General features: G+C 61.7%; 46 protein-coding genes, 4 tRNA genes and 1 pseudogene (2 of these 51 only partly in view). 25 read left to right on the top strand and 26 right to left on the bottom strand.

Annotated elements, in window-relative coordinates; genetic code table 11:
• Nucleotides 1-442 carry the end of a LysM peptidoglycan-binding domain-containing protein gene (locus tag E8E95_RS17045; RefSeq protein WP_280352089.1) on the top strand. Its footprint begins 1,142 nt before the window's first position, so 442 of the gene's 1,584 nt are visible here — the last part of the coding sequence; its start codon lies off the left edge, out of view; the stop codon is at nucleotides 440-442.
• On the opposite strand, the gene E8E95_RS17040 is transcribed toward E8E95_RS17045, so the two are convergent.
• Nucleotides 430-1,884: an HDOD domain-containing protein gene (locus tag E8E95_RS17040; RefSeq protein WP_280352087.1), complete on the bottom strand. Its 1,455-nt coding sequence runs from the start codon at nucleotides 1,882-1,884 to the stop codon at nucleotides 430-432. The two genes, E8E95_RS17045 and E8E95_RS17040, sit on opposite strands and share 13 nt — an antisense overlap.
• 236 nt (nucleotides 1,885-2,120) lie before the next feature.
• Between E8E95_RS17040 and E8E95_RS17035 the strand changes: the two genes are divergently transcribed.
• Genes E8E95_RS17035 through fabI form a run of 6 tightly spaced genes read left to right on the top strand, consistent with a single transcriptional unit; the run spans nucleotide 2,121 to nucleotide 10,323 of the window.
• Nucleotides 2,121-3,947: an extracellular solute-binding protein gene (locus tag E8E95_RS17035; RefSeq protein ID WP_280352085.1), complete on the top strand. Its 1,827-nt coding sequence runs from the start codon at nucleotides 2,121-2,123 to the stop codon at nucleotides 3,945-3,947.
• Entirely contained in the window at nucleotides 3,944-5,791 is a 1,848-nt protein-coding gene (locus E8E95_RS17030; protein WP_280352081.1) for an extracellular solute-binding protein, read from the top strand. Before E8E95_RS17035 ends, E8E95_RS17030 begins: the two co-directional genes overlap by 4 nt.
• Nucleotides 5,792-6,877, top strand: a complete 1,086-nt coding sequence (locus E8E95_RS17025) for a microcin C ABC transporter permease YejB (protein WP_280352079.1) — start codon at nucleotides 5,792-5,794, stop codon at nucleotides 6,875-6,877.
• 2 nt (nucleotides 6,878-6,879) lie between these two features.
• Nucleotides 6,880-7,899: an ABC transporter permease gene (locus E8E95_RS17020; protein ID WP_179062129.1), complete on the top strand. Its 1,020-nt coding sequence runs from the start codon at nucleotides 6,880-6,882 to the stop codon at nucleotides 7,897-7,899.
• Between the two features lies 1 nt (nucleotide 7,900).
• A complete protein-coding gene (locus E8E95_RS17015; protein WP_280352077.1) occupies nucleotides 7,901-9,508 on the top strand; it encodes an ABC transporter ATP-binding protein in 1,608 nt (535 codons plus the stop codon).
• A gap of 20 nt (nucleotides 9,509-9,528) precedes the next feature.
• Nucleotides 9,529-10,323 (top strand): enoyl-ACP reductase FabI, encoded by a 795-nt coding sequence (gene fabI / locus E8E95_RS17010; RefSeq protein WP_280352075.1) that lies wholly within the window; start codon nucleotides 9,529-9,531, stop codon nucleotides 10,321-10,323.
• Nucleotides 10,324-10,478: 155 nt separating this feature from the next.
• Here the strand turns inward: fabI and E8E95_RS17005 are convergent, their stop codons facing one another.
• The 10 genes from E8E95_RS17005 to E8E95_RS16960 form a co-directional block, all read right to left on the bottom strand.
• On the bottom strand, nucleotides 10,479-12,353 hold the full coding sequence (locus E8E95_RS17005) for a SurA N-terminal domain-containing protein (protein ID WP_280352073.1): 1,875 nt from the start codon (nucleotides 12,351-12,353) through the stop codon (nucleotides 10,479-10,481).
• Between the two features lie 212 nt (nucleotides 12,354-12,565).
• Nucleotides 12,566-12,838: a nucleoid-associated protein HU-beta gene (hupB, locus tag E8E95_RS17000; protein ID WP_003087931.1), complete on the bottom strand. Its 273-nt coding sequence runs from the start codon at nucleotides 12,836-12,838 to the stop codon at nucleotides 12,566-12,568.
• A gap of 135 nt (nucleotides 12,839-12,973) precedes the next feature.
• Nucleotides 12,974-15,370, bottom strand: coding sequence for an endopeptidase La (gene lon, locus E8E95_RS16995; RefSeq protein ID WP_077523793.1), 2,397 nt, complete (start codon nucleotides 15,368-15,370; stop codon nucleotides 12,974-12,976).
• 133 nt (nucleotides 15,371-15,503) lie between these two features.
• Nucleotides 15,504-16,784, bottom strand: a complete 1,281-nt coding sequence (gene clpX / locus E8E95_RS16990) for an ATP-dependent Clp protease ATP-binding subunit ClpX (RefSeq protein WP_077523794.1) — start codon at nucleotides 16,782-16,784, stop codon at nucleotides 15,504-15,506.
• A gap of 109 nt (nucleotides 16,785-16,893) precedes the next feature.
• Nucleotides 16,894-17,535: an ATP-dependent Clp endopeptidase proteolytic subunit ClpP gene (gene clpP, locus E8E95_RS16985; RefSeq protein WP_179062124.1), complete on the bottom strand. Its 642-nt coding sequence runs from the start codon at nucleotides 17,533-17,535 to the stop codon at nucleotides 16,894-16,896.
• 96 nt (nucleotides 17,536-17,631) lie between these two features.
• Complete coding sequence (gene tig, locus E8E95_RS16980; protein WP_280352069.1) at nucleotides 17,632-18,942, bottom strand: trigger factor; 1,311 nt, start codon at nucleotides 18,940-18,942, stop codon at nucleotides 17,632-17,634.
• A 250-nt stretch (nucleotides 18,943-19,192) separates the two neighbouring features.
• Nucleotides 19,193-19,268, bottom strand: a tRNA-His gene (locus E8E95_RS16975).
• Between the two features lie 112 nt (nucleotides 19,269-19,380).
• Nucleotides 19,381-19,465 (bottom strand) — tRNA-Leu (locus E8E95_RS16970).
• A 57-nt stretch (nucleotides 19,466-19,522) separates the two neighbouring features.
• Nucleotides 19,523-19,598, bottom strand: a tRNA-His gene (locus E8E95_RS16965).
• 32 nt (nucleotides 19,599-19,630) lie between these two features.
• Nucleotides 19,631-19,707 (bottom strand) — tRNA-Arg (locus E8E95_RS16960).
• Nucleotides 19,708-19,970: 263 nt separating this feature from the next.
• On the opposite strand from E8E95_RS16960, the gene folD reads away from it, so the two are divergent.
• Complete coding sequence (gene folD, locus E8E95_RS16955) at nucleotides 19,971-20,825, top strand: bifunctional methylenetetrahydrofolate dehydrogenase/methenyltetrahydrofolate cyclohydrolase FolD (protein WP_280352067.1); 855 nt, start codon at nucleotides 19,971-19,973, stop codon at nucleotides 20,823-20,825.
• A gap of 58 nt (nucleotides 20,826-20,883) precedes the next feature.
• On the opposite strand, the gene cysS is transcribed toward folD, so the two are convergent.
• Both cysS and E8E95_RS16945 read right to left on the bottom strand, forming a co-directional pair.
• Nucleotides 20,884-22,269: a cysteine--tRNA ligase gene (cysS, locus tag E8E95_RS16950; protein WP_280352064.1), complete on the bottom strand. Its 1,386-nt coding sequence runs from the start codon at nucleotides 22,267-22,269 to the stop codon at nucleotides 20,884-20,886.
• On the bottom strand, nucleotides 22,269-23,936 hold the full coding sequence (locus E8E95_RS16945; RefSeq protein WP_280352062.1) for a glutamine--tRNA ligase/YqeY domain fusion protein: 1,668 nt from the start codon (nucleotides 23,934-23,936) through the stop codon (nucleotides 22,269-22,271). The genes cysS and E8E95_RS16945 overlap by 1 nt, the downstream gene beginning before the upstream one ends.
• Nucleotides 23,937-24,058: 122 nt before the next feature.
• Here E8E95_RS16945 and E8E95_RS16940 point away from each other — a divergent pair, with 122 nt between their 5' ends.
• Together E8E95_RS16940 and lpxH are read left to right on the top strand one after the other, a co-directional pair.
• Nucleotides 24,059-24,553: a peptidylprolyl isomerase gene (locus E8E95_RS16940; RefSeq protein ID WP_179062119.1), complete on the top strand. Its 495-nt coding sequence runs from the start codon at nucleotides 24,059-24,061 to the stop codon at nucleotides 24,551-24,553.
• The gene (gene lpxH, locus E8E95_RS16935) at nucleotides 24,550-25,272 is read left to right on the top strand and encodes a UDP-2,3-diacylglucosamine diphosphatase (RefSeq protein WP_280352059.1); all 723 of its coding nucleotides are present in this window, start codon (nucleotides 24,550-24,552) and stop codon (nucleotides 25,270-25,272) included. The genes E8E95_RS16940 and lpxH overlap by 4 nt, the downstream gene beginning before the upstream one ends.
• A 50-nt stretch (nucleotides 25,273-25,322) precedes the next feature.
• Here the strand turns inward: lpxH and miaE are convergent, their stop codons facing one another.
• A complete protein-coding gene (gene miaE, locus E8E95_RS16930; RefSeq protein WP_280352057.1) occupies nucleotides 25,323-25,925 on the bottom strand; it encodes a tRNA isopentenyl-2-thiomethyl-A-37 hydroxylase MiaE in 603 nt (200 codons plus the stop codon).
• Nucleotides 25,926-26,099: 174 nt separating this feature from the next.
• Between miaE and E8E95_RS16925 the strand changes: the two genes are divergently transcribed.
• Nucleotides 26,100-26,963 carry a universal stress protein gene (locus E8E95_RS16925; RefSeq protein ID WP_179062116.1) on the top strand — a complete coding sequence of 288 codons (864 nt, stop codon included), beginning with the start codon at nucleotides 26,100-26,102 and terminating at the stop codon, nucleotides 26,961-26,963.
• Nucleotides 26,964-27,008: 45 nt separating this feature from the next.
• On the opposite strand, the gene E8E95_RS16920 is transcribed toward E8E95_RS16925, so the two are convergent.
• Nucleotides 27,009-27,485, bottom strand: a complete 477-nt coding sequence (locus E8E95_RS16920) for a DUF1289 domain-containing protein (protein WP_280352054.1) — start codon at nucleotides 27,483-27,485, stop codon at nucleotides 27,009-27,011.
• A 400-nt stretch (nucleotides 27,486-27,885) separates the two neighbouring features.
• Here E8E95_RS16920 and acnB point away from each other — a divergent pair, with 400 nt between their 5' ends.
• The 13 genes and pseudogenes from acnB (at nucleotide 27,886) to cobA (ending at nucleotide 43,758) form a co-directional block, all read left to right on the top strand.
• Nucleotides 27,886-30,495 (top strand): bifunctional aconitate hydratase 2/2-methylisocitrate dehydratase, encoded by a 2,610-nt coding sequence (gene acnB, locus E8E95_RS16915; protein WP_280352166.1) that lies wholly within the window; start codon nucleotides 27,886-27,888, stop codon nucleotides 30,493-30,495.
• Between the two features lie 143 nt (nucleotides 30,496-30,638).
• The gene (locus E8E95_RS16910) at nucleotides 30,639-30,848 is read left to right on the top strand and encodes a YgdI/YgdR family lipoprotein (protein ID WP_280352051.1); all 210 of its coding nucleotides are present in this window, start codon (nucleotides 30,639-30,641) and stop codon (nucleotides 30,846-30,848) included.
• A 190-nt stretch (nucleotides 30,849-31,038) separates the two neighbouring features.
• On the top strand, nucleotides 31,039-32,253 hold the full coding sequence (locus E8E95_RS16905) for an ABC transporter substrate-binding protein (protein WP_280352049.1): 1,215 nt from the start codon (nucleotides 31,039-31,041) through the stop codon (nucleotides 32,251-32,253).
• A gap of 21 nt (nucleotides 32,254-32,274) precedes the next feature.
• Complete coding sequence (locus E8E95_RS16900; protein ID WP_179062112.1) at nucleotides 32,275-32,853, top strand: ANTAR domain-containing response regulator; 579 nt, start codon at nucleotides 32,275-32,277, stop codon at nucleotides 32,851-32,853.
• A 176-nt stretch (nucleotides 32,854-33,029) separates the two neighbouring features.
• Nucleotides 33,030-34,130 (top strand): polysaccharide lyase family 7 protein, encoded by a 1,101-nt coding sequence (locus E8E95_RS16895; protein ID WP_280352045.1) that lies wholly within the window; start codon nucleotides 33,030-33,032, stop codon nucleotides 34,128-34,130.
• A 296-nt stretch (nucleotides 34,131-34,426) separates the two neighbouring features.
• Nucleotides 34,427-35,671: an alanine transaminase gene (gene alaC / locus E8E95_RS16890; RefSeq protein ID WP_280352041.1), complete on the top strand. Its 1,245-nt coding sequence runs from the start codon at nucleotides 34,427-34,429 to the stop codon at nucleotides 35,669-35,671.
• 461 nt (nucleotides 35,672-36,132) lie between these two features.
• Nucleotides 36,133-36,786 (top strand): hypothetical protein, encoded by a 654-nt coding sequence (locus tag E8E95_RS16885; RefSeq protein WP_280352039.1) that lies wholly within the window; start codon nucleotides 36,133-36,135, stop codon nucleotides 36,784-36,786.
• Nucleotides 36,787-37,027: 241 nt separating this feature from the next.
• Complete coding sequence (locus E8E95_RS16880; RefSeq protein ID WP_280352037.1) at nucleotides 37,028-37,714, top strand: polysaccharide lyase family 7 protein; 687 nt, start codon at nucleotides 37,028-37,030, stop codon at nucleotides 37,712-37,714.
• 80 nt (nucleotides 37,715-37,794) lie between these two features.
• Nucleotides 37,795-38,238 carry a thioesterase family protein gene (locus tag E8E95_RS16875; RefSeq protein ID WP_280352035.1) on the top strand — a complete coding sequence of 148 codons (444 nt, stop codon included), beginning with the start codon at nucleotides 37,795-37,797 and terminating at the stop codon, nucleotides 38,236-38,238.
• A gap of 418 nt (nucleotides 38,239-38,656) precedes the next feature.
• Nucleotides 38,657-39,868 (top strand): nitrate/nitrite transporter, encoded by a 1,212-nt coding sequence (locus tag E8E95_RS16870; RefSeq protein WP_280352033.1) that lies wholly within the window; start codon nucleotides 38,657-38,659, stop codon nucleotides 39,866-39,868.
• 90 nt (nucleotides 39,869-39,958) lie between these two features.
• Nucleotides 39,959-41,629, top strand: coding sequence for a bifunctional protein-serine/threonine kinase/phosphatase (locus tag E8E95_RS16865; protein WP_280352031.1), 1,671 nt, complete (start codon nucleotides 39,959-39,961; stop codon nucleotides 41,627-41,629).
• Nucleotides 41,630-41,882: 253 nt separating this feature from the next.
• Nucleotides 41,883-42,884 (top strand): annotated as a pseudogene (locus tag E8E95_RS16860) (FAD-dependent oxidoreductase); the annotation flags it as partial.
• Nucleotides 42,885-43,020: 136 nt separating this feature from the next.
• Nucleotides 43,021-43,758 (top strand): uroporphyrinogen-III C-methyltransferase, encoded by a 738-nt coding sequence (gene cobA / locus E8E95_RS16855; RefSeq protein WP_280352030.1) that lies wholly within the window; start codon nucleotides 43,021-43,023, stop codon nucleotides 43,756-43,758.
• Between the two features lie 282 nt (nucleotides 43,759-44,040).
• On the opposite strand, the gene E8E95_RS16850 is transcribed toward cobA, so the two are convergent.
• The 8 genes from E8E95_RS16850 to ppsA all read right to left on the bottom strand — a co-directional run bounded on the left by E8E95_RS16850 (nucleotide 44,041) and on the right by ppsA (nucleotide 52,293).
• Nucleotides 44,041-45,093, bottom strand: a complete 1,053-nt coding sequence (locus E8E95_RS16850) for an OmpA family protein (RefSeq protein WP_280352027.1) — start codon at nucleotides 45,091-45,093, stop codon at nucleotides 44,041-44,043.
• A gap of 108 nt (nucleotides 45,094-45,201) precedes the next feature.
• The gene (gene sigX, locus E8E95_RS16845; protein ID WP_280352025.1) at nucleotides 45,202-45,792 is read right to left on the bottom strand and encodes an RNA polymerase sigma factor SigX; all 591 of its coding nucleotides are present in this window, start codon (nucleotides 45,790-45,792) and stop codon (nucleotides 45,202-45,204) included.
• Between the two features lie 96 nt (nucleotides 45,793-45,888).
• The gene (locus E8E95_RS16840) at nucleotides 45,889-46,713 is read right to left on the bottom strand and encodes a mechanosensitive ion channel domain-containing protein (RefSeq protein WP_077526063.1); all 825 of its coding nucleotides are present in this window, start codon (nucleotides 46,711-46,713) and stop codon (nucleotides 45,889-45,891) included.
• 2 nt (nucleotides 46,714-46,715) lie between these two features.
• A complete protein-coding gene (locus E8E95_RS16835; RefSeq protein WP_179062102.1) occupies nucleotides 46,716-46,970 on the bottom strand; it encodes a CrfX protein in 255 nt (84 codons plus the stop codon).
• A 48-nt stretch (nucleotides 46,971-47,018) separates the two neighbouring features.
• Complete coding sequence (locus E8E95_RS16830) at nucleotides 47,019-48,014, bottom strand: zinc transporter ZntB (protein WP_280352022.1); 996 nt, start codon at nucleotides 48,012-48,014, stop codon at nucleotides 47,019-47,021.
• 46 nt (nucleotides 48,015-48,060) lie between these two features.
• Nucleotides 48,061-48,549, bottom strand: coding sequence for a ribonuclease E activity regulator RraA (gene rraA / locus E8E95_RS16825; protein WP_077526066.1), 489 nt, complete (start codon nucleotides 48,547-48,549; stop codon nucleotides 48,061-48,063).
• 322 nt (nucleotides 48,550-48,871) lie between these two features.
• Nucleotides 48,872-49,858 (bottom strand): alpha/beta fold hydrolase, encoded by a 987-nt coding sequence (locus tag E8E95_RS16820; protein ID WP_280352020.1) that lies wholly within the window; start codon nucleotides 49,856-49,858, stop codon nucleotides 48,872-48,874.
• Between the two features lie 65 nt (nucleotides 49,859-49,923).
• A complete protein-coding gene (gene ppsA / locus E8E95_RS16815) occupies nucleotides 49,924-52,293 on the bottom strand; it encodes a phosphoenolpyruvate synthase (RefSeq protein ID WP_280352018.1) in 2,370 nt (789 codons plus the stop codon).
• A gap of 164 nt (nucleotides 52,294-52,457) precedes the next feature.
• Between ppsA and E8E95_RS16810 the strand changes: the two genes are divergently transcribed.
• Nucleotides 52,458-53,276, top strand: a complete 819-nt coding sequence (locus E8E95_RS16810; RefSeq protein ID WP_280352016.1) for a pyruvate, water dikinase regulatory protein — start codon at nucleotides 52,458-52,460, stop codon at nucleotides 53,274-53,276.
• Between the two features lie 54 nt (nucleotides 53,277-53,330).
• Here E8E95_RS16810 and prpF read toward each other — a convergent pair whose 3' ends face one another.
• The 3 genes from prpF to prpC form a co-directional block, all read right to left on the bottom strand.
• On the bottom strand, nucleotides 53,331-54,518 hold the full coding sequence (gene prpF / locus E8E95_RS16805) for a 2-methylaconitate cis-trans isomerase PrpF (RefSeq protein ID WP_280352014.1): 1,188 nt from the start codon (nucleotides 54,516-54,518) through the stop codon (nucleotides 53,331-53,333).
• 96 nt (nucleotides 54,519-54,614) lie between these two features.
• Nucleotides 54,615-57,236, bottom strand: a complete 2,622-nt coding sequence (acnD, locus tag E8E95_RS16800; protein WP_280352011.1) for a Fe/S-dependent 2-methylisocitrate dehydratase AcnD — start codon at nucleotides 57,234-57,236, stop codon at nucleotides 54,615-54,617.
• A 2-nt stretch (nucleotides 57,237-57,238) separates the two neighbouring features.
• On the bottom strand, nucleotides 57,239-57,671 hold the end of the coding sequence (gene prpC, locus E8E95_RS16795) for a 2-methylcitrate synthase (RefSeq protein WP_179062096.1). Its footprint extends 725 nt past the window's final position; the window shows 433 of its 1,158 coding nt (coding positions 726-1,158); its start codon lies beyond the right edge, outside the window; its stop codon occupies nucleotides 57,239-57,241.

Raw genomic sequence — 57,671 nt, 5'->3', positions numbered from 1 at the left:
GGTGGGCCAGCAACTGAGCATCCCGGTCGAGCCGGGCCTGAAGCCTGACCGGCCGCTGTTCCAGAACGTCGCCAGCGCTCCAACGCCCACACCGGCACGCACGCACAAGGTCAAGAGTGGCGACAACCTCTGGTCCATCGCTCGCCAGTACAAGGTGAACGTGCAGGACATCAAGCGCTGGAACAGCCTCAAGGCCAACCACCTGAAGGCTGGCCAGGTGCTGAAACTGGAAGGCGGTGCCACCCAGGTCGCCAGTGCCAGCAAGGGCAAGTCGAAGGGCAACGGCCGCGAATCGGTGACCTACTACAAGGTCAAGCAGGGCGATTCCCTCTATCTGATCGCCAAGCGATTCAACGTTGAAATGAAACACCTTCAGCGTTGGAACCCCCGCAGCGACCGTTCCCTGAAGCCCGGCCAGACCCTGACGGTCTACCTGCCCTGATTCTTCTGCGCCATCGCCTCCAGGCATCGCCCCGCCGCCTGGGCGAAGTGCTGGAACGCCACGAACTGCTCGTGCCGTAGCGCCCGCCCCGAAAGGCGGCAGTCGGCATAGATCACCCCGATCTCGCGCTTGCCCGCCAGCAGCGGCGCGACGAAGAACATCCCCTGCCCCAGCCATTCGCGCATCGGTCGCGTCACTAGGTCATTCAGGCTGTAACTCGCCGGCACGCCCATCCAGAGGGTTTCGCGGGCCCGCAGGACGTAGCTGAACAGATTGGCTTGCTCGGCTTGGCTGGCGGGCAGGGCGAAGCCGTCGAGCCAGCGCTCACTGCCCTCGCCCACCGCCCGGCGTACCGTGAAGCGACTGCGCTGGTCAGTCAGCACCGCCACCATCACCCGCTCCAGTCCGGCACCCTGGTGCAGTCCCTGGAGCAGGGTATCCAGCACCAGATTGATATCCGCCTTGCGCGACACCAGCATGCCCAGCTCCTGCAAGGCCTGTTGCATGACCAGCAGGTCCGGTTGCAACAGCCGCGCCTGCCGCTGCTCACGCTGCAGTCGAATCTGATCCGGATCGGTGTGAGGTATCAGGTGACAGAGCTTGCTGGCACCGAAAGTGGTCGCCACCTTGACCGCCTCATCGGCACTGGCCAGCACCTGCTGCATGGCCTCCTCCCGACTCAGCCCAACCAGCTCCCCCAGTTGTTCAACAAGCTGTGCCATGGAGGGTGAATCCCACCCCTGCAAGGCCGCTTCGCTAATGCGAACCCCCAGGCTCACGGCTTTCACCGCCGGATCACCCTGGGCGGAACCGGTATGGGCCAGGCTCGCCAGTTCCCCCAGGTTCCAGCTGCGGACCAGCCCCAGGGTCAACTGACGAAAACTGGTGCCCAGCACTTCGCGTACCGCTTGCTCCTCATCGACACCCGGTTGCGCCAGCGCGGCAGCAAGTTCGTCGGCCTGCTCGCCACCACAACCCCAGAACGCCAGCTCACCCAGGTTGTGCAGCAGAGCGGCGATGAAGACCTCCTCCTGGCTGCGCGCAAGGAGGTAGCCGGCGATGTTGCGAGCCTGTACGGCCGCGTGGAAGGAACGCGCGAGAATCTCGGGTAGCTGCTCCCTCGGGCCGCGGGCCAGCAGGCTGTCGATCAGGCTGACCGAAAGGCCGATCAGGCGAACGTTCTCGAAGCCGATCAGCACGATGGCGCGGGAGATCGTGCGAATAGCTTCCTGGGAGGGGTTGTAATAGACGCTATTGGCGACCTTCAGCACCTTGGAGGTGAGGGTCGCATCACGCAGCAGCACATCGGCCAGCTGCTGTACGGAGGACTTATCCTGTTGGGCCATCTGGTGCAGGTCCTGCACCACCGCGGCCAGAGCGGGCAATTCGGCCTCATTGAGGCGGTCGATCCATGACTGCAGACCATGGCTGCGTTCACCCAAGATTGGCACCCCTGCGCAAATTTCCGAATGGTGGCCAGAATGCTGGCCAGCCAGCCGCAGGCTGGCCCTTTTTTCTTGCCTGTACAAGCTGTTACTGTACTTGCCAGCCGTTACCGCCGACAGCCACGGCGCGTGACCCCCGACACGATTTCGCCGGCCCGATGCCCGCGCCATCCCGCCAGCGAGGCCAACGCCCACATGCCCGACACGATATCCATGGATCGGACCCCCGCCTGATGCGTCGCCTTGCGTTCCTGCTCATTGGCCTGCTGGCTCAACCCTGCTTCGCCAGCCTTACCGAAAGCCACGGCTATGCGCAGTTCGGCGCCCTGAAATACCCCGCCAATTTCGACCATTTCGACTGGGTCAATCCCAATGCGCCCAAGGGCGGAACCTTGCGGGTCATGGCCTTCGGCAACTTCGATACGCTCAACCCATACACCTTCAAGGGCACCAGCCCGGTCTCCACGCCGAACTTCCTGCAGTACGGCGTAACCGAGCTGAACGAGCCGTTGATGGTGGGTACCGGCCAGTACGATCCGTCTGGCGACGAACCCGCATCCAGCTACGGCCTGATCGCCAAGAGCGTCGAGTTCAGCGAAGACCGGAGCTGGGTGGTATTCAATCTGCGCGAAGAAGCCCGCTTCCACGATGGCCAGCCGATCACCGCCTTCGACGTGGCCTTCTCCTACCGCACCCTGGTCAAGAACGGCCACCCGCAGTACCGCACCAGCCTCCAGGAAGTGAAGCGGGTCGATATCCTCAACCGCCATCGCATCCGTTTTGTGCTCAAACGCGCCGGCAACCCGCTGCTGATACTGCGTCTCGGCGAACTGCCGGTGCTGCCGCAGCACTATTGGAAGAAGCGTGACTTCAAGGCGACCACCTTCGAAGCGCCACTGGGCAGCGGCCCCTATCGCATCACCCAGGTAAGGCCGGGACGCGGCCTGGTGTTCGAGCGGGTCAAGGACTGGTGGGGTGAAAAGCTCCCGGCCAATCGTGGCAAGTACAACTTCGACCGGGTCGAGGTGGAGTTCTACCGCGACAGCAATGTCGCCTTCGAAGCCTTCAAGGCCGGCGAGTTCGATTTCTACATCGAGCACCAGGCGAAGAACTGGGCCAACGGCTATCGTTTTCCGGCCATCGCCCGGGGCGACGTGATCCGCGCGGAGATTCCGCACCAGATCCCGACGCAGACCCAGGCACTGTTCATGAACACCCGCCGTGCCATGTTCGGGGACCGCAAGGTCCGCGAGGCCATGGGGCTGATGTTCGACTTCGAATGGACCAACCGCACCCTGTTCAACAACGCCTACATGCGCGCCGCCAGCTATTACCCGAACAGCGAGTTCAGTGCCGTGGGCAAGCCCGAGGGACATGAGTGGCTGCTGCTGTCGCCGCACCGCAAGGAGTTGCCTGAACCCTTGTTCACCCGGCCCTTCCAGGTGCCCACCACCGAAGGTCGTGGCATCCCACGGGAAACCCTTCGCCGCGCGCTGGGTCTATTGGCCGAAGCCGGCTGGAAGTTGTCCGGCCAGCGCCTGGTGAACGATCGTGGCCAGCCGCTGCGTTTCGAGATCCTGCTGGTCAATCCGAACCTTGAACGAATCCTCCAGCCCTACCGCGAAAACCTCGCCAGCATCGGCATCGACGTCAGCCTGCGCACGGTGGACCGCGCCCAGTACAAACAGCGCCTGGACCACTTCGACTACGACATGATTCTCATGACCCTGCCGCAGACCCTGAGCCCGGGCCTGGAGCAATACCTCTACTTCCATTCCAGCCAGGTCGGCGTGAAGGGCAGCAAGAACTATGCGGGCGTCGCCAACCCGGTGGTCGACGAGATGATCGAAAAGCTCCTCGGCGCCCAGAGCCGCGACGAGCAACTGGCCGCCGCTCGCGCCCTCGACCGCACCCTGCTGTGGGAGCACTACGGTATTCCCAACTGGTACATCAACTATCACCGCCTGGCGTACCGAAACCGGTTCGCCTTCGTCACCACGCCGCCCTACACGCTGGGCCTGCGCGCCTGGTGGCTGAAGCCCACGGAGAACGCCCGATGAGCAAAACGCTGCGCACCCTTTGCCTGCAAGGCTGTGGCGCCCTGCTGCTATCCCTGGCCGGGTTCGCCATCGCCGAGCCGAAATACGCCATCACCCTGTACGACGAGCCGGCCAAGTATCCGGCGACTTTCACGAATTTCTCCTGGGTCAATCCGGATGCCCCCAAGGGCGGCGTCCTGCGACTCGCCGGCGTCGGCGGCTTCGACAGCCTTAATCCCTTCATCCCACGGGGCAACTCCGCCGACCAGTTGGGCCTGATCTACGACAGCCTGACCTTCCACTCCCCGGATGAGCCCTTCACCGAATACGGCCTGCTCGCGGAGAAAATCGAGAAAGCGCCGGACAACAGCTTCGTGCGCTTCTATCTGAACCCCAAGGCACGCTTCAACGACGGCCAGCCGGTGACGGCCGAGGACGTGGTTTTCACCTTCAATATGTTGGTCGAGCACGGCGACCCGATGTACCGCCACTACTATGCGGACGTCGCCAAGGTGGAGGCGGAGGACAAGCAACGCGTGCGCTTCGACTTCAAGCATCACGGCAACCGTGAGCTGCCACTAATCATCGGCCAGATCCAGGTACTGCCCAAGCACTACTGGGACGGCCGCGACTTCGGCAAGACCAACATGGAACCGCCAGTGGGCAGCGGCCCCTACCGCATCGCCAAGGTCGACGCTGGTCGCTCGATCCGCTACGAGCGCGTCAAGGACTGGTGGGCGAAGGACCTACCGGTGACGCGCGGCTACTACAACTTCGACGCCGTCACCGTGGACTACTACCGCGACATGTCGGTGTCCCTCGAAGCCTTCAAGGCCGGGCAGTTCGACTTCAACCTGGAGTACTCCGCCAAGGACTGGGCCACAGGCTATGAAGGCCCTGCCCTTCGCGCCGGCAAGATCGTCAAGGAAGCCATCCCCAACCACAACCCGACCGGTATGCAGGGCTTCGCCTTCAACATCCGTCGACCGGTATTCCAGGACCGTCGCGTACGCGAAGCCATCGCCCTGCTGTTCGACTTCGAATGGGCGAACAAGCAGCTCTTCTTCAGCTCCTACAAACGCACCAGCAGCTATTTCGAGAACTCGGAAATGGCCTCCCACGAGATGCCTGACGCCGATGAACTGAAGATTCTCGAACCGCTGCGCAGCCAGGTCCCGGCAGAGGTATTCAACCAGGTCTTCCAGCCACCGGTCAGCGATGGCAGCGGGATCATCCGCGATCAGAAACGCCGCGCTTACCAGCTGTTCATGGAGGCCGGCTACAAGATCGAGAACGACAAGATGGTCGGCCCGGACGGCAAGCCCCTGGCGTTCGAGTTCCTCACCGCCCAGGCCAACCTGGAGCGGGTGATCCTGCCGTTCAAACGCAACCTGGCGGAGCTGGGCATCGACCTGCAGATCCGCCGCGTGGACGTATCCCAATACATCAACCGCCTGCGCTCGCGCGACTTCGACATGATTCCCGCCACCTGGGGCCAGTCCAACTCGCCGGGTAACGAACAGATGGAGTACTGGCATTCGCGCAGCGCCGACAGCGCTGGCAGCCGCAACTTCATCGGCCTGCGTGACCCTGCCATCGACAAACTGGTGGAAGGCCTGATCCGCGCCGACTCGCGCCAGAGCCTGGTGGAACACGCTCGCGCCCTGGACCGCGTGCTGCTGTGGGGCCATTACGTGGTGCCCAACTATTATGTCGACACTTACCGCGTCGCCTACTGGAACCAATTCCAGCGCCCCGAAACCACACCGCTCTACGATTTCGGCCTGATGACCTGGTGGCAAAAACCGGGCACGGAAACTGCTAGCCAGTCCGAGCAACCCACTTCCGAGCCGGATGTCCAGTAAATGCTCGCCTACATACTGCGTCGACTGCTGCTGATCATTCCCACCTTGTTCGGCATCCTGCTGATCAACTTCATCATCATCCAGGCCGCCCCCGGCGGCCCGGTCGAGCAGATGATCGCCAAACTGGAAGGCTTCGATGCCGCCGCAGGTGGCGCCACCGGACGCATCTCCGGCGGCGGCTCGGAAGTCGCCACGGCGGGTTCCAACTACCGTGGCGCCCAGGGACTCGATCCTGAGCTGGTGGCCGAGATCGAAAAGATGTACGGCTTCGACAAGCCCGCGCCGGAACGCTTCTGGCTGATGGTCACGAGCTACCTGAAGCTGGACTTCGGCACGAGCTTCTTCCGCGACGCCAAGGTCATCGACCTGATTATCGAGAAGCTGCCAGTGTCCATTTCCCTTGGCCTCTGGAGCACCCTGATCATGTACCTGGTGTCCATCCCGATGGGCATCACCAAGGCCGTGCGCCACGGCAGCGCCTTCGACGTCTGGAGCAGCACGGCCATCATCGTCGGCTACGCCATTCCCGCCTTCCTCTTCGCCATCCTGCTGATCGTGCTCTTCGCCGGCGGCAGCTACTTCGACTGGTTCCCCCTGCGCGGGCTCACCTCGAACAACTTCGACGAACTGAGCTTCGCCGGAAAGATCACCGACTACTTCTGGCACCTCGCGCTGCCCGTGACCGCCCTGGTGATCGGCAACTTCGCCACGCTCACGCTGCTGACCAAGAACAGCTTCCTCGACGAGATCAACAAGCAGTACGTGATCACCGCCCGCGCCAAGGGCCTGTCGGAGAACCGCGTGCTCTACGGTCACGTGTTCCGCAATGCGATGCTGCTGATCATCGCCGGCTTCCCGGCGGCCTTCATCGGTATCTTCTTCACCGGCTCCCTGCTGATCGAGGTGATCTTCTCCCTCGACGGCCTGGGCCTGCTGAGCTTCGAGTCGGCCCTGAACCGCGATTATCCCGTGGTCTTCGGCACCCTCTTTATCTTCACCTTGCTGGGGCTGGTCGTGAAACTGATTGGCGATCTCACCTACACCCTGGTCGATCCGCGTATCGACTTCGAAAGCCGGGAGGGTTGAGCATGGCACTCTCCCCCATCAACCAGCGGCGCTTCGAGCGTTTCAAGGCCAACAAGCGTGGCTGGTGGTCGCTGTGGCTGTTCCTGATCCTCTTTGTCCTGAGCCTGGGCGCCGAGATGATCGCCAACGACAAGCCACTGGCGGTCAGCTACGACGGCCAGTGGTACTTCCCCTTCCTCAAGCGCTACCCGGAAACCACCTTCGGCGGCGAGTTCCCGCTGGAAGCCAACTACAAGACGCCCTATATCCGCGAACTGATCGAGTCCAAGGGCGGCAGCATGATCTGGACGCCCATCCCGTTCAGTTACGAGACCATCAACTACGACCTCAAGGTGCCAGCGCCCGCGCCTCCCTCGTCGGACAACTGGCTGGGAACCGATGACCAGGGCCGCGATGTGCTGGCGCGGGTGATCTACGGCTTCCGCGTCTCGGTTCTGTTCGCCCTGACCCTGACGCTGCTCAGCTCCATCATCGGCGTGATCGCAGGTGCCCTGCAGGGCTTTTACGGCGGCTGGGTAGACCTTGCCGGACAGCGTTTCCTGGAAATCTGGTCCGGTCTGCCGGTGCTCTACCTGCTGATCATCCTGGCCAGCTTCGTGCAGCCGAACTTCTGGTGGCTGCTGGGCATCATGCTGCTGTTCTCCTGGATGAGCCTGGTGGACGTGGTGCGGGCCGAGTTCCTCCGCGGTCGAAACCTGGAATACGTGCGCGCCGCTCGCGCCCTGGGCATGCAGAACGGCGCCATCATGTTCCGCCATATCCTGCCCAACGCCATGGTTTCCACCATGACCTTCATGCCATTCATCCTCACCGGCGCCATCGGCACCCTTACCGCACTGGACTTCCTCGGTTTCGGCCTGCCGCCAGGAGCACCTTCCCTCGGCGAGCTGGTAGCCCAGGGCAAGTCCAACCTGCAAGCGCCCTGGCTCGGCATCTCCGCCTTCCTGGTGCTGGCGGCCATGCTGACCCTGCTGGTGTTCATCGGCGAAGCCGCGCGCGATGCCTTCGATCCGAGGAAGTGAGATGAGCGAGAACCTGATTGAAATCCGCGACCTCTCCGTCGAGTTCGTCAGCGGCGAGAAGTGCCAGCGTGTCGTCGAAGGTGTCAGTTTCGACATCCGCAAGGGCGAAACCCTGGCCCTGGTAGGTGAAAGCGGCTCCGGCAAGTCGGTGACCGCGCATTCCATCCTGCGCCTCCTGCCCTACCCGCTCGCCCGCCACCCCAGCGGCAGCATCCACTACGCCGGCAAAGACCTGCTGAAGCTGACCGAGGGCAAACTGCGGGGCATTCGCGGCAACCGCATCGCCATGGTCTTCCAGGAGCCCATGACCTCGCTGAATCCGCTGCACAACATCGAGAAGCAGATCAACGAGGTGCTCGCCCTGCACAAGGGTTTGACCGGCAAGGCAGCCACGAAGCGCACCCTGGAGCTGCTGGAGATGGTCGGCATCCCCGAGCCGCACAAGCGCCTGAAGGCCTTTCCCCACGAGTTGTCCGGCGGCCAGCGGCAGCGGGTGATGATCGCGATGGCCCTGGCCAATGAGCCTGAGCTGCTGATCGCCGACGAACCCACTACCGCTCTGGACGTCACCGTCCAGCTGAAAATCCTCGAACTGCTCAAGGAGTTGCAAGCGCGGCTGGGCATGGCGTTGCTGCTGATCAGCCACGATCTCAACCTGGTTCGGCGAATTGCGCATCGCGTATGTGTCATGCAGCGCGGTTGCATCGTCGAACAAGCGTCGTGTGATGAGCTGTTCCACGCACCGCAGCATCCCTACACCCGGGAACTGCTCGGCGCCGAGCCTTCGGGCAAGCCAGCAGAGAACCCTGAGGGAGCACCACTGCTGGAGGTCAATGACCTTCGCGTGTGGTTCCCGATCAAGAAGGGGCTGCTGCGGCGCACCGTGGATCATGTGAAGGCCGTGGACGGCGTCAATTTCAGCCTGCTGCAGGGTCAGACCCTGGGCATCGTGGGCGAAAGCGGCTCCGGCAAGTCCACGTTAGGCCTGGCGATTCTCCGGTTGCTCGGCAGCCGGGGCGGCATCCGCTTCCAGGGCAAGTCCCTGGACGGCCTGTCGCAGAAGGATGTGCGGCCGTTCCGGCGCGAGATGCAGGTGGTCTTCCAAGACCCCTTCGGCAGTCTCAGCCCGCGCATGTGCGTGGGCGACATTGTCGGCGAGGGTTTGCGAATCCACCGCATCGGCACCGAAGCGGAGCAGGAACAGGCCATCATCGACGCGCTCCTGGAGGTAGGGCTGGATCCGGAAACCCGGCACCGCTACCCCCACGAGTTTTCCGGCGGGCAGCGGCAGCGGATTGCCATTGCCCGGGCATTGGTGCTGAAACCGGCACTGATCCTGCTGGACGAGCCCACCTCGGCGCTCGACCGGACGGTTCAGCGTCAGGTAGTGGAGTTGCTGCGCAGGCTACAGACCAAGTACGACCTGACATACCTGTTCATCAGCCATGATCTGGCGGTGGTCCGGGCACTTAGTCACCATCTGATGGTGATCAAGCACGGACAGGTGGTCGAACAGGGTCCGGCCGATGCCATCTTCGCTGCCCCGCAGCACAGCTATACGAAGCAGTTGCTGGAAGCCGCATTCCTGGCTCCGGAAACTGCCCATTAACCAGAAGAGGATGAAAGCACATGGGTTTTCTCGCCGGTAAGCGCGTACTGATCGTTGGCGTAGCCAGCAAACTGTCCATCGCATCGGGCATCGCTGCAGCCATGCATCGCGAAGGCGCCGAGCTCGCCTTCACCTATCAGAACGAGAAACTGAAAGGCCGCGTGGAAGAGTTCGCCGAAGGCTGGGGCTCCAGCGCCGAGCTGTGCTTCCCCTGCGACGTGGCCAAGGACGAAGAAATCGTCGCGGTCTTCGAGGCCCTGGCCAAGAAGTGGGACGGTCTGGACTGCATCGTGCACTCCGTAGGCTTCGCCCCCGGTGACCAGTTGGACGGCGACTTCACCGAAGTCACCACCCGTGACGGCTTCCGCATCGCCCACGACATCAGCGCCTACAGCTTCGTTGCCCTGGCCAAGGGCGGTCGCGAACTGATGAAGGGCCGCAATGGCAGCCTGCTGACCCTGTCCTACCTGGGCGCCGAACGCACCATGCCGAACTACAACGTCATGGGCATGGCCAAAGCCAGCCTGGAAGCTGGCGTTCGCTACCTGGCCGGCAGCCTCGGCCCGGAAGGCACTCGCGTCAACGCGATCTCCGCCGGTCCGATCCGCACCCTGGCCGCTTCCGGCATCAAGAGCTTCCGCAAGATGCTCGCCGCCAACGAGAAGCAGACTCCCCTGCGCCGTAACGTGACCATCGAAGAAGTCGGCAATGCCGGCGCCTTCCTGTGCTCCGACCTGGCTTCGGGCATCAGCGGCGAAATCATGTACGTCGACGGTGGCTTCAATACCACCGCCATGGGCAACATCGAAGACTGATAGTCGCCCGTGCAAAAAAGCCCGCACTCATGCGGGCTTTTTTGTGGACGCTAGTAAACGCATTCGCCCCGTAGGAGCGAGCTCTGCTCGCGAAGCGAAGCTGGGCTCACAAAAGAAAAAGGCCGCATAAGCGGCCTTCTTCTTCAGCGTATTGATCAGAAGCGTTCGATCTTCGCTTTCTCTTCGACTTGACGGCGGTAGGAAGCGAAATCCTGCTGACCGCTGCGCGAGGCGAGGAATCGGCTGTACATCGCCTTTTCCTGCTCGGAGAGCTTCTCTTCCGGAACATTGACGCCATTCAGGCGGATGACCACGTAGTCGCCGTTGTTCAGCTTCACGCCAGTGAACTCGGGCTTGTCTGCGGCGGCCGGCTTCGGCATGCGGAAGAGGGTCTGCAGCAGCAGCGGCTCGATGCCTTCCTGGCTGCGGGTAGCGGCTTCCACCACGTTCCAGGACTGACCTTCCTGAGCTTGCTCAACCGGGGTCTTGCCTTCGCGCAGGCTGGCAATCAGGGCATCGCCCTTGGTCTTGACGGCTTCGCCGGCCTTTTGGCCTACCAGATGCTGGCGAATGCTGTCGCCGACCTTGTCCAGGCCAAGCTGCTCAGGCTTCTTGTGCTCCTTGACGCGCAGGACGATCACGGTATCCGGGTCCAGCTCGATCGCCGAGCTGTTGGCACCGTCTTCCAGCACTTCCAGACTGAAAGCAGCCTGGAGGACCTGGCGGTTGGCAGTCAGGCCTTCACCACCTTCGCGACCGAAGGGAGCGCTGGTCTTCACTTCCAGGTTCAGTTCCTGGGCCGGCTGGGCCAGGTCGGAAGCCTCGAACGCGGCGTCTTCCAGTTCCTTGCTCACTTCAACGAAGCGCTGTTCGACCTGCTGGGCCTTGATGTCGTGCTCCAGCTTCGGCTTGAGGCTTTCGAAGCTCGGGACTTCCGGCTCCTGCACGCCCAGCAGCTTGATCAGGTGCCAGCCGTACTGGGTACGTACGGGGGTGGAAACCTCATCCTGTTTCAGCGCATACAGCGACTCTTCGAAGGCGGGCTCGTATACGCCGGGGCCTGCGAAGCCCAGGTCACCACCGTTGGCGGCGGAGCCGGAGTCATCGGAGAACTCCTTGGCCAGTGCGGCGAAATCTTCACCCTTGTCCAGGCGCTGCTTGACCTGTTCGATCTTCGCCTTGGCCTGCTCCTCGTTGAGCTTGTCGCTGACCTCCACGAGGATGTGGGCGGCCTGACGCTGCTCAGCCAGGTTGCTGATCTCTTTCTGGTACTGCGCCTTGAGGTCTTCTTCCTTGGCTTCGACCTGGTCGAAGAAGGCGGCCTTCTTCAGCTCGACGTACTCGATCACAACCTGCTCGGGACTCTTGAACTGGTCGACATGAGCGTCGTAGTAGGTCTTCAGCTCTTCATCGGAAACGCTGACGGCAGCCGGATCGGCCTTCAGGGTCAGAGTCGCGAAATCGCGGGTCTGTTTTTCCAGGCGGGCGAAGGCTTCAACTTCCGCATCGGTCACGAAGCCGCTACCGGCCAGACCCGCACGGAGTTGGCCAATGAGCATTTCTTGCTCGAGCATCTGACGGAATTGCAGACGGTTGTAGTTCATCTGGCGGATGACCTGATCGAAGCGGTCGGCATTGAACTTGCCGTCCACCTGGAACTCCGGCGTCTGCAGGATGAGTTGGTCAAGGGCGCCTTGGGAGAAAGCGAAATCGGCATCACCGGCTGCTTGCAGCAGGAGTTTGCGCTCGATCAGGCCTTTCAGTGCGGCTTCGCGCAGCAGCTTTTCGTCCAGAAGGGAGGCATCGAAGTCCTTGCCCAACTGCTGCTGCAGCTGACGGCGCTGCATGTTCACTGCTTCGCTCAGCTGGTCCTGGGTGATTTCGTCACCGTTGACCTCAGCCGCGTTCTGGCGATTGCTGGTGGCATTGAAAATGGCGTCGAAGCCGGTCAGCGCCAGCAGCGCGATAATGACGCCAATGATGGTTTTGGCAATCCACCCCTGTGAATTGTCCCGTATGTTCTGCAGCATGGGTCCCCCAGAAACGGCCGCATTGAGTCGCAGCCGAGTAACGCGGGTAGAGTATCCGAATATGAGAAAGGCGCATCCTAGGATGCGCCTTCTCGTAGCTTGCGGAGTCTGAGATTCGACCTCTCTGGTGGTAGGAAGAAACTCCCTGATTCCACCGCTCCGCTATCGAGCCAGGTTGAACCCGACCCGGTCGGGCAGAGCCCGAAAGACGCTTAGTTGACGGCGTCTTTCAGAGCTTTGCCAGCTTTGAAGCCAGGGATCTTGGCAGCAGCGATCTTGATCGGCTTGCCAGTCTGCGGGTTACGGCCAGTACGAGCAGCACGCTCTTTAACAGCGAAAGTACCGAAGCCAACCAGCACCACGGAGTCACCAGCCTTCAGAGCGCCAGTAACGGATTCGATAACTGCGTCCAGCGCGCGGCCAGCTACAGCTTTCGGGATGTCAGCAGATGCGGCGATAGCATCAATCAGTTCCGACTTGTTCACTCTTAAGTCCCCTTATTTCTGTTGAGTTGTTTCTTAGTTGTTTGGTGTAAGCAAAGCGGGTGCTGGATGGCCTGCTAACACATAAGAGCCGCTTTATAACAAGGGCTCGAAAAATGTGTCAAGAAAGCCCCCCGGCTAATGCGTGCTGATTCGCTCCTTGGAATCAGTCTCGCGCTTGTCATCCTTTGCAACCATCTCCGGAGCCGCATCGGGCAAGGGCTCCGGGGCGTATTGCAGCGCAATTTGCAGGACCTCGTCAATCCATTTAACCGGTTTAATCGCCAAGTCTTGCTTGATATTTTCGGGAATTTCTTTGAGATCGCGCACATTCTCTTCGGGAATGATCACGGTCTTGATTCCACCACGATGCGCGGCCAGTAGTTTCTCTTTCAAACCACCAATCGCGAGTACCTGGCCACGCAGAGTAATCTCCCCGGTCATGGCCACATCTGCACGAACCGGAATTTGCGTCATGGCCGAAACGAGAGCCGTGCACATACCGATACCGGCGCTGGGACCATCCTTCGGAGTGGCACCTTCCGGCATGTGGATGTGAATGTCGCGCTTCTCGTGGAAGTCTGCCGGGATACCCAGACTCTTCGCACGACTACGTACCACGGTCAGGGCCGCTGTAATGGACTCGGCCATCACGTCACCCAGCGAACCGGTCTTGGTCAACTGACCCTTGCCAGGAACGACCGCCGCTTCGATGGTCAGCAGTTCACCGCCAACCTGGGTCCAGGCCAGGCCAGTCACTTGACCGATCTGATCCTGTTGCTCGGCCAGTCCGTAGCGATACTTGCGCACGCCCAGGAAGTGTTCGAGGGACTCAGCAGTAACTTGCACTGCGAAGCGCTTCTCGCGGGCATGCTCTTTCACAGCCTTGCGGCAAACCTTGGCAATCTGGCGCTCAAGGCTACGCACACCAGCTTCGCGGGTGTAGTAGCGGATGATGTCGCGGATGGCTGCCTCGTCGAACTCCAGTTCGCCCTTCTTCAGCCCATTTGATTTGGTCTGCTTGGGCGCGAGGTATTTGACGGCGATGTTGACCTTTTCGTCTTCGGTGTAGCCCGGCAGACGGATCACTTCCATACGATCCAGCAACGGGGCCGGAATGTTCATGGAGTTGGCGGTGCAGAGGAACATCACGTCCGAGAGGTCGTAGTCGACTTCCAGGTAATGGTCGTTGAAGTTGTGGTTCTGCTCCGGATCGAGCACTTCCAACAGCGCAGACGCAGGATCACCGCGCATGTCGCTGCCCATCTTGTCGATCTCGTCGAGCAGGAACAGCGGGTTACGCACACCAACCTTGGTCATCTTCTGGATCAGGCGACCCGGCATGGAACCAATATAGGTGCGGCGATGGCCACGGATTTCAGCTTCGTCGCGCACGCCACCCAAGGCCATGCGCACGAACTTGCGATTGGTGGCATGGGCAATGGACTCGGCGAGCGAGGTCTTGCCGACGCCGGGCGGGCCAACCAGGCAAAGAACCGGGCCTTTTACCTTTTTCACGCGCTTCTGCACGGCAAGGTATTCGAGGATGCGTTCCTTGACCTCATCCAAGCCGTAATGGTCGGCGTCGAGGATATCTTCGGCCTTGGCCAGGTCGAGGCGAACCTTGCTCTCGGCCTTCCACGGTACATTGACCAGCCAATCGATGTAGGAGCGTACTACGGTCGCTTCGGCAGACATCGGCGACATCTGCTTCAGCTTGTTCAGCTCGGCATTGGCCTTGGCCAGTGCTTCCTTGGTCAGGCCGGCATTGTCGATGCGCTTCTTCAGCTCCTCGACTTCGTTGTGGCCTTCGTCGATGTCGCCCAGCTCTTTCTGAATGGCCTTCATTTGCTCATTCAGGTAGTACTCGCGCTGGCTGCGCTCCATCTGTTTCTTGACGCGGCCGCGGATACGCTTCTCGACCTGCAACAGGTCGATTTCGGCATCCAGCAGTGCCAGCACATGCTCGACCCGCTCGGAGAGGTCGGTCAGCTCGAGAATTTCCTGCTTCTGCTCGATCTTCAGCGCCATGTGAGCAGCCATGGTGTCGACCAGGCGGCCCGGCTCATCGATGCTGTTCAGTGAGGAAAGCACCTCGGACGGCACTTTCTTGCCCAGTTGCACGTACTGTTCGAACTGGCTGAGCAAGCTACGGATGAATACTTCGGATTCACGCTCGCCCGCATCGACTTCATCGATCAGGCTGACTTCGGCACGGCAATGCCCATCCACCTCGATGAAACGCTCGATCGAGCCACGCTGCTCGCCCTCTACCAGCACCTTCACGGTGCCGTCCGGCAATTTCAGCAGCTGGAGCACGGTAGCGACGGTGCCCATGCGATACAGGGCGTCTTCGCCCGGATCGTCATCGGCGGGGTTCTTCTGGGCAACCAGGAGAATCTGCTTGTCCCCCGTCATCGCGGCCTCGAGCGCCTCGATGGATTTCTCACGCCCTACGAAAAGCGGGATGACCATGTGCGGATAGACCACGACATCGCGCAATGGTAGGAGAGGTAATTCAGCAGTCGTATTCATGGTATCAGCTCTACGGCGGCCCTAAGGCCGTAAACAGATGGGAAAACCCTTGGCCCTAAGATGGGGTTAGGCCCGGGAAAAAACAAGCTTTGAGGCAGGAAATGCAAAGGGGCCCGCAGGCCCCTTTGTTTCATCAAGCGTCAGGCGCCGCCTTGGCAGGCTGCTCGTTGTTCTCGTAGATCAACAGAGGCTTGGACGATCCTTCGATGACACTTTCGTCGATGACTACCTTGCTTACATCTGTTTGAGAGGGAATCTCATACATGGTGTCGAGCAGAATGCCTTCGAGGATGGAACGCAGGCCACGGGCACCGGTCTTGCGCTCGAGCGCACGATGGGCAACGGCCTTGAGTGCGTCGGGACGGAACTCGAGGTCCACGCCTTCCATTTCGAACAGCTTGGTGTACTGCTTGGTCAGCGCGTTCTTCGGCTCGGTGAGAATCTGCATCAGAGCAGCTTCGTCCAGCTCGTCGAGGGTAGCGATGACCGGCAGACGACCCACGAACTCGGGAATAAGGCCGAACTTCACCAGATCTTCCGGCTCTACTTCGCGGAGCGCTTCGCCCACCTTCTTGCCCAGGTCCTTACTGCGGACCTCGGCGTTGAAGCCGATGCCACCTCTGGTGGAACGGTTCTGGATCACTTTCTCCAGGCCGGCAAATGCACCACCGCAGATGAACAGGATGTTGCGAGTATCGACCTGCAGGAACTCCTGCTGCGGATGCTTGCGCCCGCCCTGCGGCGGAACCGAGGCAACGGTGCCTTCGATCAGCTTCAGCAGTGCCTGCTGCACGCCTTCGCCCGAAACATCTCGGGTGATCGACGGGTTATCCGACTTACGGGAAATCTTGTCGATTTCGTCGATATAGACGATACCCATCTGGGCCTTCTCGACGTCGTAGTCGCACTTCTGCAGCAGCTTCTGGATGATGTTCTCGACGTCCTCACCCACATAGCCAGCCTCGGTGAGGGTGGTGGCGTCGGCGATGGTGAAGGGAACATTCAGCAGACGAGCCAGAGTTTCAGCCAGCAGGGTCTTGCCCGAACCGGTAGGGCCGATCAGCAGGATGTTGCTCTTGCCCAGTTCGACATCATCTTTCTTGTCACGCTGGTTCAGGCGCTTGTAGTGGTTGTACACCGCTACCGCGAGCACTTTCTTCGCACGTTCCTGGCCAATTACATACTGGTCGAGGATGTTGCGGATTTCCTTGGGCGCGGGCAGCTTGTGCGCACTGCTCTCGGCCTGGGCTTCCTGCACCTCCTCGCGGATGATGTCATTGCACAGGTCGACGCACTCGTCGCAGATAAATACGGAGGGACCGGCAATCAGTTTGCGCACTTCGTGCTGGCTTTTGCCGCAGAAGGAGCAATAAAGCAGTTTGCCGTTGTCCTCGCCGTTGCGGGTGTCAGTCATTCGATCGATCCAATCGGGTAGGCGTGAAACACAAGATGAAGGCAAATGCGGGCATTTTCAACCCCGCGAAACGGCCGGATATTCTCCGGCCGCGGTCCTGCGGATGGGCTTAGCCCGCGATCTGGCGCTTGTTGAGCACCTGGTCGATCAGGCCGTATTTGACTGCTTCGTCGCCACTCATGAAGTTGTCGCGGTCGGTATCGCGGGCGATCACGTCGATTGGCTGGTCACAGTGGTCAGCCAGGATCTTGTTCAGGCGCTCGCGGATAGTCAGGATTTCACGCGCGTGAATCTCGATATCCGACGCCTGGCCCTGGAAGCCGCCCAGCGGCTGGTGAATCATCATCCGCGAATGCGGTAGGCAGTAACGCTTGCCTGCCGCGCCGCCAGCCAGCAACAACGCACCCATGCTGCACGCCTGACCGATGCACAGGGTCGAAACGTCGGGCTTGATGAATTGCATGGTGTCGTAGATCGACATGCCGGCAGTAACCGAACCGCCCGGGGAGTTGATGTAGAGCTGGATGTCCTTGTCGGGGTTCTCGGCCTCGAGGAACAGCAGCTGCGCCACCACCAGGTTGGCCATGTAGTCTTCGACCGGGCCCACCAGGAAGATCACGCGTTCCTTCAACAGGCGCGAATAGATGTCGTAAGCGCGCTCGCCACGGGCGGACTGCTCGATGACCATCGGCACCAGGCCACCAGCGGCTTGGATGTCAGGCATTTGCTGCATAAAAGAATTGCGGGACATGTCCGGCGATCACTCCCTAATTGAATAGTCATGTCTTAAAGACGCATAAGCCAGCTCGGAGGCTGGCTTATGGTGTACTCGAAGGAGGCGGAACAATCAGTCGGCTTGCGGAGCTTCTGCCGGCTTGACTGCCTCTTCGTAGGAAACCGACTTGTCGGTTACGTTGGCCTTCTGCAGGACAGTATCTACAACTTGTTCTTCCAGCACAACAGAACGAACTTCGTTCAGTTGCTGGTCGTTCTTGTAGTACCAGGCCACGACTTGCTCCGGCTCCTGGTAAGCGGAAGCCATCTCTTCGATCAGCTCACGCACGCGGGCTTCGTCAGGCTTCAGCTCGAACTGCTTGACCACTTCAGCAACGATCAGGCCCAGCGCGACACGGCGCTTGGCTTGCTCTTCGAACAGCTCAGCCGGCAGTTGCTCGGGGTTGATGTTGCCGCCGAACTGCTGGACAGCCTGAACGCGCAGACGGTTGACTTCGTTACCGATCAGAGCCTTCGGCACTTCGACCGGGTTGGCAGCCAGCAGGCCGTCCATTACCTGGTTCTTCACCTTGGACTTGGTGGCCTGACGCAGCTCACGCTCCATGTTCTTGCGAACTTCGGTGCGGAAGCCTTCCAGACCGCCTTCCTTGATGCCGAACAGGGAGAAGAACTCGTCGTTCAGCTCAGGCAGTTGCGGAGCGGAAACGCTGTTGACGGTCACGGTGAACTCGGCAGTCTTGCCGGCCAGATCCAGGTTCTGGTAGTCAGCCGGGAAAGTCGGGTTGATCACGCGCTCTTCGCCAGCCTTGACGCCTACCAGAGCCTCTTCGAAGCCCGGAATCATGCGACCGGAACCCAGCACCAGCGGGGTGCCTTTGGCGGTACCGCCAGCGAAGGCTTCGCCATCGATCTTGCCGACGAAGTCGATGTTCAGCTGGTCGCCATTCTCGGCAGCGCGCTCAACAGCCTCGAAGCGGGTGTTCTGCTTGCGCAGGATGTCCAGCATGTTGTCGACGTCAGCGTCGCCAACTTCAGCCTGCAGGCGCTCGATGGCGATGCCTTCGAAGCCGGAAACCTGGAACTCGGGGAATACTTCGAAGGTAGCGATGTATTCCAGATCCTTGCCCTTCTCGAACACTTTCGGCTCGACGGCCGGAGCACCAGCCGGGTTCAGCTTCTGCTCGACAACAGCTTCATAGAAGGAGGACTGGATCAGATCGCCCAGTACTTCCTGACGAGCGGAATCTTCGAAACGCTGGCGAATGACGCTCATCGGCACTTTGCCCGGGCGGAAGCCGGCAACTTTGGCGCGGCGGGCAGTCTGCTGCAGGCGCTTGGTCACTTCGTCCTCGACGCGCTCGGCCGGCACGCCGATGGTCATGCGGCGCTCAAGAGCGGAGGTGCTTTCTACAGAAACTTGCATGGATATTCCTCGTTGCACAGACATTAGCCGGCCGTTCCGGCCCCAGAATCAAGGGCATGCATTCTAGTGGGTCGATTTGCAGAAGTCACCCAGCAGAAACAGCCGGCAAAAGGAAGGGATAGAAGAAACGGAAATCAGCAGCCTTGAGTGGCAGGCATCGGCCCGATTCCCTCACTGCGAAAGGCACGCCCACGAAAGGCTGAGCCGGAAATGAAAACGCCAGGCATCAAGCCTGGCGTTTTCACGAATATGGGGTGGACGATGGGAATCGAACCCACGACACCAGGAGCCACAATCCTGTGCTCTACCAACTGAGCTACGCCCACCATATTACGCATTTGCCGATTTGCATCGGCAGCGGAGACCTTTGGTCACCGCTCAACAACCTGAATCGCCAAGAACCGCGGGCATCCACTATTCAATACGACTCGAACATCATGGTGCGGACGGAGAGACTCGAACTCTCACGCCTTGCGGCGCTGGAACCTAAATCCAGTGTGTCTACCAATTCCACCACGTCCGCGAGAGGCAACGCTTGAAACAAAATCGCCAGGCGCGTGGCCTGGCGACTTCTCGAATATGGGGTGGACGATGGGAATCGAACCCACGACACCAGGAGCCACAATCCTGTGCTCTACCAACTGAGCTACGCCCACCATATCGCATTGCTTGTGCCAAATGTGCCAATTGGCACGCCCGGCAGGACTCGAACCTGCGACCATCCGCTTAGAAGGCGGATGCTCTATCCAGCTGAGCTACGGGCGCTTATATCTGCGAGCAGACTATAAAGCTTTGGCCTGGACTGAATCACCTGGATCCAGCCTTGCCATCTTACCCAGCGACAGGCTGTGCTCGACAAGCGGGGCGCATGTTATAGCCAGCCCCACCCCTCGTCAACAGGAAAATTGAAAAAAATCAGAAAGATAAAGGGCTTACGGGAAAATGCTGACCAGCCGCCTTTGCCCGCCCGCCCCTCCATGCGAGAATACGCGCCCTTTTTAGGCCTTCCCGATGGTTAATCTAGCGTCATGACCGCACAACTGATCGACGGCAAAACGATCGCCGCCCGCCTCCGCCAGCAGATAGCCCAACGTGTCGCCGAGCGTCGCCAGCAGGAACTTCGCGTCCCCGGCCTCGCCGTGATTCTGGTCGGCAGCGATCCCGCCTCCCAGGTCTACGTCGCGCACAAGCGCAAGGACTGCGAGGAAGTCGGCTTTCTTTCCGAAGCGCATGACCTGCCCGCCAGCACCAGTCAGGCCGAACTCCTGGCATTGATCGACCGCCTCAATGAAGACCCGGCCATCGACGGCATCCTGGTCCAACTGCCGCTGCCGGAACACCTGGATGCTTCGCAACTGCTGGAACGCATTCACCCCGACAAGGACGTGGACGGCTTCCATCCCTATAACGTCGGCCGCCTCGCCCAACGCATTCCCCTGCTCCGCCCCTGCACACCCAAGGGCATCATGACCCTGCTGGAGAGCACCGGCGCGAACCTCTATGGCATGAACGCAGTTGTCGTAGGCGCGTCCAACATCGTCGGCCGCCCCATGGCCCTAGAACTGCTGCTGGCCGGCTGCACCGTGACCGTCACCCACCGATTCACCAAGGATCTCGCTGGCCACGTGGCCAACGCGGACCTCGTAGTCGTGGCCGCCGGCAAGCCTGGGCTGGTCAAGGGCGAATGGATCAAGCCCGGCGCCATCGTCATCGACGTCGGCATCAACCGTCAGGACGACGGCAAGCTGGTAGGCGATGTGGAGTATGACGTGGCCGCACAACGCGCCAGCTGGATCACTCCGGTTCCGGGCGGCGTCGGCCCCATGACGCGTGCCTGCCTGCTGGAAAACACGCTGTACGCCGCAGAGGCACTCCACGCCTGAGGCAAGCAGACATGAAAAAGGCCGCGAAATGCGGCCTTTTTTATTTGGGCAACCCGGCTTAGTCGGCCAGGCGCCAGGTAGTGCCACCCTTGCCGTCTTCCAGCACCACGCCCATGGCGGTCAACTGGTCACGGATGCGGTCGGATTCAGCCCAGTTCTTTTCCGAACGCGCTTGCAGCCGCGCCTGAATCAGCGCCTCGACCTCCGCGGCATCAACCTTGCCCTCGGCGCCCGCGCGCAAGAACGCATCCGGCTCCAACTGAAGCACGCCGAGCAGGCCGGCCAGCTCCTTCAGTCGCGCCGCCAGGGCAGCGGCAGCCTGAAGGTCGCCATCGCGCAGTCGATTGACCTCACGCACCATCTCGAAGAGCACAGCACAGGCTTCCGGACTGTTGAAGTCGTCATCCATAGCTGCCGCGAAGCGCTCGACGAAGGCATCACCGCCAGCCGGCGCAACCTCAGGCAACCCCTTGAGGGCGTGATAGAAGCGCTCCAGAGCGCCCTTCGCTTCCTTGAGGCTCTCTTCGGAATAGTTGATCGGGCTGCGGTAATGGCTGGACACCAGCAGATAACGCACCACCTCGGGATGATACTTCTCCAGCACCTCACGAATGGTGAAGAAGTTGCCCAACGACTTGGACATCTTCTCGCCATCCACGCGCACCGCCCCGGCATGCATCCAGGACTTGGCGTAGAGCTTGCCGGTGGCCGCCTCGCTCTGCGCGATCTCATTCTCGTGGTGCGGGAACACCAGATCCGGCCCACCGCCATGAATGTCGAACGTCTCGCCCAGGCAGCAGGTGGACATCACCGAGCACTCGATATGCCAGCCCGGACGACCTGCACCCCACGGAGAATCCCAGCTCGGCTCGCCCGGCTTGGCGCCTTTCCAGAGCACGAAGTCCAGCGGGTCTTCCTTGATTTCATCCACTTCGATGCGGGCGCCGATCTTCAGTTCGTCGATCTTGCGCCGCGACAGCTTGCCGTAACCTTGGAACTTGCCGACGCGGTAGTACACATCGCCATTCCCCGGCGCGTATGCGAACCCCTTGTCGATCAGGGTCTGAATCATTTCGTGCATACCGGCGATGTGGCCGGTGGCACGCGGCTCGATGTCCGGACGCAGCACGGAGAGGCGCGCCTCATCCTCATGCATCGCCGCAATCATGCGATCCACCAGCGCCTCAAACGGCTCACCGTTCTCGTTGGCGCGACGGATGATCTTGTCGTCGATGTCAGTGATGTTGCGCACGTAGGTGAGGTCGTAGCCACGATGACGCAGCCAGCGCGCCACCACGTCGAAGGCCACCATCACGCGGGCATGGCCGATATGGCAGAAGTCATAGACCGTCATGCCGCAGACATACATGCGCACCTGGTTGCCGACCAGCGGCTGCAGCGGTTCCTTGGTCTTGCTGAGCGTGTTGTAGATCGACAGCGCCATCATTGCCCCCAGGAATCGCGCAGGGTCACGGTGCGGTTGAATACCGGCTTGCCGGGCTGGGTCTCTTTCAGGTCGGCAACGAAGTAGCCTTCGCGCTCGAACTGGAAGCGATCTTCCGGCTGGGCCTGAGCCAGCGAAGGCTCGGCACGGCAACCACTGAGCACCTGCAGGGAATCCGGGTTGATGTTGTCGAGGAAGCTGCCGCCCTCCTCCGATTTCTCCGGATTCGCCGAACGGAACAGGCGGTCATACAGACGCACTTCGCACTCGACGCTGCCCTCGGCCGGCACCCAATGGATCACACCCTTGACCTTACGGCCTTCGGGGTTCTTGCCCAGGGTTTCCGGATCATAGGAGCAGCGCAGCTCGACGATGTTGCCATCGGCATCTTTGACGGCCTCGTCGGCGCGGATCACGTAGCTGCCACGCAGGCGCACCTCGCCACCCGGGATCAGGCGCTTGTAGCCGGCAGGCGGGACTTCTTCGAAGTCACCAGCATCGATGAACAGCTCACGGCCGAACGGCAGGACGCGCACGCCCATGTCTTCCTTCGGATGGCGCGGCAGCTCTAGGCTCTCGACCTGGCCTTCCGGGTAGTTGGTGATAACCACTTTAAGAGGCTTCAGCACGCACATGGCACGCGGCGCAGTGGCATCCAGATGGTCGCGGATGCTGAATTCCAGCATGCCGACATCGACCACGCCGCTGGCACGGTTCACGCCGATCATTTCGCAGAAATTGCGGATCGACTCCGGGGTATAGCCCCGGCGGCGATAACCGGACAGGGTCGACATGCGCGGATCGTCCCAGCCGTTCACATGGCCTTCATCCACCAACTGCTTGAGCTTGCGCTTGCTGGTGATGGTGTAGTTCAGGTTCAGACGCGAGAACTCGTACTGGCGCGGCTGTGCCGGAACCGACAGGTTCTCCAGGAACCATTCGTAGAGGGGGCGGTGATCCTCGAACTCCAGGGTGCAAATGGAGTGAGTGATGCCCTCGATGGCATCCGACTGACCATGAGTGAAGTCATAACTCGGGTAGATGCACCACTTGTCACCGGTCTGGTGGTGATGGGCATGGCGGATGCGATAGAGGATCGGATCGCGCAGGTTCATGTTCGGCGAAGTCATGTCGATCTTCGCGCGCAGGGAACGGGCGCCGTCCGGGAACTCACCGGCCTTCATGCGCGCGAACAGGTCCAGGTTTTCGTCCACGGAGCGGTCGCGGAACGGACTGTTCTTGCCCGGCTCGGTCAAGCTGCCGCGGTACTCACGCGCCGCTTCTGGCGACAGGTCGCAGACGAAAGCCTTGCCGGTCTTGATCAGCTCGATGGCCCAGTCGTGCAGCTGGTCGAAATAGTTCGACGCGTAACGTTCCTCGCCGGCCCACTGGAAGCCCAGCCACTTCACGTCACTCTCGATGGCGTCGATGTATTCCTGGTCTTCCTTCGCCGGGTTGGTGTCGTCGAAGCGCAGATGGCAATCACCGCCGAATTCCTTGGCCAGGCCGAAGTTCAGGCAGATCGACTTGGCATGACCAATGTGCAGGTAGCCATTGGGCTCCGGCGGGAAGCGGGTGACGATCTTGGTGTGCTTGCCGGCGTCCAGATCCGCCTGAACGATCTGGCGCAGGAAGTTGGAAGCGGCGGGAGTCTCTGGCTTGCTCATGGGGTCCTTACATCTGGCTGGTGCGCGGCTCAGGGTAGGCCGGCCAAATCAAAGCGCTTATCATAGCCGAAGCTGTCAATCCCCTGACAGGCCTTGGATTTCTCGATAGAGCGAATAGCCAAATGATCAAGCTGCACACCAACCACGGCGTCATCACCCTGCAACTCTTCGAAGACAAAGCCCCGGAAACCGTGGCCAACTTCAAGGAATACGTGAAATCCGGCCATTACGACGGCACCGTCTTCCACCGTGTAATCGGCAACTTCATGATCCAGGGCGGCGGTTTCGAGCCGGGCATGAAGCAGAAATCCACCCGTGCGCCCATCAAGAACGAGGCCAACAACGGCCTGTCCAACAAGGTCGGCACCGTCGCCATGGCCCGCACCATGGAGCCTCACTCGGCCTCTGCCCAGTTCTTCATCAACGTTGCCGACAACACCTTCCTCAACCACAGCGCGCCGACCGTACAGGGCTGGGGCTATGCGGTGTTCGGTGAAGTGGTAGAAGGCATGGACGTGGTCAACAAGATCAAGGGCGTCGCCACCACCATGAAAGCTGGCCACCAGGACGTCCCGGTCGATGACGTAATCATCGAGAAGGCCGAGATCGCCGAGTGATATTGCTGATCTCCGATCTGCATCTCGAAGAGGAACGCCCGGACATTACCCGGGCGTTTCTTCATTTCCTGCAGACCCGAGCGCCGCAGGCCGAAGCTCTCTACATCCTCGGAGACTTCTTCGAAGCCTGGATCGGTGACGACGCGATGACACCCTTCCAGCGTTCGATCGCCCAAGCCCTGCGCAAGCTCGCCGATAGCGGTACCCGTATCTTCCTCATGCACGGCAACCGTGACTTCATGATCGGCGGGACCTTCTGCCGCGAAGCCGGCTGCACCCTGCTGAAGGACCCGAGCCTGGTGCAGATGAACGGCGAGGCGGTTCTGCTGATGCACGGCGACAGCCTGTGCACTCAGGATGAGGCATATATGCGGCTGCGCAGGTGGCTGCGTAATCCGGTGAGCCTGTTCATCCTGCGCAACCTGCCACTGGCGACGCGCCACAAGCTCGCGCGCAAGCTACGCAAGGAAAGCCGCATGCAGACGCGGCAGAAAGCCGTGGAAATCACCGACGTCACTCCGAAAGAAATTCCACGCATGCTCCGCCAGTTCGGTGCAAGGACCCTGATCCACGGGCACACCCATCGCCCCGGCACTCACGAACTGGAACTGGACGGTCAACCGGCCCGGCGCATCGTCCTCGGCGACTGGGACCGGCAAGGCTGGGCACTTCAGGTTGACGAGCGGGGTTTCCAACAGGCCCCATTCAACCTGGATTGACTCCCCCGCTCCCAACGAAAAAGCGCCCCTCGGGGCGCTTTTTCCATTCATCAGGCGGGCACGCCGCTGTGGAAGCGGAATTCCTCGTCGGGTGACTCGATCAGCTCCTGCTCAGCCACCCGAACTTTCTCGATGCAGTGGTCGACATCCCGCGCCTCGCCGTACTGATAGGCCAGCTTCAGGTAGCCCTGATAGTGACGGGACTCGCTTTTCAGCAATCCGCCGTAGAACTTCGCCAGTTCTTCATCCAGATGTGGCACCAGTGCCTCGAAACGCTCGCACGAGCGCGCCTCGATGTAAGCCCCCACCACCAGCGTATCCACCAGTTTCTGCGGCTCATGGGCGCGCACGAACTTGCGCAGGCCGGACGCGTAGCGCGATGCCGAGACGGGTTTCAGGTCGATCTTGCGGCGCTTCATGATGCGCAGCACCTGCTCGTGATGCACCAGCTCCTCACGAGCCAGACGGGACATGAAGTTGATCAGATCCAGCCGGGTCGAATACTTGGCCATTAACGCCATGGCTGTGGACGCCGCCTTGTACTCGTTGTTCTTGTGGTCGATCAGCAGGGTTTCCTGATCGGCCAATGCCGCCGCCACCCAGGCATCGGGGGTACGACAGGCAAGGAAGTCATGGATCTCGGGCAGGTTCACAAGCGGCTCTCATCATGCTGGGGGCCACGCTGGCCGGGCTCCCGAAGGCGGAGCATTATACGAATGCAGGAAGCGACGACCAGCCTGGGCCGCTTGATATATGTCAAGAACACCAAAGCGAAATCGGGACTACATTTGTTTTGGCTATAAGCCATCGACAGGGAGATGAGGACCATGCAAGCCATTCGCAGCATTCTGGTGGTATTGGAGCCGGACCGGCCGGAGGGCCTCGCCCTGAAACGGGCAAAACTGATCGCCGGAGTGACCCAGTCGCACCTGCATCTGCTGATCTGCGACCGCAAGGGCGACCATGCCGACTATCTCAGCGATCTGGCCGAATCGCTCAAGGCTGAAGGCTATAGCGCCAGCACCCAGCAGAGCTGGCTGGAGAACCAGCACCAGACCATCATCGCTGCGCAACAGGCCGAAGGCTGCGGCCTGGTCATCAAGCAGCACGTTCCCGATAACCCGCTGAAGAAAGCCCTGCTCACACCGGACGATTGGAAGCTCCTGCGCTTCTGCCCCGGCCCCGTACTGATGGTCAAGACCGACAGGCCCTGGACCGGCGGAAACATCCTGGCAGCGGTGGACGTGGGCAACAGCGATGGTGAACACCGCACCCTGCACGCCACTATCGTCAGCCACGGCTACGACATCGCCAGTCTGGCTCACGGCACCCTGCACGTGATCAGTGCCCACCCGTCGCCCATGCTCTCGGCGGCGGACCCAACTTTCCAGCTCAAGGAAACCATCGAGGCCCGCTACCGCGACGAATGCCGCGCCTTCCAGGCTGAATATGATGTCAGCGACGAACGGCTGCATATCGAGGAAGGGCCGGCTGACGTACTGATCCCCCACGTCGCCCACAAGCTCGGAGCCGCTGTCACCGTGATCGGTACCGTCGCACGCTCAGGCCTGTCCGGCGCACTGATCGGAAATACGGCCGAAGTGGTGCTGGATACCCTGGAAAGCGACGTCCTGGTCCTCAAACCCGATGCGATCATCGCCCACCTGGAGGAACTGGTCGCCCAGCGCTGATCCCCACCCACGAAAAAAGCCGCCTGATGGCGGCTTTTTTTGGTTTCAGACGCGACTCTCGACGCCCTCCCGCAGGAAGCGCGGAGCGATGTAGCGTTCGTAGTGAGCCTCGGACAGCAGGAAGAATTCCCGATCAATGGCTTCCCGCAACTCCGGGAGTGCCCAGTCGCGAAATTCTGGAAGGAGCGAGATGCCATAGGCATCCAGACGATTGATCATTCGCGAGGCTCGCGCGATCAATTGGTAGGCCCAGCAGTATGGGGACTGTTCAGGCACGAAACGCACCTGGCGCTGCTCCAGCTGGTGCCGCAGGCGTTGCGGATCGAACACCTCCAGCTTGGCCTCCATCACCTGCACCAGCAGGATTTCCAGGCGCCGCCAGACCGCGCGTTTCTCCTCCTCGTTGTAGAGGTTCCAGCTCACCACCTCATGATGGAAACGCTTGCAGCCCCGGCACACGTGATCGCCATAGACGGTTGAACAGAGGCCGACGCAAGGCGTCTTGATGCGCTGGTTGGACATGTGGAGGCGAATTCGGCAGGTAAAACAGGCCGGCCATCTTAGCCCTTTGTCTAATCAGGGTCACGCTCAGGGAAATAGGGATTCCGTCTTAACTTTGTCGAGCCTTTCCTTTAGAATCGGCCCGCCATTTTAGGCGCCGATATCCGTTGGAAGCTGTTTTCAAAGCGTCACGAGCACAGTCGATCCGGCAGGAAATAATGGCGCTGGGCATCCCGCCCGGGATGTCCGCCGCCAGCCCTCATCAGGCCTTCCTTCCGGCGTAAAACTTTGAAAACAGCTTCTCGATGGAGGCCGCCGAAACCTTGGCCAGACAGCCCAAAAAGCTGTGCGGCGCATGCGTTCGGCGGATTCCTGGATGAGCGCCCTGGACGATTCCAGGGCCACTGATGAGGGTAAAACTGTGCTTGAAGCCTATCGCAAACACGTAGAAGAGCGTGCCGCCCAAGGGGTCGTACCCCAGCCGCTGAACGCCGAACAAACTGCAGGCCTGGTCGAGCTGCTGAAGAATCCCCCGGCTGGCGAAGAGGCAGTCCTCCTCGACCTGATCACCAATCGTGTTCCGCCGGGTGTGGATGAAGCTGCCTACGTCAAAGCAGGTTTCCTCTCCGCTATCGCCAAGGGCGAAGCCACTTCCCCGCTGATCGACAAGGCTCGCGCCACCGAACTGCTGGGCACCATGCAGGGCGGCTACAACATCGCTACCCTGGTCGAGCTGCTGGACGATGCCGCACTGGCCTCCGTCGCCGCCGAACAACTGAAGCACACCCTGCTGATGTTCGACGCCTTCCACGACGTCGCCGAGCGCGCCAAGAAGGGCAACGCTTCCGCCCAAGCCGTGCTGAAGTCCTGGGCCGAAGGCGAGTGGTTCACCGCCCGTCCGGCCATCGCCGACAAGTACACCCTGACCGTGTTCAAGGTGCCCGGCGAAACCAACACCGACGACCTGTCCCCTGCCCCTGACGCCTGGTCGCGCCCTGACATCCCGCTGCACGCCCTGGCCATGCTGAAGATGGCTCGCGACGGTATCGAACCCGAGCAGCCTGGCTCGACCGGCCCGCTCAAGCAGATCGAAGCTGTGAAAGCCAAAGGCTTCCCGGTTGCCTACGTCGGTGACGTGGTGGGTACCGGTTCTTCCCGTAAGTCCGCCACCAACTCGGTGCTGTGGTTCTTCGGCGACGACATTCCGTTTGTTCCGAACAAGCGCGCTGGTGGCTTCTGCTTCGGCACCAAGATCGCCCCGATCTTCTACAACACCATGGAAGACGCCGGCGCTCTGCCGATCGAATTCGACTGCACCAACCTGGCCATGGGCGACGTCATCGACGTGTACCCCTATGAAGGCAAGGTCGTTCGCCACGACAGCGGCGAAGTCGTCACCAACTTCGAACTGAAGACCCCGGTCCTGCTGGACGAAGTCCGCGCCGGCGGCCGTATCCCGCTGATCATCGGCCGCGGCCTGACCGAGAAGGCCCGCGCCGAACTGGGTCTGGGTGCTTCCGACCTGTTCAAGAAGCCGGAATCCCCGGCCGACAGCGGCAAGGGCTTCACCCTGGCCCAGAAGATGGTTGGCCGCGCCTGCGGTCTGGCCGAAGGCCAAGGCGTCCGTCCGGGCACCTACTGCGAGCCGAAGATGACCACCGTCGGTTCCCAGGACACCACTGGCCCGATGACCCGCGACGAGCTGAAAGACCTCGCCTGCCTCGGCTTCTCCGCCGACCTGGTGATGCAGTCCTTCTGCCACACCGCCGCCTATCCGAAGCCCATCGACGTCAACACCCACCACACCCTGCCGGACTTCATCAAGACCCGCGGCGGCGTGTCCCTGCGTCCGGGCGACGGCATCATCCACAGCTGGCTGAACCGCATGCTGCTGCCTGACACCGTCGGCACCGGTGGCGACTCCCACACCCGCTTCCCGATCGGCATCTCCTTCCCGGCCGGTTCCGGCCTGGTAGCCTTCGCTGCCGCCACCGGCGTAATGCCGCTGGACATGCCGGAATCCGTTCTGGTGCGTTTCAAGGGCAAGATGCAGCCCGGTATCACCCTGCGTGACCTGGTGCATGCCATCCCCTACTACGCCATCCAGGCCGGCCTGCTGACCGTCGAGAAGAAAGGCAAGAAGAACATCTTCTCCGGCCGCATCCTCGAGATCGAAGGTCTGAACGACCTGACCGTCGAGCAAGCCTTCGAGCTGTCCGACGCCTCGGCCGAACGTTCCGCTGCTGGTTGCACCATCAAGCTGCCGGAAGACGCCATCGCCGAATACCTGAAGTCCAACATCACCCTGCTGCGCTGGATGATCGGTGAAGGCTACGGCGACGCCCGCACCCTGGAGCGCCGCGCCCAGGCGATGGAAGCCTGGCTGGCCAAGCCGCAACTGCTGGAAGCCGACAAGGACGCCGAATACGCTGCCGTCATCGAAATCGACCTGGCCGAAGTGAAAGAGCCTGTGCTCTGCGCACCGAACGACCCGGACGATGCCCGTCTGCTGTCCACCGTGGCCGGCGACAAGATCGACGAAGTGTTCATCGGCTCCTGCATGACCAACATCGGCCACTTCCGCGCTGCCGGTAAGCTGCTCGACAAGGTCAAGGGCGGCATCCCGACCCGTCTGTGGCTGGCTCCGCCGACCAAGATGGACCAGCACCAACTGACCGAAGAAGGCTACTACGGCATCTACGGCAAGGCTGGCGCGCGCATGGAAATGCCGGGCTGCTCCCTGTGCATGGGCAACCAGGCCCGCGTACAGACCGGCGCCACCGTGGTCTCCACCTCCACCCGTAACTTCCCGAACCGCCTGGGCGACGCCACTAACGTCTACCTGGCCTCCGCCGAACTGGCGGCCGTTGCCTCCATCATTGGCAAACTGCCGACCGTCGAGGAGTACATGGAATACGCGAAGAACATCGACAGCATGGCTGCCGATATCTATCGCTACCTGTCCTTCGACCAGATCGCCGAGTACAAGGAAGCCGCTGCAAACGCCAAGATCCCGGTGGTGCAGGCCTAAGGCCTCATCGGTATCTCGGTAATGAGAAAGCCCCGCCTCGTGCGGGGCTTTTTCTTTTCCGGAGTTCGCCATCAGCCCGACTTGCAGCCGCCCTGCCAGCAGCTATGTTCCAAGTATCAGCCCCTACGACGTTGGACGCCGCCATGAAAACCTGGTCCCTGATCCTCAGCTGCGCCCTTGGCCTGGCCGGCTGCTCCAGCGAATACCTGATCGCCACGACCGACGGCCAACTCATCGCCACCGACGAGAAGCCCGAACTGGATAAAGACACCGGCATGATCGAGTTCGAGGACCACGAAGGTCGCAGCCAGCAGATTCCGCAGAGCCAGGTGAAGCAGATCATCGAACGTTGAGGTAGCTCCGACGTACAACCCTGGCCCCGCACTCGCGGGGCTATTTTTTGCGCCGCTGGCATATCGCTTGCTTCAGCTGCTTCAACGAAGCCCGCTCCAACGACGGAACGAGCTGCTGACGATGGCGTCGATTCCGGCCGGCCCCGGCTGCTCCGGATCGGCGCCATTTTGCTGATAGGTGGCCACCACAATGACGGACAAGCAAGACACCACGCGCACGGACAACCTCGCCTGGGTCGCAGGCAGCGATGCACCGGAGAAGTGCGTGCTCAATCTGGGCTTCATGCCCCTGACCGACTCGGCATCCCTGATAGTCGCCGCCACCCAGGGCTTCGCGCAGCCCTACGGGCTGACCCTGGACCTGCAGCGCCAATCGTCCTGGGCCACTCTTCGAGACAAGCTGCTGTCCGGCGAGCTGGACGCAGCGCAGGCACTCTACGGGCAGATCTATGGGATCGAACTCGGCATTGGTGGACCCTGCGCCGAGATGGCCATCCTCATGGGGCTCTGCCAGAACGGGCAGGCCATCAACCTCTCCGAACCACTCAAGCGCATCGGCGTGACCAGTTCCGATGCACTGGCCCGTCATGTGCACCAGGGTGGCGCACGCCTGACCTTCGCCCAGACCTTTCCCACTGGCACCCACGCCATGTGGTTGAACTACTGGCTCGCCGCCCAGGGCATCCACCCCCTGCAAGACGTCGATACAGTTGTGGTACCGCCTTCGCAGATGGTGGCCCACCTCAAGGCCGCCCGGATCGACGGTTTTTGCGCAGGCGGCCCCTGGGGCGCGTTGGCGGTCGACCAGGGCCAGGGATACACCCTCGCCACCAGCCAGATGATCTGGCCGGACCATCCGGAGAAGGTCCTCGGCGTAACCCGCGAATTCGCCGAGCAGTACCCCAACACCGCCCGCGCACTGACCATGGCGGTGCTGGAAGCCAGCCGTTTCATCGATGCCAGCCTGGAAAACCGCCGCAGCACGGCCCAACTGATCAGCGGTAGCGACTACGTGGACGTCCCCCTCTCGGCCGTGGAGCCGCGCTTCCTCGGCCATTACCAGGATGGCATCGGCAACGCCTGGGAGGACGAACACCCGCTGCGCTTCCATGCGGACGGCAAGGTGAACATGCCCTACCTCTCCGACGGCATCTGGTTCATGACCCAGTTCCGCCGCTGGGGCCTGCTGCGGAGCGACCCGGACTACCTGGCCGTCGCCCAACGCGTGCAACGCCTGGACATCTACCGCGAGGCGGCTGAAGCCCTGGGCGTCCCGCTTCCCGGCCTGATGCGCAGCGCCACCCTGATCGACGGTCGCATATGGGACGGCACCGACCCCGCCGCCTACGCCCGCAGCTTCCCGATCCACTCCCTGGCCGGCACCGCCCGCGCCATTGCCCTGTAGCCGCTAGGGAAGACCGCCAACATGCTGCGCATCCTGCTGATCAACGACACCGCAAAGAAAGTCGGTCGACTCAAGGCCGCCCTGATCGAAGCCGGCTTCGAGGTCATCGACGAATCCGGCCTGACCATCGACCTGCCGGGACGCGTCGAGGCCATCCGCCCGGACGTGGTCCTGATCGACACCGAATCCCCGGGCCGCGACGTGATGGAGCAGGTGGTACTGGTCAGCCGCGACCAGCCCCGCCCCATCGTCATGTTCACGGACGAGCACGACCCGAAAGTCATGCGCCAGGCCATCCAGGCCGGCGTCAGCGCGTACATCGTCGAAGGAATCCAGGTTGACCGCCTGCAGCCCATCCTCGATGTCGCCATGGCGCGCTTCGAAAGCGACCAGGCCTTGCGCGCGCAGCTCAACGCCCGCGACCAGCAACTGGCCGAACGCAAGCGCATCGAACTGGCGAAGGGATTGCTGATGAAGATGAAGAACTGCAACGAGGAGGAGGCGTACACCCTGATGCGCCGTCAGGCCATGAGCCGCCAACAGAAGCTGATCCAGGTGGCCGAACAGATCATTGCGATGCACGACATGCTCGGTCATTGAAAGGGAGGATCCGCGCGATTCCAGCCAATGGATAGCCGAAAAGATCGAACCTTCCGTCCGCCCCGCCACTCAGTGAAAGGCCTGCCCCGCGCAGGCCTTTTCCATTAACGGGAAAGGCACGCCTGCGGGACACGCCCATGAGCGAGACGTGCAACCCACCAATAAGGACGCAAGGCATGCAGATTCTCCCCTCCCGCGCACCCCACCCCTTCAGCTCTTACTGCTGGGGGCCAGCGCTGCTCGGCTGCCTGCTGGCAGGCAATAGCCAGGCTGATCTCTACAAGGGCGTCGCCCCGGGCGGCAACTTTGCCCTGGAAAACTGGAACATCACCGTCCCCCAGGATGCCGACGGCGGTACCAGCGGTACGGCAGTCACTGTTCGCCCCGATCAGCTGTCCGGCCCCTATGGCTACGAATCGCGCTGGTTTCGCACCGATTCCCAGGACGGCGCGATGACGTTCTGGGCGCCGGTCAACGGCGCCACCGCCGGTGGCTCCAGCAGTCCGCGTGCCGAACTGCGAGAAATGCTCGACCCGAGCAATCTCGGCATGACCTGGAACGGCGCGGGCGAGTCAGTGCAAGACGCGCTTCTGAAAGTGACGCAAGTGCCCAGTGACGGCATCGTCATCGTCGGCCAGGTGCACGGCTACGGCAGTGCGCCGCTGATCCTGGTCTATTACCGCTATGACGCCGCCCTGGGCACTGGCCGGGTGATTGCCAAGCTGCAGGGCACACCTGTGCAAGGTCCGCCCTACACCAACCACGTGCTGGCCACAGACGTCGATCTGGGGGAAACCTTCAGCTACCAGATGCGGGTAGGCAAAAACGTCGCCATGGCCTCGGCCAACGGTGGGGCCGTGGCACGCATGGTGATGGACCCGTCATGGAACGGCGAAACCTTCTACTTCAAAGCTGGCGCCTACCTGCACATGCACGGCAGCAGTGCCACTGAGGGTGGCCGGGTGAAGTTCTATCGCCTTGCCGCTAGCCACCCCAACGACGGCCTGCAGATCAACAGCCCCGCCGCCCTGCCCTCCGCCGCCGCAGGCCAGCCCTATCTGGCGCAGCTGTACAGCACCGGTGGGCGCGGCGGCGCGACGTGGCGCCTGGTCAGCGGCCATCCCCCGGCCGGGCTGAAGCTGTCTCGCGACGGCGTCGTCAGTGGCACACCCGAGACACGGGCGGTCTCGCCCGTCGCCCACTGGTTCGTGGCCCAGGTCAGTGACGTCAACGGCAGCACCCACCACAAGAAATTCTCCATCCTCGTGCGCGAGTAAACATCCATGTTCGTAGAACCTGGCGACGAAACTGGCCCAAGCACATAGCAACGTAGGACGGGTTGAGCCTGCGATACCCATGCTGCTCGTTGGCGCCGATGGGTATCGCTTCGCTCAAGCGGAGCGCCGCCCGCCTCATCCTACGAGTGTCATCCGGATAGCCCGAGCACTGGAGCCGTCACAGCACGAATCTTTCCTCGACAAACCAAAGCTCCAGCCCTTATCTTCGCCGCCAGGCCACTGCAGTGGCCGACGTCGCTCGGACGGTTCCGGGCGCTTACGTATCCGAGGAAAGCATGGCTGACCAGCGTTCACCGCGCCGTTTTGCGCGCATCGATCGTCTCCCCCCCTACGTCTTCAACATCACCGCCGAACTCAAGATGGCTGCACGCCGTCGCGGCGAAGACATCATCGACCTCTCCATGGGCAACCCCGACGGCGCCACCCCGCCGCATATCGTGGAAAAGCTCGTGCAGGTCGCGCAGCGTGAAGACACCCACGGATACTCCACTTCCCGCGGTATTCCACGCCTGCGCCGAGCCATCTCGCGCTGGTACAAGGACCGTTACGACGTGGAGATCGATCCTGAATCCGAAGCCATCGTCACCATCGGCTCCAAGGAAGGCCTGGCACACCTGATGCTCGCCACCCTCGACCATGGCGACACCGTACTGGTACCCAACCCCAGCTACCCGATCCACATTTACGGCGCAGTGATCGCCGGCGCCCAGGTGCGCTCGGTTCCGCTGATCCCCGGCGTGGACTTCTTCGCCGAGCTGGAGCGGGCGATCCGCGAAAGCATTCCGAAGCCGAAGATGATGATCCTCGGCTTCCCTTCCAACCCCACCGCCCAGTGCGTGGAACTGGACTTCTTCGAGCGTGTGGTCGCCCTGGCCAAGCAGTACGAAGTACTGGTGATCCATGACCTGGCCTATGCCGATATCGTCTACGACGGCTGGAAGGCGCCTTCGATCATGCAGGTGCCCGGCGCCAAGGATATTGCGGTGGAGTTCTTCACCCTGTCCAAGAGCTACAACATGGCGGGCTGGCGGATCGGCTTCATGGTCGGCAATCCGGAACTGGTCAGCGCCCTGGCGCGGATCAAGAGCTACCACGACTACGGCACCTTCACCCCCCTGCAGGTGGCCGCCATCGCCGCGCTGGAAGGCGATCAGCAGTGCGTGCGGGATATCGCCGAACAGTACCGTCAGCGCCGTAACGTGCTGGTGAAGGGGCTGCACGAAATCGGCTGGATGGTGGAGAACCCGAAGGCCTCGATGTACGTCTGGGCCAAGATTCCCGAGCCCTATGCCGCCATGGGTTCGCTGGAGTTCTCCAAGAAGCTCCTGGCTGACGCCAAGGTCTGCGTATCGCCCGGGCTGGGCTTTGGCGACTACGGCGATGACCACGTGCGCTTCGCCCTGATCGAGAACCAGGACCGCATTCGCCAGGCCGTGCGCGGCATCAAGGGCATGTTCCGCGCCGACGGGCACCTGGAACCCTCGGCACCGTCCAAACCCCGCAAGGCCAGCAAGGCCTGACGCACGATCGCGCCCCCTGGTCACAGGGGACGCTCCCGCCTCTGAACTTTCCCGAAATGCCCGCCTGGCAAGGTTTCCTTGCCTTTTCAAGCGCTTGGCGCACTTTCACGAACACCACCGTTCGTCGGCTTTCGGATCAATTTTTGAACAAAATCAGGGTTCTACCACTCTGATGAAAGCCTAAGTGCATCGCGCCACTTTTGAGCCATGGTTGGTCGTCGGCGCGCATGTCTTTTTCCCCTTGAGTCCGGAGCGATTCCAAATGCACAAGTTCACGTGCAGGAGGTTTCTCTGTCTCAAAAAAGGAGGAATGCCTATGAAGACATGAATAAAACTAGAGATGCATGAACAACCTGACCAAACGACTCAAAGTCCAGAGAGACTAACGAGTAATTAAACAATATATCGGTGCCCTTACTGCATCAGCACACCAACTTACTTTGTAAAACAAGAGGTCAACCATGGAGCTGTATCATCTCATTACTTCCCTGTTCAAACAGGAAGCAACCATGGAATTAATGCGCATGGGTGTCGTTTATGCCCACCTGATCGCCTGCTGCGTGGCAATCGGCCTGGTCCTGACCAGCGATTACGCCATGATCAAGCAGATGATCACCGGCGAAGACGACGCTACCCACAGCGACAAAACCCATCTTGATACTTTGAAGAAAACTGTACTGCTTGCACTTGCGGCACTCTGGGTAACAGGGATAGGTATCGTACTGCTGGACTACTCTGTCAAAGGCGCGGTGTACTTCCTCAACCCCAAACTCCAGGCCAAGATCCTGGTCGTAACCTTGTTGACCGTAAACGGCTTCCTGCTGCACAGCGCAGTCCTGCCTGCAATCAAGAAGGCTGGCACGCTGGTCAAAATGGAAACCAACGCCCGCACTCTCGCAGTGTTCTCGGGCGTCGTCTCCGGAGTCTCCTGGTTCTACGGAGCCATGCTGGGCATTGCTCGTCCGCTCAGCTGGAAGTACTCCCTTGGCGAAATCATGTTCGCTTACCCGCTGTTCATTTGCCTTGGCTTCGTCGCGATGACGCTGCTGGTGAAGTGGGCAAGCAAACGCGATGAAAATCTCGCTCCTTCCGGAGTGAAATCTGCACTCGCCTAGCTGTAAGAGATGACTGGGCAGGGATGCCCAGTTTCAAATAAAAGCTCGCCAAGTTATAACTTTCGCAACACCCCGCCCCAACTTCCCTCAGCCACTTCAAGAATCCCGCGCCCTCTTCCCCTGCCTAGCTCAAACAGGCACCAAAGTCCAAAGTTCTGCTTTTATCGGGCTGCTCCGGAACTTTTCCTCCTTTCGCATGTACGAACTGCTGCCCCTAAGTGATATGCAGTAAGGACATACAGTGATCGACCTCAGCACCTGGAACCTGACGGTCCCAGCCACCACCTCCAATACCCTCATCACCACCGACCGCCTCAGTAATGGCTATGAAAGCCAGTACTTCCGGCGCAACTCCGACGGCAGCATCAGTTTCTGGGTGCCAGTGAACGGCTCGCATTCCGAAGACTCCACCTACCCGCGTACGGAACTGCGTGAAACCCAGGCCGACGGCACCCTGAGCTACTGGTACCACGCCAGCGCCGACAATTATCTGAGTGCGGTGCTTTCCGTGGACCAGGTCCCGAGCCAGAACAAGATCGTTATCGGCCAGATTCACAGCAAGGACGAGGCTGGCAGCCAGAATGATCCGCTGCTGAAAATCCAGTACCACTACTTGCGCGGTAACGGCCGGATCGAAGCACTACTGCGCAAACGCCCCGGCGACGATGAGGTGGAGAACATTCTGCTGGCCGAAAACGTCGATCTGGGCGAACGCTTCGGCTACGACCTGCGCATTACCCCCTCCGGCAAGCTGGGCATCGTCGTCACCAGCAAGGGCGATGACGGCAACCTGTACCGCGAGCTCAGCAGCTACTGGAGCAAGCAGCAGCTCTACTTCAAGGCAGGTGCGTATATCCAGGACAACTACGGCGCGACCAACGAAGGTGGCCGCGTGACCTTCTATTGGCTGAACGGGCTGCACCGCTGACATTCAACCGGAGAATGACGGCTCATCCGTCCACACGGGCGTAGAATCGGCGCCCCGCCGCTTCTACGCCTGAGGTTCCCATGGCCCGCCTGTCCCTGCACTTTCCCGAAGACCAGTATTGCTACTCGACCCATCTGACCGTGCGCGTCACCGACATCAACGGCGCAAACCACCTGGGAAACGACTCGATGATCTCGATGATCTCCGAAGCCCGTGCACGGTTCCTGTTCGAGTTCGGGATCACCGAGACCGCTGAGGATGGCGTCGGGATCATCGTCACCGACCTGGCGACCACCTACCGCGCCGAAGCCCACGCGCGCGATCAGTTGCTGTTCGAGGTCGGCGTCATGGACTTCAACCGTTACGGTGGCGACATCACCTTCCGCATCACTCGCCCGGCGGACGGCACACTGGTGGCCATGGCCAAGTCCGGCTTCGTCTTCTTCAACTATCGGGAATCCCGCGTAGTGCCCATGCCGGAAAACTTCCGCAGCACCTTCCCGAAGGTGAACTGGATCGACTGATCCCATTCCAGCCTCAACTCGGTGCACCCACGATCCCATCGCCCCGTTTTGAATCAGCCCGAAAATCCGCCAGACGGCGAAAGAACCCTCTAGAACGGCACTTTTCGGGATTGGCCCGGCTCTTGCTCTGCTACTGGCAGAGGTAGCCAACGGCGGTTGCCCTACTACACGACAAAGGCGTCGCGTCACTCCGCAGCAATGCGGGCAGTGGTGCGACGCCTTTTTCGTTCCGGCCCCAGCGATGGGGCGGTGGACGGGCCGGGATCCGGACGTTCGCTTGCAGCTCACTCAATCCCGCTGCGGCTCCGGCCGCAGGACGACGCGCCACAAGCGCGACGTTTTACCGGGAGGTGCGACCGCCGTGCCCACGATCACGGCGAGCGCGCCTCCCGGCCCCTAACTGCAGATGAGGTGTTCGATGACAACGAGTTTCTGGAAAGCCGGCCACACGCCCACCCTGTTCTCCGCCTTCCTCTACTTCGACCTGAGCTTCATGGTCTGGTACGTCCTTGGCCCGCTGGGCGTGCAGATCGCAGCCGACCTCCAGCTCAGCACCCAGCAGCGCGCAATGATGGTGGCCACGCCCATCCTGGCCGGTGCCGTGCTGCGATTCCTGATGGGCATGCTGGCCGACCGTACCTCGCCGAAAACCGCCGGCCTGCTCGGCCAGGTGGTGGTCATCGTCGCGCTGTTCGTCGCCTGGCAGACGGGCATCCACAGCTATGAGCAAGCGTTGCTCCTCGGCCTCTTCCTGGGCTTCGCCGGTGCTTCCTTCGCCGTGGCATTGCCGCTGGCGTCCCAGTGGTACCCGCCGCAGCACCAGGGCAAGGCGCTGGGTATTGCCGGTGCGGGCAACTCGGGCACTGTGCTGGCCGCTCTCTTCGCCCCCGGCCTCGCGGCCCTGTATGGCTGGAACAATGTCTTCGGCCTGGCGCTGATCCCGCTGGTGCTCACCCTGGCGATCTTCGCCCTGGCTGCCCGCAACGCCCCCAACCGCCCCGCTCCCAAGTCGATGGGCGACTACCTCAAGGCCCTGGGTGACCGCGACAGCTGGTGGTTCATGCTGTTCTACAGCGTGACCTTCGGCGGGTTCCTCGGCCTGGCCAGCACCCTGCCCGGCTACTTCCACGATCAGTACGGCCTGGCCCCGGTTACCGCTGGCTACTACACCGCCGCCTGCGTCTTCGCCGGCAGCCTGATGCGCCCGCTCGGCGGCGCCTTCGCCGACCGCATCGGCGGCATCCGCACCCTGCTGGTCGTCTATACCGTGGCCTCGGTGTGCATCGCCGCCGTGGGGTTCCACATTGCTAGTTCCGCCGCCGCCCTGTCGCTGTTCGTGGTCGCCATGCTGAGTCTGGGCGCAGGCAACGGCGCAGTGTTCCAACTGGTACCCCAGCGCTTCCACAAGGAAATCGGCGTGATGACCGGCCTGATCGGCATGGCCGGCGGAATCGGCGGCTTCTGCCTGACCGCAGGCCTTGGTGCCATCAAGCAACACACCGGCGACTACCAGCTGGGCCTGTGGCTGTTCGCCAGCCTCGGCGTAGTGGCCTGGTTCGGTCTTTACGGTGTGAAGCAACGCTGGCGCACCACCTGGGGTTCCGCCGCCGTCACCGCGGCCCGCGTCTGACCTCGAACCCGATCCGGCACCCTTGGGTGCTGGAGCAGATCCGACAAAGGAGCGCCTCGCGCTCCTTTCGCCATACAGGACGGACCGTTGATGACGCTGCAACTCAGCTTTGGCGAAGCCAGCTCCACGGGGCCGCGCACGGAGAACCAGGACGCCGTTCGGGTCGTCACCCCGGCGCCCGCCCTGGCCGCCAGCAAAGGCTATCTCTTCGCCCTCGCCGACGGTGTCAGTCAGTGCGCCGACGGCGGACTCGCCGCACGTGCCACCCTCCAGGCCCTGGCACTGGACTATTACTCGACGCCGGAAACCTGGGCCGTGGCCCAGTCGCTGGATCGGCTGCTGGTGGCCCACAACCGCTGGCTCCAAGCCAATGGTGGCGGCCAGCCGCTGCTCACCACCCTGACCGCCATGGTCCTGCGCGGACGCCGCTTCACCCTGGCCCATGTCGGCGACTGTCGCGCCTACCGCTGGAACGGCCAGCAACTTTCCCGACTCAGCGAAGACCACGTCTGGGAACAGCCCGGCATGCAGCACGTGCTCAAGCGCGCACTGGGCCTGGACCAGCACCTGGTAGTGGACTACCTGGACGGCGAGTTGGCGGAACGTGAGGGTTTCGTGCTGGTCAGCGATGGTGTCTGGGCCGTGCTCGGCGACCACGGCATCCAACGCATCCTGCAGGATGAACAGGACCTCCCAGCAGCCGCGCAGGCGCTGGTCAGCGCTGCGCACCTGGCGGGCGGCCAGGACAATGCCAGCGCGCTGCTGATCCGCGTCGACAACCTGCCCCAGGCCGGCCTGGCGGATACCCTGGCGCAGCTCGACCACTGGCCGCTGCCGCCGCGTTTGCTGGAAGGCCACTCCTTCGAGGGCTGGCAGGTGGAACGCCTGGTAGCCGAGTCGCGTCAGTCCATGGTCTATCGGGTACGCGACAGCCAGGACCGCCGCTGGCTACTCAAGACCCTGCCCGCCAGCCGTCATGACGAACCCACAGCCGGGCCGGCCCTGATGCTGGAAGAGTGGTTCCTGCGCCGGGTGGCCGGGCGCCATTTTCCCGAAGCCCATCCGCTGCCCCAGCGCCAGCATCTGTATTACGTGCAGCGCGAATACGCCGGGCAGACGCTCGCCGAGCACCTGCGCCTCGGCGGTCCGATGCCGCTGCCGGAATGGCTGGATATCGCCCCACGGCTGCTCAAGGCACTCGGCCAACTGCATCGACGCAACATCCTGCATCGCGATATCAAGCCAGAAAACCTGCTGTGGGGGGACGACGGCGAACTGCGACTTCTGGATTTCGGTCTGGCGTACTGCCCTGGCCTGTCCCAGGACGAGGCGCACAGCCTCCCCGGGACACCCAGCTACATCGCCCCGGAAGCATTCGCCGGCACGGCGCCTTCCCCGAAGCAGGATCTCTACGCGGCAGGCGTCACCCTGTACCACCTGTTGACCGGCCACTATCCCCATGGCGAGATCGAAGCGTTCCAGCATCCTCGCTTCGGGACGTCTACGCCGGCCAGCCGCTACCGGCCCGATCTGCCCGCCTGGCTGGATGAATGCCTGGCTCGCGCTGTATCCGCCGATCCGACCGCACGCTACGAAACGATGGAGGAATGGCTGCTGGCCCTGGAGCAAGGCGAACGTCGCGCCCTGACGGCCAAGCCCCGGCCGCTGCTGGAGCGCGAACCCCTCAAGGTCTGGCGCGGCATGGCGCTCTTGTCGCTGCTGATGAACCTCATGCTGCTGCTCCTGTTCCTGCACGGATAACGCACCAGGCTGATGCACTCCGCCCCAAGCAAGGGCGCAGCGACCGCAAGGTCACCGTTCCAGCTCAGGAAAACGGGCGTTTCCGGGGTTGGCACGAGGACTGCAATATCCACTTCGACAATCTACAAAAAGCGTCCGCCTCAACGACGAGACGGCACTTTCCCGAGAGAACGGGACTTGGACAAAGGCGTCCTGCTGGCAACAGCGGGACGCCTTTTTTGTTTGCTCGACGTTTGTGCAGGAGTGTCCTGGCATGAAGACATCCAAGCTGGTGGTGATCGGAAACGGCATGGCCGGAGTGCGTACTCTCGAAGAACTGCTGAGACTGGCACCGGAGCGTTACCAGATCACCGTGTTCGGCGCCGAACCCCATCCGAACTACAACCGCACCCTGCTCTCTCCGGTTCTGGCCGGCGAGCAGTCCTTCGAGGAAATCATCCTCAACGACCTCGCCTGGTACGCGGATAACGGCATTGAGCTGCTGCTGAATCGCAAGGTGGTGAAGATCGATCGCCAGCGACGCCAGGTGATTGCCGAAGATGGCAGCCGCGCCGACTACGACCGTCTTGTCATTGCCACCGGCTCCACGCCGAGTCGCCTGTCCATCCCCGGCAATCGCCTCCAGGGTGTGATCGGCTACCGCGATATCGCCGGGGCGCGCGCGATGATCGAAACAACCCGTACTCATAGCCACGCCGTGGTGATCGGCGGCGGCCTGCTGGGCCTGGAAGCCGCCAATGGCCTCAAGCAACGCGGCATGGACGTTACCGTCGTGCATCTGGCGGATTGGTTGCTGGAAAAGCAACTCGATCAGCCGGCTGGCGACAAGTTGCTGCGTGCCTTGCAGGCTCGCGGCATCCGTTTCCGCCTGGGCACCGCCACCGAGGAACTGATCGACAACGGCGACGGCCGCGTCTGCGCCGTGCAACTGGCGGGCGGCGAAATCATCACTGCCGACCTCGTAGTCATGGCTGCCGGAATCACCCCCAACACCGAACTGGCCGAGCAGGCTGGCCTGCCCTGCAATCACGGCATCCTGGTCGACGACACCCTGCAGACATACGACCCACGCATCTATGCCATCGGCGAGTGCGCGAACCACCGGGGAATCTCCTACGGATTGGTGGCACCGCTGATGGAGCAGGCCAAGGTCTGCGCCAATCACCTGGCGATGCTCGGCTTCGCCCGCTATCGGGGCTCGCTGGCGGGCGCCCGGCTCAAGGTAGCCGGTATCGAGATGATCAGCGCTGGCGACGTCCCACATCCCGGCGAGATCGCCGCCATGCCGGGTGCCTGTCCACTGCACGACTGGCAGATAGAACTGGCCTCCGACGAAGTTCTGGCGTGGACCTGAATCATTTGCGGCGCGTCGAGCGCACTGGAGTATCACAATGAATGGCAAAGTCTGGCTGGTAGGCGCGGGCCCCGGCGATCCCGAACTGCTCACCCTGAAAGCGGTGAAGGCGTTGAATCAGGCTGATGTGGTGATGATCGACGACCTGGTCAATCCAGCCGTGCTGGAACACTGTCCGGGCGCCCACGTAGTCCGTGTTGGCAAGCGCGGCGGTTGCCGCTCGACTCCGCAGGAGTTCATCCATCGCCTGATGCTGCGTTACGCGCGCCAAGGCCGTTGCGTGGTACGCCTGAAAGGCGGTGATCCGTGCATTTTCGGTCGCGGCAGCGAGGAGGCCGACTGGCTGGCCGAGCGCGGGATTGAAAGCGAACTGGTCAATGGCATCACGGCCGGACTGGCTGGCGCTACCAACTGCGGCATTCCGCTGACCCTGCGCGGCATCAGCCGCGGCGTAACCCTGGTCACCGCCCACACCCAGGACGACAGCTCCCTCAATTGGGGCGCCTTGGCGCAATCGGGCACCACCCTGGTGGTTTACATGGGCGTGGCCAAACTGGCGGACATCCATCAAGGACTGCTGGAAGGCGGCATGCCCGGGACAATGCCCGTGGCGATGATCGAGAACGCTTCACTGCCAGAGCAACGTGAATGCCGCAGCACCCTCGCGTGCATGAAAGTGGACGCCAAGGCCTTCGAACTCAAAAGTCCTGCGATCCTGGTCATCGGGGAAGTGGCCGCAGCACAGGCAGCCCTCCCGCTGGCGCAAAGCGCCTGAATCTCTCTTCGCTCCTGCGAAGTAGTGCTTGCCCGGCTCTGCCGGGCTTTTTTATGGGCTGAGTCCGCATTAAGTGTTGCAAGTGGCTGGATTGTCCGTAGGAGCTGGCTTGCCAGCGAATGGCCCCGTTTCGCTAGCAAGCTAGCTCCTACAAGGCCCCTGGACCGATGGCCGATCTCTGGCAACAGCTAACGCAGACATAGCCTTTTTATGCGGCAAGCACCTTTTTCAAGGCAAAGAAAAACCCGGCCGAGGCCGGGTTTTTCCTGCAGCTCAAACCAATTACTTGGCCTGGGCTTCTACTTCGGCTTCTACGCGGCGGTTAACAGCGCGGCCGTCAGCAGTGGCGTTGTCAGCAACCGGGCGGCTTTCGCCGTAGCCAACAGCGTTGACGCGCTCGCTACCTACACCGTACTGGTCAACCAGCACTTCACGAACGGCGTTGGCACGACGCTCGGACAGCTTCTGGTTGTAGGCGTCGGTACCAACGGAGTCGGTGTGGCCTTCAACGGTGGTGGTGGTAGTCGGGTACTGGTTCATGAAGTCAGCCAGGTTCTTGATGTCGCCGTAGCTTTCTTCTTTCACCTTGGACTTGTCGAAGTCGAACTTCACGTCCAGCTCAACACGTACGACTTCGGCAACGGCCGGGCAGCCATCGGCGTCAACGGTGACGTTGGCCGGGGTGTCCGGGCACTTGTCGACGTTGTCGCAAACGCCGTCGTTGTCGCTGTCAGCGCACACTTCAGCAACCGGGGCCGGAGCCGGCTCGGCTTGCTTGGTGGAACCGCCGAAGTTCACGCCAACACCTACGCCAGCCATCCACTCGGATTCCTGGGCGTCCAGGTTGTACATGCCGTCCAGGCCAGCCCTGGCGAAGAAGTTCTCGGTGAAGTAGTACTTCAGACCGGTGCCAATGTTGGCGAAGGTGCTGTGGTCACGACCGGTACGCGGCGGAATGTTGCTGATGTTCTGATGGGCAAAGCCGGCAGAAACGTACGGACGCAGGCCAACACCCGGGGTGCCGAAGTGGTAGATCGCATCGAGGGAAGCCAGGTTGCCCTTGATGTCCTTGTGGCCATCGGTACCGAAGGAGTCTTCGGAGGTCATGTCGTGGTATTCACCGTACGACAGAGCCAGGGAAACGTCGTCGGTCAGGTAGTAGCCTACCGAGCCGCCGTACAGGTTGCCGTTCTCGAGATCGCGAGAACTGTCGGTGAAGTAACGCTTACCGAAAGCTTCCACCTCAACTGCGCCTTGGCCCTGAGCCAGCGCGTTCAGCGAAAAGGCGGCAACAAGAGAGCCAACGGCTACGCCTAAGGTGTTTTTCAGTTTCATCCGTAAATCCCCATCTTGGTGGTCAGTAAGTTGTCGAACAATCTCCAGACAACTTGGGCGGCAATTCTAGCAGAACATACCGGCCCATAAGAGATAATTTTTCCCGAACTAAGTTTCAGAGAGTCCGGAAAATTTTTCGCGAAGGCGATCCAGCGCACGCTTGTAGCGCATTTTTGTCGCACTCAAGCCCATGTGCATAATGTCTGCGATCTCCTGAAACTCCAGCTCTGCGACAAAACGTAGCACAAGAATCTCCCGGTCGATGGGATTGACATGTACCAGCCATCGCTCCAGCCCCCCTCTTTCCTCGACCTTGGGCGTTTTTTCATCCGAGGCTTCTTCAAGGGGATCCAGACTCAGTGCATCAAGCAAGCGTCGTTTTCGGCGCTCTTTCCGATATTGGGTAATGCACTCGTTGTACGTGATGCTATATAGCCACGTCTTGAACTTCGACTTGCCTTCGAAGTTCTTCAAACCATAGAGCACCTTGAGCATGACTTCCTGGCAGACATCATCCGCGTCACGGTCGTTCCCCAAATATCGGGCACAGACGTTGAACAACGTGCGCTGGTAACGCCGCATCAATTCTTCATAGGCGCGGGTGACATGGAACAGCTCGACATGCGCACGCTCCACGAGCTCTTCATCGGAGAGCTCGCGTGGTTCATAGCGCAAGGAAAGCGATTGGGGCTTGTTCAAAACGGGTCGGGCCGACAGTCAGGTCAAAAGCCGCCGGAGCGCGGGGAACCGCGCACCTTGTCTGGCGGCATACATTAGCAGGGAAAAGCCGTCGTGTTAGCGGCTGGTTACCCGTTGATCGAGCAAAGTACGATTCGACACCGATACCAGCTCACCTTCCTCGGTGAGCAGCAGGGTCTTCACCGTGCCAATCTCTTCGATCTGCCCTTCGACATCGCCAATCTTCACTTGTTGCCCAACCTGGTAAAGCTCTCTCACGTAGATGCCGGCAAGGATCTGCCCGGCGATTTCGCGACTGCCAAGACCCAGCGCCAACGCCGCTGCCAGGCCGATGGAGATCAGCACGATGGCGATGACGTTGTTCAGCAGTTCGGTCTTGACCTCCAGTTGGCCGATGGCCACGGAGATACTGATGATGATGACCAGACCCTGAGCGAGCCTGCCCAGGCCGTGGGCGTACTCCAGGCCGACGCCCTCGGCGGCACCACGCACAAGTCCGCTGACCAGTTGCGCCAGCAATACACCGGCAAGCAGCACCAGCGCCGCACCCAGCACCTTGGGCAGGTAGAGGGCCAGCACGTCGAGGGTTGCCGAAACGCGATCCAGGCCGAGGGACTCCGCGGCGGACACCAGGAAGATCAGCAGCACGAACCAGTAGACGATCTTGCCGATCAGGGTGGAAACCGGCACCTGGATGCCGGCGCGAGCCAACATCTTGGTCAGGCCGGTGCCTGCCATCAGGCGATCCAGGCCCAGCTTGGCCAGCAGTTTGGAGAGCAAGGTATCCAGCAGCTTGGCCACCACGAAGCCCAGCAGCACCACGACCAGCGCGCCGAACAGGCGCGGGATGAAGCCCGCTACCGGTGTCCATACCGAGGTCATGGCGTTAACGAGACCTTGAGTCCAGGGGTCGAATTCCATGTTCAATCAGCCTTATCTTCAGAACGGACAGAAGCGTTGCGACGCGACACAGGCGCCAGGTGGGGCGAACCATTGTTGAGGGCGATCATCATGGCGTCGAGCCAATGCCCCATCAGGCTGAACAGATCCCCCGCGCCCACCTGGCGATTGGCAGTCTTGAGCACACGGCCCAGAGCAGCGTCGTCATCATGGTCGGGCTGCGGAGACGCCTTTAGCAGGTCCCGCAGGGATTCTTCAAACGGATCGTGCATGCGCACCTCACGTGGATATGTCGGCTAGACGTGCCCGGACCGGATCGGGTCACATCAGAGCCAGCGCAATCGACGAAACAGCCAGATCTGAAACCCTGCAATTCCGAGAATGAATACGCAGGCAATGATGAAGCCGAAAGGCGTCTCGTCGCCGGGAATTCCCCCGACGTTCATTCCCAGCAGGCCGGTGATGAAGCTCAGCGGCAGGAAGAAACCGGTGGTGATGCCAAGCAGGTACATGGTCCGGCTAGTGCGTTCGCCCTGCCGGCGACTCTCGCTTTCCAGCACCAGGCCAATGCGCTCGCGAATCAGCTCCAGCTCTTCCAGGTAGCGGGTCAGCCTGTTGTTCAGCTCATTCCAGTAGTCACTGTCGTCATCCAGGAACCAGGGCATCCGGCTGCGCGCCAACTGGCCATAGATGTCGCGCTGCGGAGCCAGGAATCGCTTGAGGCCGGCGGCGCGACGACGAATCTGCAGCATCAGGTCATGATCGGGACGGAAGCGTTCGCTGTTGTCGAGCTGCTCTTCTTGCTCATCGATGGTTTCGGACAACTCCGCCACCAACGAATCGATCTTCACGGTCAGGTGCTCCGCCAGATAGAGCAGCACCTCGGACGCAGCCTTCGGGCCGGTACCCTTCGCCCACTGCTCGATCAGCTCATCGGTGGCATGCAGCGGCCGCAGGCGGAGCGAGACGAGGCGCTGCGCCGAAGCGAAAATGCGCACCGACACCATGTCCTCGGGAACAGCTCCCGGATTCAGGTTCACGCCGCGAAGGAACAGCAGCAACTCATCATCGGGCAGGGCCAGCATTCGCGGCCGGGTGCTCTCTTCGAGCAGCAGGTCGCAGGCGAATTCGGACAGCCCGCTCTGCTCCCGCAGCCAGCGTCGCGCCAGTGGATGGCTTCGATCCCAGTGCAACCAGAGGCTTTGCTCAGGCGCCAACTGCAGGTCCGCCAGCGCTTCGCGGGAAATCGAGTCGGCACCGCCCTTCCCGTCCAGCACGAAGGCATGTACCAGCCCCCACTGGGCGTTCTGCTCCTCGAACATTCAGTCTCCTTGGAAGAAAAAGCCCGGCATCGCCGGGCTCTTTTGATCAGGCCGGCATCTGCAGGGGTTCGGGCGAAACGATGATGCCGTTGTTGTCCGCATACACATACTCGCCCGGGCGGAAGGTCACGCCACCAAAGGTCACCACCACATTCAGGTCGCCGATGCCGCGCTTGTCGGTCTTCATCGGGTGGCTCGCCAGGGCCTGGACGCCGAGGTCGGTCTGGGCGATCACATCGACGTCGCGGATGCAGCCGTAGACAACGATGCCTTCCCAGCCGTTCTTCGCAGCTTTCTCGGCAAGCATGTCGCCCAGCAGGGCTCGACGCAGGGAACCGCCGCCATCAACCACCAGCACCTTGCCCTTGCCGGGCAGATCGACCTGCTCCTTGACTACGGAGTTGTCCTCGAAGCACTTGATGGTGACGATTTCGCCGCCGAAGGAATCGCGCCCGCCGAAGTTGCTGAACATGGGCTCGACGACCTGGACCAGCTCCGGATAGGCATCGCACAGATCAGGGGTAACGTATTGCATGGACATCTCCTTGATAGCAGTTACAGATCGAGACCGATGCGGTCGCCGTCATAGCCCAGCGACGGGCGCTACAGCCGAGGGCAATGCTGAGACGGCCCTCCAAGGTGCCTGGTAGAGCGGCGCCCTGATGTGGACAGCGATTTTCCATGAGGATCAGCTGCTGATCAACGACGTTCAGCAACGATCACCATCCACCCACCTGCAAAGCGCCGTCCAATCACCCCACCACGACGCATGCGGAGCCTCCGCCGCTCAATGATTCCCGCCATCTTTAGCACAGCCTTCCAGCACCCGAAACCAGAAACTACGGGCAGCAGGCGGACTAGAGCGCCGCGCCCTCCGCCGATGATGCTGTCGTGGGCAGACACAGGTGCTCCAACCAGTGGGCAACCAGCGGCCAGACTTCACGTTCGGCAACCTTGCTCACCAGCATTTCAATGTGGCCGAAGTCGTCGCTGAATCCCTCGTCCTTCGCCAGACGTAGGAAATGGCTGTTCTCCCGAGGCACTTGCTCCACCAGCTTGCGACATGCCCAGACAGGATCCTGCAGGTCGCCCGCAGCTGCCACGCCCAGCACGGGGATGCGCACGTCCGCCAACCCGGCCCACCAATCGCGCTCGGTATCGCCGAATCGACCGAACAGGCCATGCCAACGCATGCTCTCCAGGACGAGACCAATGGGTTCGTCTTCCGGCCCGCGCTTGAGGCGCGCCCCCGAAAGCACCTGGAATCGTTTGAGCAGCATTCGCCCACCCCAGGCCACCGGCGGTACTTTCAGCGGCCAGTAGACCCGACTGACCTGGCTGCCGAACAACGCGGCGGACGCCACGTCCTCTTCGCCCAGATAGTGCCCGCCCAAGGCAGCCGCAAGGGTCGTGCCGCCCAGGGAATGCCCTATCCAGTGCGGTGCCTGAGCGCATTGCTCACGAACGAAGGCCGCAATGGCGGGCAGATCGAAGCGTGCGTAATCGGCCACACGGTTGCGGCGGTAATGCTGGTTGCGCGGCGACAGGCCGTGACCGCGCATCTCGGCGATCCATACGTCGAAGCCGGCGCGGACCAGATAGGGTCCAAGCCCCAGGCCTTTGGGCGAATACCAGAACCGGCGATTGGAGAAACTGCCGTGGACCAGGATGACCGGCACACCCCGAGCGCCCTCCTGGCCAAGAAGACCAAGACGCGTCAGGACCAGCTCGACACTGGCGTCGGGACTATTGCCGGGCTTCAGGCGATAGACGTCTTCGGTCAGGTCGCCACGGAGTTCCGCGCTTATCAGCGCAACGGGAAAGAGTTCGCTACTGCTTTGCATGATTGCTGCTTGCACAAAAAAAGGGCGGGTATCAAACCCGCCCTTTTTGTTTCGACTTACGAGGATCAGGCCTGACCTTCCGCCAGGAAGAACCAGGTATCCAACACGGAGTCAGGGTTCAGGGACACGCTCTCGATGCCCTGCTCCATCAGCCACTTGGCCAGATCCGGGTGGTCGGACGGGCCCTGGCCGCAGATGCCGATGTACTTGCCAGCGTTGTTGCAGGCGGAAATGGCATTGGCCAGCAGCTTCTTGACCGCCGGATTACGCTCGTCGAACAGGTGGGCGACGATGCCGGAGTCGCGGTCCAGGCCCAGGGTCAGCTGGGTCAGGTCGTTGGAGCCGATGGAGAAGCCGTCGAAGAACTCCAGGAACTCATCGGCCAGCAGCGCGTTGGACGGCAGCTCGCACATCATGATGACTTTCAGGCCATTCTCGCCGCGCTTCAGACCATTGCTGGCCAGCAGCTCGACCACCTGGCTCGCCTCGCCCAGGGTACGCACGAAGGGAACCATGATCTCGACGTTGGTCAGGCCCATCTCGTTGCGCACTTTCTTCAGCGCGCGGCATTCCAGCTCGAAGCAGTCACGGAAGGACTCGCTGATATAGCGGGAAGCACCACGGAAGCCCAGCATCGGGTTCTCTTCTTCCGGCTCGTACAGCTTGCCGCCGATCAGGTTGGCGTATTCGTTGGACTTGAAGTCCGACAGGCGCACGATGACTTTCTTCGGCCAGAAGGCCGCGGCCAGGGTGCTGATGCCCTCGACCAGTTTCTCGACGTAGAAGCCAACCGGGTCGTTGTAACCGGCAATGCGCTTCTCGACGCTTTCCTTGATCTCCGCCGGCAGGCTGGCGAAGTTCAGCAGCGCCTTCGGGTGCACGCCGATCATGCGGTTGATGATGAATTCCAGGCGGGCCAGGCCCACGCCCTCGTTGGGCAGTTGGGCGAAATCGAAGGCGCGATCCGGGTTGCCGACGTTCATCATGATCTTGAACGGCAGGTCGGGCATGGCATCGACGGAGTTGGTGCGGATATCGAAGCCCAGCTGGCCTTCGAAGATGAAGCCGGTGTCACCCTCGGCGCACGAAACGGTTACGCCCTGGCCGTCCTGAAGCACCTGGGTGGCGTTGCCGCAACCCACGACTGCAGGAATACCGAGCTCACGGGCGATGATCGCCGCGTGGCAGGTACGGCCACCGCGGTTGGTGACGATAGCGCTGGCGCGCTTCATCACGGGCTCCCAGTCCGGGTCGGTCATGTCGGAGACCAGCACGTCGCCCGGCTGGACCTTGTCCATCTCGGATACGTCGTGGATCACGCGGACCTGGCCGGCGCCGATGCGCTGGCCAATGGCACGGCCTTCCACCAGGACCTTGCCCTTTTCCTTGAGCAGGTAGCGCTCCATCACGGTGGCGCTGGAACGGCTCTTCACGGTTTCCGGACGGGCCTGAACGATATACAGCTTGCCGTCGTCACCGTCCTTGGCCCACTCGATGTCCATCGGGCGGCCGTAGTGTTTCTCGATGATCAGGGCCTGCTTGGCCAGTTCGGTCACTTCGGCGTCGGACAGGGAGAAGCGGGCGCGGTCGGCGCGATCCACTTCCACGGTCTTCACCGATTTGCCGGCCTTGGCTTCCTCGCCGTAGACCATCTTGATTGCCTTGCTGCCCAGGTTGCGGCGCAGGATGGCGGGACGACCGGTTTCCAGGGTCGCCTTGTGCACGTAGAACTCGTCGGGGTTGACGGCGCCCTGCACCACGGTCTCGCCGAGGCCGTAGGCGGAGGTGATGAACACCACGTCACGGAAGCCGGATTCGGTATCCAGGGTGAACATCACGCCGGCGGTGCCGGTTTCCGAGCGGACCATGCGCTGTACGCCGGCGGACAGTGCGACCAGCTTGTGGTCGAAGCCCTGGTGTACGCGGTAGGCGATGGCGCGGTCGTTGAACAGGGAAGCGAAGACTTCCTTGGCAGCGCGGATCACGTTGTCCACGCCACGGATATTCAGGAAGGTTTCCTGCTGGCCGGCGAAGGATGCGTCAGGCAGGTCTTCGGCGGTGGCGGAGGAACGCACGGCAACGGCCATGTTGTCGTTGCCAGCGGCCATCGCGGTGAAGGCGGTGCGAATTTCCGCATCCAGACGGGTCGGGAACTCAGCGTCCATCACCCACTGGCGGATCTGCGCGCCAGTCTTGGCGAGGGCATTGACGTCATCTACGTCCAGGGCATCGAGGGCAGCGTGAATGCGCTCATTCAGGCCGCTCTGCTCGAGGAAGTCACGGTAGGCCTGCGCAGTAGTGGCGAAACCACCGGGAACGGAAACACCGGCACCAGCCAGATTGCTGATCATCTCGCCCAGGGATGCGTTCTTGCCCCCCACATGCTCAACATCGTGAACGCCGAGCTTATCGAGGGAAACTACGTACTCTACCAAGGTGATCTCTCCACTATTTGTTGGAAAAGCTCATGCGGAACAGCTCCGCAGCGTTCTGGCGCTTGTCCAGAAAAATACGTCACAATGCCGACCGGCTCGGGCCTGGCGAAAAACGCGGCCTATCATAGCCAAGAATCGATCCTGACTTAAGGCCTTTGGCGCAAATGAAACGAACCGCTTTCTTCATTTCCGACGGTACCGGTATCACTGCGGAAACCCTTGGCCAGAGCCTCCTGGCGCAGTTCGAAACCATCACCTTCAACAAGATCACGCGGCCCTATATCGACAGCGTTGAAAAAGCGCGCGCCATGGTACAGCAAATCAACAAGGCCGCGGAGGTGGACGGGGCCCGCCCGATCATCTTCGACACTATCGTAAACCAGGAAATCCGCGACATCCTGGCCACTTCCAACGGCTTCATGATCGACATCTTCTCGACCTTCCTTTCGCCGCTGGAACAAGAACTTACCTCACATTCGTCCTACTCGGTCGGCAAATCTCACTCGATTGGTCACCACACCAATTACATGGAGCGGATCGAGGCGGTGAACTTCGCCCTGGACAACGACGACGGTGCCCGCACGCACTACTACGACAAGGCTGACCTGATCCTCGTCGGCGTGTCGCGCTGCGGAAAGACTCCGACCTGCCTATATATGGCAATGCAATACGGAATTCGTGCCGCAAATTATCCGCTTACCGAAGAGGATATGGAGCGACTGCAACTCCCCGCCGCCCTGAAAAAGTACAAGAGCAAGCTGTTCGGCCTGACCATCGACCCGGACCGCCTCACCGCTATCCGCAACGAGCGCAAGCCCAACAGTCGCTACGCCAGCTTCGCCCAGTGCGAGTTCGAAGTACGCGAGGTGGAAAACCTCTTCCGCCGCGAGAACATCACCTTCATTAACTCCACCCATTTCTCGGTAGAAGAGATTTCCGCCAAGATCCTGGTGGAGAAAGGCGTCGAACGCCGGCTCAAGTAAGCCAGACGTTGATGAAAAAGCCCGCTTCGGCGGGCTTTTTTCACGCTTGCCTTTTTAGAAGGAATCGCCAGGCACGCGAACCCATCCTTCCATCAGTACCCGCGCACTGCGGCTCATGATGGCCTTGGTGACCTGCCACTGGCCGTCTACCTCGCGGGCCTCGGCGCCCACGCGCAAGGTGCCCGACGGATGCCCGAAACGCACGGCGCTGCGCTCGCCGCCACCGGCCGCGAGGTTCACCAGGGTACCGGGAATGGCCGCAGCGGTGCCGATGGCCACGGCGGCAGTGCCCATCATCGCGTGGTGCAGCTTGCCCATGGACAGCGCGCGCACCAGCAGGTCGATTTCACCTGCCTGTACTTCCTTGCCACTCGACGTGCGGTAATTCTTCGCCGGAGCGACAAAGGCAATCTTCGGCGTATGCTGGCGAGTCGCCGCCTCTTCAGGGGTCTTGATCAGACCCATTCGCAGGGCGCCGGCGACACGGATCTTCTCGAAGCGCGCCAACTGCTCGGGATCTCCGTTAATGGCTTCACGCAACTCGGCGCCGGTGTAGCCGATGTCCTCGGCGTTGACGAACACAGTCGGGATGCCGGCGCTGATCATGGTCGCCTTGAAGGTGCCGACACCGGGCACTTCCAGGTCGTCCACGAGATTGCCGGTGGGGAACATCGAGCCCCCCTCCTCCCCGTCGTCGGACGGATCGATGAACTCCAGCACGATTTCCGCAGCCGGGAAGGTCACACCGTCGAGTTCGAAGTCGCCGGTTTCCTGGATCTGGCCATTGGTGACCGGCACATGGGCAATGATGGTTTTCTGGATGTTCGCCTGCCAGATGCGCACCACGCAGGTCCCGTTGTCGGGAATCCGCGCAGGATCCACCAGCCCGGCATGCAGCGCGAAGGCGCCAGCGGCGGTAGAGAGATTGCCGCAGTTGCCACTCCAGTCGACGAAGGCCTTGTCGATGGAAATCTGACCGTAGAGGTAGTCGACGTCGTGATCCGGCTGACTGCTCTTCGACAGGATCACGCACTTGCTGGTACTGGAAGTGGCGCCACCCATACCGTCGATATGTGCCGAGTACGGGTCGGGACTGCCGATCACTCGCATGAACAGCTTGTCACGCGCCTGGCCGGGCACCTGGCAGCGCTCGGGCAGGTCCTGCAGGCGGAAGAACACGCCCTTGCTGGTGCCACCGCGGATGTAGGTGGCGGGGATTTTCACTTGGGGTACGTGGGCCATTCTCATGTCCTGTAGGTAGGGTAAGAGCGGGCCTGCCCGCGAATTAGCCCCCGGGCCGGGAGCTATTCGCGAGCAAGCTCGCTCCTACAGATGGGGCTAGCCGACCGCTTTTTCCGCCGAGGACTCAAGGAAGTCCTGAGCAAAGCGCTGCAGCACGCCACCAGCCTCGTAGATCGACACCTCTTCGGCGGTATCCAGGCGGCAGGTCACCGGCACCTTGAGCGATTCGCCATTGGTACGGCGAATGACCAGGGTCAGGTCGGCACGCGGCTTGCGCTCGCCGATCACGTCGAAGGTCTCGGTGCCGTCGATGCCGAGGGTCTTGCGGGTAGTACCCGGCTTGAACTCCAGCGGTAGCACGCCCATGCCGATCAGGTTGGTGCGGTGGATGCGCTCGAAGCCTTCGGCCACGATCGACTCGACACCCGCCAGGCGCACGCCCTTGGCCGCCCAGTCACGGGACGAACCCTGGCCGTAGTCGGCGCCGGCGATGATGATCAGCGGCTGCTTGCGATCCATGTAGGTCTCGATGGCTTCCCACATGCGCATCACCTTGCCTTCCGGCTCGACGCGAGTGAGGGAACCCTTTTTCACCTCGCCATCGACCACGGCCATTTCGTTCACCAGCTGCGGGTTGGCGAAGGTGGCGCGCTGGGCGGTCAGGTGATCGCCGCGGTGGGTGGCGTAGGAGTTGAAGTCCTCCTCCGGCAGGCCCATTTTCGCCAGGTATTCGCCAGCCGCCGAGTTCGCCATGATCGCGTTGGACGGCGACAGGTGGTCGGTGGTGATGTTGTCCGGCAGCACCGCCAGGGGACGCATGCCCTTGAGGGTGCGCTCGCCGGCCAGGGCGCCTTCCCAATACGGCGGACGGCGGATGTAGGTACTCATCGGACGCCAGTCGTACAGCGGGCTCTCGGCTTCCTTCACGGTGCCCAGGTCGAACATCGGGATGTAGATCTGCTTGAACTGCTCGGGCTTCACCGAGGCGGCGACGATGGCGTCGATCTCCTCGTCGCTCGGCCACAGGTCCTTCAGGGTGACGGGATTGCCGGCCAGGTCATGACCCAGCACATCCTGCTCGATGTCGAAGCGCACGGTGCCGGCAATCGCGTAGGCCACCACCAGCGGCGGCGAAGCCAGGAAGGCCTGCTTGGCGTACGGATGGATACGGCCGTCGAAGTTACGGTTGCCGGACAGCACCGCCGTGGCATAGAGGTCACGGTCGATGATTTCCTGCTGGATCACCGGGTCCAGCGCACCGGACATGCCGTTGCAGGTGGTGCAGGCGTAGGCGACGATACCGAAGCCGAGCTTCTCCAGTTCCGGCAGCAGGCCGGATTCTTCCAGGTACAGCTTGGCGACCTTGGAACCCGGTGCGAAAGACGTTTTCACCCAGGGCTTGCTCACCAGCCCGAGGTCGTTGGCCTTCTTCGCCAGCAGACCGGCGGCCACGACGTTGCGCGGGTTGGAGGTGTTGGTGCAGCTGGTGATGGCGGCGATGATCACCGCGCCATCCGGCATCAGGCCATCGGCTTCCTCGGCCTTGCCGGCTTCCAGCTTCGCCTCGTCGGCGATACCGCGCTCGGCCAGCGCGGAAGTCGGCAGGCGACGATGGGGGTTGGAAGGACCCGCCATGTTGCGCACCACGCTGGACAGGTCGAACTGCAGCACGCGCTCGTACTCGGCGGTGACCAGCGCATCAGCCCACAGACCGGTAGTCCGGGCGTAGTTCTCCACCAGTTCTACCTGCTCCGGCTCGCGGCCAGTCAGCTTGAGGTAGTCGATGGTTTGCTGGTCGATGTAGAACATCGCCGCGGTGGCGCCGTATTCCGGGCACATGTTGGAAATGGTGGCGCGGTCGCCGATGGACAGGCTGTCAGCACCTTCGCCGAAGAATTCGACGTAAGCGCCCACCACCTTCTCCTTGCGCAGAAACTCGGTCAGGGCCAGGACGATATCGGTGGCAGTGATGCCGGGCTGGCGCTTGCCAGTCAACTTGACGCCGACGATGTCGGGCAGACGCATCATCGATGCGCGGCCGAGCATTACGGTTTCCGCTTCCAGGCCACCCACGCCGATGGCGATCACGCCCAGGGCATCCACGTGTGGGGTGTGGCTGTCAGTACCGACGCAGGTGTCGGGGAAGGCCACGCCGCCACGCGCCTGGATCACCGGGCTCATTTTCTCCAGGTTGATCTGGTGCATGATGCCGTTGCCGGCCGGGATCACATCGACGTTCTTGAACGCGGTCTTGGTCCACTCGATGAAGTGGAAGCGATCCTCGTTGCGGCGTTCCTCGACAGCACGGTTCTTCTCGAAGGCATCCGGATCGGAGCCGCCGAATTCCACGGCCAGCGAGTGGTCGACGATCAACTGGGTCGGCACCACCGGGTTGACCTTGGACGGATCACCGCCCTGTTCGGCGATGGCGTCACGCAGGCCGGCCAGGTCTACCAGGGCGGTCTGGCCGAGGATGTCGTGGCAGACCACGCGGGCCGGGTACCAGGGGAAGTCGAGGTCGCGCTTGCGCTCGATCAGCTGCTTGAGCGAATCGGTCAGCATGGCCGGGTCGCAGCGGCGCACCAGTTGCTCGGCCAGCACGCGGGAGGTGTACGGCAGCGTGGCGTAGGCGCCCGGAGCGATGGCATCCACCGCCTCGCGGGTATCGAAGTAGTCGAGCGCCGTGCCCGGCAGGCTCTTGCGGTATTGGCTATTCATGATTAGGCACGGTCCTTCAGGGGAACGAACTTCAGGTCTTCCGGGCCGACGTAGTTGGCGCTCGGACGGATGATCTTGCCGTCGATGCGTTGCTCGATGACGTGGGAGGACCAGCCGGAGGTACGGGCGATCACGAACAGCGGAGTGAACATGGCGGTGGGCACGCCCATCATGTGGTAGCTCACGGCGCTGAACCAGTCGAGGTTGGGGAACATCTTCTTGATTTCCCACATGGTCGACTCAAGGCGCTCGGCGATGTCGTACATCTTGGTGTTCTTCTGCTCGGCGGAGAGTTCGCGAGCGACTTCCTTGATCACCTTGTTGCGCGGGTCGGACACGGTGTAGACCGGATGACCGAAGCCGATCACCACTTCCTTCTTCTCGACGCGGGCGCGGATGTCGGCTTCCGCCTCGTCCGGGTTGTCGTAGCGCTTC

The sequence above is a fragment of the Pseudomonas sp. BN414 genome (assembly GCF_029871275.1).
GTDB lineage: Bacteria > Pseudomonadota > Gammaproteobacteria > Pseudomonadales > Pseudomonadaceae > Metapseudomonas > Metapseudomonas resinovorans_C.
This window is presented reverse-complemented; position numbering and strand designations above follow the sequence as displayed.

Coding starts and splice junctions, on each gene's coding strand:
- E8E95_RS17030 (WP_280352081.1), top strand. CDS start 3,944: ATGAGCAAAACGCTGCGCACCCTTTGCCTGCAAGGCTGTGGCGCCCTG.
- E8E95_RS16850 (WP_280352027.1), bottom strand. CDS start 45,093: ATGAAACTGAAAAACACCTTAGGCGTAGCCGTTGGCTCTCTTGTTGCC.
- fabI (WP_280352075.1), top strand. CDS start 9,529: ATGGGTTTTCTCGCCGGTAAGCGCGTACTGATCGTTGGCGTAGCCAGC.
- E8E95_RS16865 (WP_280352031.1), top strand. CDS start 39,959: ATGACGCTGCAACTCAGCTTTGGCGAAGCCAGCTCCACGGGGCCGCGC.
- E8E95_RS16900 (WP_179062112.1), top strand. CDS start 32,275: ATGCTGCGCATCCTGCTGATCAACGACACCGCAAAGAAAGTCGGTCGA.
- clpX (WP_077523794.1), bottom strand. CDS start 16,784: ATGACTGACACCCGCAACGGCGAGGACAACGGCAAACTGCTTTATTGC.
- alaC (WP_280352041.1), top strand. CDS start 34,427: ATGGCTGACCAGCGTTCACCGCGCCGTTTTGCGCGCATCGATCGTCTC.
- E8E95_RS17035 (WP_280352085.1), top strand. CDS start 2,121: ATGCGTCGCCTTGCGTTCCTGCTCATTGGCCTGCTGGCTCAACCCTGC.
- E8E95_RS16895 (WP_280352045.1), top strand. CDS start 33,030: ATGCAGATTCTCCCCTCCCGCGCACCCCACCCCTTCAGCTCTTACTGC.
- E8E95_RS16910 (WP_280352051.1), top strand. CDS start 30,639: ATGAAAACCTGGTCCCTGATCCTCAGCTGCGCCCTTGGCCTGGCCGGC.
- E8E95_RS17025 (WP_280352079.1), top strand. CDS start 5,792: ATGCTCGCCTACATACTGCGTCGACTGCTGCTGATCATTCCCACCTTG.
- E8E95_RS16905 (WP_280352049.1), top strand. CDS start 31,039: ATGACGGACAAGCAAGACACCACGCGCACGGACAACCTCGCCTGGGTC.
- E8E95_RS16840 (WP_077526063.1), bottom strand. CDS start 46,713: ATGGAATTCGACCCCTGGACTCAAGGTCTCGTTAACGCCATGACCTCG.
- E8E95_RS16920 (WP_280352054.1), bottom strand. CDS start 27,485: ATGTCCAACCAGCGCATCAAGACGCCTTGCGTCGGCCTCTGTTCAACC.
- rraA (WP_077526066.1), bottom strand. CDS start 48,549: ATGCAATACGTTACCCCTGATCTGTGCGATGCCTATCCGGAGCTGGTC.
- lon (WP_077523793.1), bottom strand. CDS start 15,370: ATGAATACGACTGCTGAATTACCTCTCCTACCATTGCGCGATGTCGTG.
- E8E95_RS17020 (WP_179062129.1), top strand. CDS start 6,880: ATGGCACTCTCCCCCATCAACCAGCGGCGCTTCGAGCGTTTCAAGGCC.
- E8E95_RS16820 (WP_280352020.1), bottom strand. CDS start 49,858: ATGCAAAGCAGTAGCGAACTCTTTCCCGTTGCGCTGATAAGCGCGGAA.
- E8E95_RS16830 (WP_280352022.1), bottom strand. CDS start 48,014: ATGTTCGAGGAGCAGAACGCCCAGTGGGGGCTGGTACATGCCTTCGTG.
- tig (WP_280352069.1), bottom strand. CDS start 18,942: ATGCAAGTTTCTGTAGAAAGCACCTCCGCTCTTGAGCGCCGCATGACC.
- cysS (WP_280352064.1), bottom strand. CDS start 22,269: ATGGCGCTGTCGATCTACAACACGCTCAGCAAGACCAAGGAACCGCTG.
- E8E95_RS16940 (WP_179062119.1), top strand. CDS start 24,059: ATGATCAAGCTGCACACCAACCACGGCGTCATCACCCTGCAACTCTTC.
- E8E95_RS16810 (WP_280352016.1), top strand. CDS start 52,458: ATGAAACGAACCGCTTTCTTCATTTCCGACGGTACCGGTATCACTGCG.
- E8E95_RS16925 (WP_179062116.1), top strand. CDS start 26,100: ATGCAAGCCATTCGCAGCATTCTGGTGGTATTGGAGCCGGACCGGCCG.
- prpF (WP_280352014.1), bottom strand. CDS start 54,518: ATGGCCCACGTACCCCAAGTGAAAATCCCCGCCACCTACATCCGCGGT.
- acnD (WP_280352011.1), bottom strand. CDS start 57,236: ATGAATAGCCAATACCGCAAGAGCCTGCCGGGCACGGCGCTCGACTAC.
- E8E95_RS16945 (WP_280352062.1), bottom strand. CDS start 23,936: ATGAGCAAGCCAGAGACTCCCGCCGCTTCCAACTTCCTGCGCCAGATC.
- E8E95_RS16870 (WP_280352033.1), top strand. CDS start 38,657: ATGACAACGAGTTTCTGGAAAGCCGGCCACACGCCCACCCTGTTCTCC.
- clpP (WP_179062124.1), bottom strand. CDS start 17,535: ATGTCCCGCAATTCTTTTATGCAGCAAATGCCTGACATCCAAGCCGCT.
- E8E95_RS16875 (WP_280352035.1), top strand. CDS start 37,795: ATGGCCCGCCTGTCCCTGCACTTTCCCGAAGACCAGTATTGCTACTCG.
- E8E95_RS16885 (WP_280352039.1), top strand. CDS start 36,133: ATGGAGCTGTATCATCTCATTACTTCCCTGTTCAAACAGGAAGCAACC.
- folD (WP_280352067.1), top strand. CDS start 19,971: ATGACCGCACAACTGATCGACGGCAAAACGATCGCCGCCCGCCTCCGC.
- E8E95_RS17005 (WP_280352073.1), bottom strand. CDS start 12,353: ATGCTGCAGAACATACGGGACAATTCACAGGGGTGGATTGCCAAAACC.
- cobA (WP_280352030.1), top strand. CDS start 43,021: ATGAATGGCAAAGTCTGGCTGGTAGGCGCGGGCCCCGGCGATCCCGAA.
- E8E95_RS17015 (WP_280352077.1), top strand. CDS start 7,901: ATGAGCGAGAACCTGATTGAAATCCGCGACCTCTCCGTCGAGTTCGTC.